This window comes from Alcaligenes sp. YSL9, from assembly GCF_030515105.1.
GTDB classification, from domain to species: Bacteria; Pseudomonadota; Gammaproteobacteria; order Burkholderiales; family Burkholderiaceae_B; genus Alcaligenes; species Alcaligenes phenolicus.
Map to the genome: position 1 here is coordinate 1,544,253 of NZ_JALXJU010000001.1, position 56,982 is coordinate 1,601,234.

The following is a 56,982-nucleotide window of genomic DNA, read 5'->3' on the forward strand; positions in this document are numbered from 1 at the left end:
CGCATCGCTACGGTAGATCGGCACATCAGCCACACGCTCCAGACCGCTTGCTGCAGGCAGAACGCTGGCAGCCAGATTGATCTGGTTGGACAGACGCGATTCCACACCGGCAGCCATGACAGAGTCACGAACCGATTCGGAGGTTTCATCGTCAAAACCATCCAGCTGGAACAGATTGCCCAGCACTCGCAGAACCTTCCAGGCCGGACGTGTATCGCCCACAGGAGCAGCAGCACCCTTGAAGCTTTGTACACGGCCTTCGGCGTTCACGAAGGTGCCGGAGGTTTCAGTGAAAGGAGACACAGGCAGCATCACATCGGCCCACTGCTCGGCAGCGGAACGATAGGAAGTCAGCGCGACCGAGAAGGTGGCGGACTTCAGTGTTTCTACTGCGCGTTCGCCCAGGTCGCTGTCCAGTGCTGGCTCAACATTCAGAACCAGGTAAGCACGCAGGGTTTGAGCCAGCATTTGCTCGGCAGTCAAACCGCCCTTGCCCGGTACGGCGTTAGCCAAGTAGCCACCCACGGTGTTACCACCGGCAGTCAGAAAGCCCAGCTTGGCACCGCTAGCCTGTGCAATCGCATTGGCGTTGGCAGCAATTACGCTAGCCTGATCCGAGTTGACAGCCATATTGCCCAGCAAGATAGCCACGCGTTCGCCGGAAACCAGGCTGTCAGCAATCTGCTGAGCTTCAGGAGAAACTTGCACGCCTTCCAGACCCGCAGGAACTGCGCTGTCTTTGGCTTTGGCAACGGCAACCAGCACTTGAGCCAGGGAGTTGGCCAACTGGCTGGGAGCCACCGTCATGCGGCCAGCAATCGCATTGAACAATGGATTATCGGCAGCCGAATCAATAAAGGAAACTTGAGCGCCACGTTTGACAGCCTGACGCAGACGCTGGGCCATCAAGGGGTGATCTTTACGCAGGAAGGAGCCCACGACCAGAACGCGATCGAGCTCGTTCAAGGCGGTCAGAGGCATACCCAACCAAGGCACACCGGCCAGAGCACCATCCAGACGGGCATCGGTCTGACGCAGACGGAAGTCCACGTTTTCGGTACCCAGAGCACGACCCAGACGAGCCAGCAAAGCCAGTTCTTCGGTCGTGGAGGTAGCCGAACCAATACAGCCCAGCTGATCTGCACCAAACTTCTCGCGCACGGCGTTCATGCCGGCAACGATGGTTTGCATGGCGTCGTTCCAGGAGGCTTCGCGCCACTGGCCGTCATCACCGCGCACCATGGGGCGAGTCAGACGATCTTCGGTGTACAGGCCTTCGTAGGAGAAACGGTCACGGTCGCTGATCCAGCACTCGTTGACTTCGTCGTTCTCGAAAGGAACAACACGCAGCACCTTGTCCATCTTGGCTTGCAGCACCAGGTTGGCACCCACGCTGTCGTGCGGGCTAACGCTGCGACGACGAGCCAATTCCCAGGTACGGGCATTGAAGCGGAAGGGTTTGGACAGCAAGGCACCCACGGGGCAAACGTCAATCATGTTGCCCGACAATTCAGACTCGACTGCGCGACCCACAAAGGTGGTGATTTCAGCGTGCTCGCCGCGGTTGAGCATACCAACCTCTTGAACGCCGGCGATTTCTTCGCCAGTACGCACACAGCGGGTGCAATGAATGCAACGCTGCATGGCTTCGGTCGAGATCAGTGGGCCCATGGATTTGGCGGCCACAACGCGCTTTTCTTCCTTGTAGCGCGACTCGGAGCCACCGTAACCCACGGCCAGATCCTGCAGCTGACACTCACCGCCCTGATCGCACACGGGGCAATCCAGGGGGTGGTTGATAAGCAGGAATTCCATGACGCTTTTTTGAGCGGCAATGGCTTTTTCCGAACGAGTACGCACAACCATGCCGTTGGTGACGGGAGTGGCGCAAGCAGGCAAAGGCTTGGGCGCTTTTTCCACGTCCACCAAACACATGCGGCAGTTGGCGGCAATACTCAGTTTTTTGTGATAACAGAAGTGCGGCACGTAGACCCCGGCGTCATGGGCAGCCTGAATGACCATGCTGCCTTCCGGGGCGTCAACTTTAATGCCATCGATGGTGAGTTCTACCATTACGTTGTCCTGGCCTACAAATATTGAGGCACCACACAGCCTTTATGCTCGATGTGGTGTGCGAACTCGTCGCGGAAATGCTTAACGAAACTGCGCACCGGCATGGCAGCAGCATCACCCAGGGCGCAAATGGTGCGACCCATGATGTTCTGTGCGATGTCATCGAGCATGTCCAGATCTTCTGGGCGACCTTGACCGTTCTCGATACGATGCACCATGCGCCACAACCAGCCTGTGCCTTCCCGGCACGGCGTGCACTGGCCGCAGCTTTCGTGATAGTAAAAATAGGACAGGCGCAGCAGGGACTTGACCATGCAACGAGTCTCGTCCATCACGATGACAGCGCCCGAACCCAGCATGGAACCAGCCTTGGCAATGGAGTCATAGTCCAGGTTGGTCGCCATGATGATGTCGGCGGGCAAAACGGGCGAGCTGGAACCACCAGGGATCACAGCTTTCAGTTTGCGACCGTCGCGCATGCCGCCTGCCAATTCCAGCAAGGTGGCAAACGGTGTACCCAGAGGCACTTCGTAGTTACCGGGACGCTCTACGTCGCCAGTAATGGAGAAGATCTTGGTACCGCCCGCATTGGGGATACCCACTTCCAGGTATTCCTGACCGCTGTTGCGCAAAATCCAGGGTACAGCCGCGAAGGTTTCGGTGTTGTTGATGGTTGTCGGCTTGCCGTACAGACCAAAACTGGCCGGGAATGGTGGTTTGAAGCGAGGCTGGCCCTTCTTGCCTTCCAGGGACTCCAGCAGCGCAGTTTCTTCACCGCAAATATAGGCACCGTAACCGTGGAACGCATGCAGCTGGAAGCTGAAATCCGAACCCAGGATCTTGTCACCCAGAAAGCCAGCCGCACGGGCCTGTTCCAGCGCTTCTTCAAAACGCTGATAGATTTCGAACACTTCACCGTGGATGTAGTTGTAACCCACGGTAATGCCCATGGCGTAGGCTGCAATGGCCATGCCTTCGATCACGATGTGCGGGTTGAAACGCAGAATATCGCGGTCTTTAAAAGTGCCGGGCTCACCCTCGTCGGAGTTACATACCAAGTACTTTTGACCGGGCAAGCTGCGGGGCATGAAGCTCCACTTCAAACCCGATGGAAAACCTGCACCACCACGACCGCGCAAGGCCGAAGTCTTGACTTCAGCAATCACGTCTTCGGGCTTCATGCCGGTAGTCAGTACTTTACGCAGAGCTTCATAGCCACCACGCTTGACGTACTCTTCCAGGCCCCAGTTATCGCCGTTCAAACCAGCCAGAATCTGTGGCTGAATATGACGATCATGAAAAATCATGCTGCGCGACAGGTCGCCACCAGGGTTAGGTTCCAATCCCTGTGCGAACTTGCGCAGAATGTCCGGTGCAATCATGCCGATTCTCCGTGTGTCTTCAATTCTTCGAGCATGGCATCAATGCGCTCGGCTTCCATGCGCACGCACATGTGCTGATTGTTCAGCAGCATGACGGGCGAATCACCACATGAACCCATGCACTCTCCCATGATCAGGGAGAACTGGCCATCCGCCGTGGTTTCACCGTATTCGATACCCAGTTTCTCTTTCAGGTACTCGCCAGCCTTGACGCCATCACGCAGCGCACAGGGCAAGTTGGTGCAAACGGAAATGGTGACGCGGCCAACGGGCTTGGTGTGGAACATGTTGTAGAAGGTCGCAACCTCCTGCACAGCGATAGGCTCCACGCCAATGTATTGGGCCACATCCTCGATAATTTCTGGCGATACCCAGCCTTTTTCCTGCTGGGCAATGGCCAGGGAGGCCATGATGGCAGAGCGACGTTGATCTGCCGGGAACTTGCTCAGTTCCTTATCTATCTGTTGGTAGGCTTTTTCGGAAAGCAACATAATTCGGTTCCGTTTTTCCAGGCGCGACCTTAGCGGTCGATCTCGCCAAACACAATGTCCTGCGTGCCGATGATCGTTACCGCGTCGGCAATCATGTGACCGCGGCTCATTTCATCGAGGGCCTGCAAGTGGACGAAGCCCGGAGCACGGATCTTCATGCGGTAAGGCTTGTTACCGCCGTCAGATACCAGATAAATGCCAAACTCGCCCTTGGGATGCTCCACACCGGCATACACTTCGCCAGTAGGCACGTGCATACCTTCGGAGAACAGTTTGAAATGGTGGATCAAGTCCTCCATCCCGGTTTTCATGCGTTCGCGCGATGGCGGCGCCACTTTGTGGTTATCCGTGATGACAGGACCGGGGTTGTTGCGCAGCCACTGTACACACTGACGGATGATGCGGTTGCTCTCGCGCATTTCTGCGATACGAACCAGATAGCGGTCGTAAGAGTCACCGTTGCGACCCACAGGAATATCAAATTCGACGCGATCATAGACTTCGTAGGGCTGCATCTTGCGCAGATCCCACTCCACGCCCGAACCACGCAGCATGGGGCCGGTAAAGCCCAGCGCCTTGGCGCGATCGGGATCGACCACGCCCACGCCCACCAGACGCTGCTTCCAGATACGGTTATCGGTCAGCAGGGTTTCGTATTCGTCGACACAAGCGGGGAAACGGTTGGTGAAGTCTTCGATGAAATCCAGCAAGGAACCCGAACGCGCTTCGTTCATGGCTTTCAGTTCTTTGTCGGAGCGGTATTTGTTGGCCTTGTACTGAGGCATGGTGCCGGGCAGATCGCGGTAAACGCCACCAGGACGGTAGTAGGCCGCGTGCAAACGGGCACCGGAGACCGCTTCGTAGCAGTCCATCAGGTCTTCACGTTCACGGAAGGCGTACAGGAACACGGCCATGGCACCCACGTCCAGCGCATGCGAACCGACCGACATCAGGTGGTTCAGGATGCGGGTGATCTCGTCAAACATGACGCGGATGTATTGGGCACGCAACGGCACCTCAACACCGACCAGACGCTCCACGGCCATACAGTAAGCGTGCTCGTTGACCATCATGGACACATAGTCCAGACGATCCATGTATGGCAGGGTTTGCAGGAAAGTGCGGTGCTCGGCCAGCTTTTCGGTGGCGCGATGCAACAAACCAATATGGGGGTCAGCACGCTGAATGACTTCGCCGTCCAGCTCAAGCACCAAACGCAACACACCGTGTGCGGCTGGGTGCTGAGGACCAAAGTTCAGGGTGTAGTTTTGAATTTCTGCCATGATGCTTATCGCCCAATTCCGTAATCGTCCTCGCGCACCACTCGTGGCGTGATTTCACGCGGCTCGATGGTGACGGGCTGGTAAATGACCCGCTTCTGCTCGGTGTCATAGCGCATTTCGACGTAGCCGGAGATGGGGAAGTCTTTGCGGAACGGATGACCGATGAAACCATAGTCGGTCAGGATGCGACGCAGATCAGGGTGGTTCTCGAAAATAATGCCGTATAGGTCAAACGCCTCGCGCTCGAACCAGTTCACCGACGGCCAGACCTCGAACAGGGTTGGCAAAGCGGGGAAATCGTCGTTGGGCACAAAGCAGCGCACACGCAGGCGCCAGTTGTGCTTCAAGGACATCAGGTGCAGTACAACGGCAAAGCGATGGGGGAACTGAGCCGATGCAGCCTGATAGGTGGGCGCTTTCCAGGCGGAATAATCAATCCCGCACAAGTCGATACAGGTCTCAAAGCGCAGATCAGCGTGGTCGCGAAGCAATGTGCAAGTGTCGACCCATGCATCAGCGGGCACTTCCAAAGTGAGTTCATTGCGCGCTTGCGTCAACGCAGCCTGCTCGCCAAGGATAGAGAGCAAGTTGGTTTTTAAAGTTTCTAGCCGTGTCATAGTCTTGTTTAGCCTGTTCTAACCGTTCAGCGTGCGATGGTATTGGTCAAGCGGATCTTGTTCTGCATTTGCAGCAAGCCGTAAACCAAAGCCTCAGCAGTCGGAGGGCAGCCTGGCACGTACACATCTACCGGCACGATGCGATCACAGCCGCGAACGACCGAGTAGGAGTAGTGGTAGTAACCGCCACCGTTGGCACAGGAGCCCATGGAGACGACCCAGCGTGGCTCGGCCATCTGGTCGTACACCTTACGCAAGGCGGGTGCCATCTTGTTGCACAGGGTGCCCGCCACAATCATCAAGTCAGATTGACGTGGGCTGGGACGGAAAATAATGCCGAATTGGTCCAGGTCATAACGAGCTGCACCAGCGTGCATCATTTCCACTGCACAACAGGCCAGACCAAATGTCATGGGCCACATGGACCCTGTTTTTGCCCAGTTCAGAAACTTGTCTGCACTGGTCGTCACAAAACCTTCTTTGAGAATGCCGTCGATAGCCATAGTAGTTGCCTTTTGCCGGATCAGACCCTGGGAAGCCCCGGCCTATCCTGTTGCTGACCAAACCCGCTGTCATCAAGACGCATCCTCGTGCCCCTTATGCCCAGCAGCAGACGCGAAAACCCCTAGCAGGGTTCTCTATGGATGGGTTTACTCCCAGTCCAGAGCGCCTTTTTTCCATTCGTAGATAAAACCGACCGTCAAAACGGCCAGGAACGCCATAACGGTCCAGAAACCGACCAGGCCTACTGTTCCATTGGCCATGGCCCAGGGAAACAGAAAAGCGATTTCCAGATCGAACATGATGAACAGAATCGCGATCAGGTAGTAACGAATATCCACCTTCATGCGCGAATCGCCGAATGCTTCAAAACCGCATTCGTAAGGAGAGAGCTTTTCAGCATCGGGCCGGTTTGGACCGAGCACTCGACCGACTAAAAGTAGAGCCAGGCCAATCCCAGTGGCGACGATGATAAATAGCAAAACGGGAAAGTACTCTTGCAGGTTCATGCAAAGCATCCAATCGCAGTAAATAAACTCTTGGATTGTAGCATTTTGAGAGCACAGTTTTGGGGGATAACCCCAAACCATTACATCTATGCACGGGTGTTGCACCCATGCCGCAAAAACTGTCAGCTACCTGACCAAAAACCCTTCAACTATTGATTATTTACTTTATTAAGGGTTGCGATTTCAAGCACTGATTAATTATCTTACCCGCTTTTGTAAGGAAAATGTCAGCCACAACAGCCAGGAAAACGATTTTTCGCGCTTATTTTGTAAGCAAGACAAACAAGACCAAGCAGTCGGAATAGTAGATGGGCAAGCACAACACACAAGCGATTCGGACGCTAGGCACAGCAGGCCTCAGCATCACCTCATTCAACAGATCTGCACACAGAACCGCAAGAGCGAAGACAAGCACATACCAACAACCCTAGAAGCAACAGCCTCAAAACAGCCCAAGAGCCGCAATCCAAACAGACTGACCTGAACACCCCAGATAGCGAGCAATAAAAAAGCCATCCCGAAGGATGGCTTTTTATACTTCTTCAGCTCAAGCAAGCCCGAAGACTTGCTCATCGCGATGCGTAGACAGGCTACGCAAATCGATTAGAACTGGTGACGCAGACCAACGCCGAACAGCGTGGACTTGGCATCAGGCACGAAGTGAACGTTCTTGGCGTAAGAACCAATTGCGTACACGTTGGTGCGCTTGCTCAGTGGGTGGCTGTAACCCAGGCTGTAAGTGTGCTGCTTCTTCATTTCCCAGGACAGAGGGCTGTTGGACAGAGCGTTTGGAGCCGAACGGGCATCAGCCATTGTCCAAGAACCCATGATGGTGCCAGCGCCAACAGGAGCAGACAAACCAACCAGGTAGGAGTTGATCTTCAGACCGTCCAGACCAATCATGCTGCTTTCGATACCAGCATCTTTCAGCAGACCGGCGCTACCAGCGTAGTCTTGAGTTGCGAACAGACCGTTACGAGTCTGACCGAAAGCCAAGTAAGCCTTCACAACTTCGAAGTCGTAGCTACCACCGATGTTCCAAGACTTGACAGAAACGCTGTCGCCTTGGCTTTCAGGTGTCTTGAACTGGTCGTATGTCAGAGCAACGCCGATAGGGCCGTTAGCGTAACGCAGACCGGTGGTCACACCACGCTTGTTCTCTTGGCTACCGCCGTCAACCTTGTAAGCCTGGTTGCCGTTCACGTTGAACGAGTAACCAACGCCGAACTGGAAGCCGGAGAAGTTAGGGGTTTGGTACATGACCATGTTGTCGTAACGAGCGGTGTTAGCTGCAGTGAAAGCACCACCGATGTTAGCTTGGTCGAAACCACCGCCAAAAGGATCAGCAACAGCGCTCAAGTACTTGGAAGCGATGTTGGTTTGACGACCGAAGTCCAATTGACCCCAGCTGTCGCCAGCCAGACCCAGAGTGGCTTGACGACCGAACAGACGGCCACCTTGAGCCGAGTTACCGGTGCCCAGGTCAAAGCCGCTTTCCAGAACGAACACAGCGCGCAGGCCATCGCCCAGATCTTCGGAACCCTTCAGACCCCAGCGGTTGCCGGACTGAATACCATTGATCAGACCGGTACGCTTTTGCGAGAAATCACCAGCGTCAACGTTCGACAGGTACAAGGCTTCGTTGTACTTCAGCTTTTGGTAACCAATACCAGCGTCCAGAATACCGTACAGGGTGACAGACGTTTCTGCGTGTGCGACGCCAGCGAAGCCGGCCATCAGAGCAGCAGCGAGCAGAGTCTTTTTCATGTAAGAAATCTCCGTAGATTTGAGTAAATCAGAGCAGCCCAACTACAACAGTGCTGCTGCTCTTTCTAACTCCGCGATGGGAAGTTAACGCTATTGCATCAAAATTCCCGTCGCTTGACTACGAAACCCTTCGGAAACGTGAATCTTTGTGCACAGCTTGTTGGCTATACACAACAAAAACCCACTTGAAGCCGCTTTCCATGCCGCCTTGAGCAAGCGCGACAATTAGCAGGCTAAAGCCCGAATCTTCTTAAGAACTTGCTTTAAGTGATCCGAGCAATCGGTTGCCAATGCTGGTTTTCTGCAAACAAGGCAAAAAATGAAATCGGCACCGAAAAAGACAAGATCGCCGACCCCAGCCTATCGAAAGCCAAAGCTGGCCACTCAACCCACTTGATAAATTCTCACATTATGGGAATTTGCGCCCAAGGAGGATTCAGCATGCACTGACCCGGTTCAATCACTTTTCAGACAATCAAGACCAAGTCTTGAAAATCACAACGCAAGCAACTTACACAAGAAGGCAAAACACCCAAAAATTGGCGAAAAAAAAACCTGCCCTTGCCAGGATCAGGTTTTATTTCCAGGCTCCGCAATCGCAGAACTTTTCAACTTTTTTGTTTGGTGCCGACGACGAGACTCGAACTCGTACAGCTTTCGCCACTACCCCCTCAAGATAGCGTGTCTACCAATTCCACCACGTCGGCAAGCAATCAAGACAGCGATATTAGCATGACAAAAGTAAAGCTGTCAGTACAAAACGGCCTAAAACGCCTAAAAAAGCACGTACGCAGGCATATTCCACACAAACACAGCCCAATGAACAAAGCCCGCCATTAGGGCGGGCTTTGATATCGTACTTTCCGATCCTGCTTGTGTTCCTTGTTGCCTTCTATATATAGAGCAATATTGAATTCCCAAGCAGATCGAACTTACTCAGCAGCAGGAACCGCAGGAGCGCTTTGCTCAGGAGTTGCTGAAGGTACAGCAGCTGGCACAGAAGCGTCAGGGGCCGGAACCGAAGCTGCACCCGATGGAGCTGCGCCAGGAACAGACGATTCGTAACCCTGCATCACGCCCGCATCTACTTTCTGCGCAGGATGGTGAGCAACCCAGGCCAAACCGCCGGTAGACACAAAAAAGACGATTGCCGCCCACTTGGTCATACGCGACAAAAAGTTGGCCGCACCCGCCGCACCAAATACACTCCCTGCCGAGCCGCCACCAAAGGCCGAACCCATATCAGCGCCCTTGCCTTGCTGCAGCAGAACCAGACCAATAATCAACAGCGAGGAGATAACCTGCACCGCCATCAGAACGGAAGACATCCAATCTTGCATTTAAAGACTCCAGACCCTTTAAGCGGCCACAATACGTAAAAATTCTTGCGCATCCAAAGATGCACCACCCACCAAGGCACCATCAATATCCGGCATGGCAAACAGCTCGGCGGCATTATCCGCCTTCACGCTGCCACCGTACAAAATACGCAACTGATCCGACCCCATATAGGCGCGAATCTGTTGATGCATTTGCTGCGCTTGCTCCGGCGTTGCAGTCAAGCCCGTACCAATAGCCCAGACCGGCTCATACGCCAGGACCAGTTTGGATACCACTTCCGCCCCAAGAGCTTTGATGGGTTCAAGCTGATCTTGCACCACACAGATTTCCTGCCCCGCCTCACGATCGGCCAACTGCTCGCCAATACAGACAATAGGCGTCAAGCCCGCATCCAGTGCCGCAACAACTTTGGTGGCGACCTGAGCACTGCTTTCCTGATGATACTGGCGGCGTTCGGAATGCCCGACAATCACCCAGCGACAGCCGATATCAGCCAGCATTGCTGCCGAGATTTCCCCCGTGTATGCACCCTGGGCGTGGACACTGACATCTTGAGCACCGACCGCTATGGCCGACTCTTTCAAGATATCTGCCACCTGAGGCAAATACACATAAGGAACGCATACAAGCACATCACAATCTGCCTGCGCACCAGGCTGAACGAGCAGTTCTTGCAGCAGACGGCTGTTGCCATCAAGCGAGCCATTTAATTTCCAATTACCCGCAACCAGTCGTTTACGCGAAGAATGTACGCTCATTGCTCCCTTGATGCCAGTCAAAAAGTTACACCAACGCCCACAATCAAGGCGCAGCTAACCGGCTATTGTAGCGCGTGCTAATCCGTTTCGCGCATATTTGACAGAAAATTCGTTTCAGAACAGCAAGAAAAAGGGTGGCTGCGCCACCCTTGCTGCTTTTATGGAACAAGAATGATCTTGCCCACCTGCTCACCCGCCTCCATCATGGCATGCGCTTCGCTCGCCTTTTCCAAGGGGAAAGTGGCATGAATCAAGGGACGTACCTGCCCTGCTTCCAGCAAAGGCCAGACACGCTCTTTCAGAGCCTGCGCCAGTTGGGCCTTGAACTCGACAGAGCGGGACCGCAAGGTTGAGCCGGTAATAGTCAGGCGACGACGCAGGATCTCCCCACAATTAATCGTGGCCTTCACCCCACCCAGCAAAGCAATAATGACGATACGACCGTCATCAGCCAGACACGTCAAATCCCGGTTGATGTAGTCGCCAGAGACCATATCCAGAATCACATCAACGCCACGGCCGCCTGTTTTGCTTTTGATGACGTCTTCGTAAACCTCGGTTTTATAGTTGATGCCGATCCCGCCCAAGCGATTAATGGCCTCCACGCGCTCATCACTGCCTGCCGTGGCATATACCGTATGCCCCAGAGCCACTGCCAACTGGATAGCTGTTGTCCCAATTCCACTGGCACCGCCATGAACCAGCAGGGTTTCACCCTTGCTCAACTGACCACGGTCGAACACATTGCTCCAGACAGTGAAGAAAGTTTCTGGCAGCCCCGCCGCCTCCAGCAAGCTGAAACCCGCAGGAATAGGCAAGCACTGCTGTACTGGCACCACACAATATTCGGCATAGCCACCACCAGTGACCAACGCACAGACCTGATCCCCAATCTTGAACTCACTGCCCTGCACATCGCCCGATACGATTTCACCGGCCAGTTCCAGGCCGGGAATATCAGACGCACCAGCCGGCGGCGGGTAAGCGCCTGCTCGTTGCAAGACATCCGGACGGTTCACGCCCGCCGCCAGCACCTTGACCAGCACTTCACCAGGACCTGTTTGTGGCATGGGGCGCTCGCCCACTTGCAACACTTCCGGCTTTCCGAACTCGGTAATTTCAACAGCTCGCATACCTACTCCCTGATATCTAGACTATTTTTCCAGCGCGGCTGCAAGCACAAACCATAAGCAGCCGCCTTACCTGATGCAATCTATCACAGGCACTGGCATCAACGCTCTATTCCAGCCATGAAAACAGATTATTTCGATGACGCTGGCAAATTTATACGTTACACTTTAAGGCTTTCCTGCCCTCCGTGCTTTTTTGCGCATGTGACTTGCCAGGAAGAAAAGCCCAACAGACAGGAAGCGTGCCAGAGCGGTTGAATGGACCGGTCTTGAAAACCGGCGATGGGGTAACCCATCCGTGAGTTCGAATCTCACCGCTTCCGCCATCATCTCCCGCTGCATCCATGGCGGAATTGGTAGACGCAAGGGACTTAAAATCCCTCGATCTTTGATCGTGCCGGTTCGATTCCGGCTGGATGCACCATAGACCTGAGGCGGTCTGCGCTGATACATAAGCCTTGAATTTGCCCAAACCTGCGTTGGTTTTGCAGCAAAAACCAGGCGACACAAAGCCCACTAGGCATAGTGGGCTTTTTTGTTTCACCAACCATTGAATGGGGCAGTAACCATCTGCCGCTATATAAGCCGCATACGGCATACACACTGCCTGTTCAAACCCTGTCAATCAGAAAAACACTGCCAGGCTCCTTCTACGGAGCTGCGCCGTAGACCTGCCGACCGGCAAAGTAAGTCGCCAGAACCTGAGTGTCTTTCAAAGCCTCTACATCTACCTCCAGCACATCGCGATCCAGCACGATAAAGTCTGCCTGCTTACCCACCTCCAGAGAGCCAATTTCCCTATCCATTCGAATAGCCCTGGCCGCGTTGATGGTATAGGCCCTAAACATACTGTCTTTACCCATACGCTCGCCTGCATTCAAACCGCCATCCGGCCCAGAGCGTGTCATTGCATGATGCATGGCTTCCCACGGATTCGCCGTAGAAATAGGCCAATCACTGGCACCCACAATCACCGCTCCATGCTGCTGCAGCGACCGAGCTGGATACTGACCCTGAAACTCCGAATCAGGAATATAAGGCTTGACCAGATCAAGCAGATAGTTATCAAGCTCGGCCCAGTGCAACTGCATGACAGCCATCACATCGAGCTGTTTAAAGCGGGGGTAATCAGCCGGGCTTACCAACTGCAGATGCGTAATGGAATGCGGTACACCACTGCTACGCTTTTTGCGCGCCGACTCAATAGCATCCAAAGATACACGCACAGCCCGATCACCCAAGGCGTGGATATGCACCAGCCAGCCACGCTGATCAATAGCATCAACCAGCTGCGTCATTTTGCGCTGCTCCAGCAGCAGCTCGCCCTGCTTGCCAGAGTTTTCATAGCGGCCCAGCAAGGCTGCGCTTTGAGCCGGATACTCCAACACCCCATCAGCAAACACCTTGATACCCGGCAAACTCAGGTTAGGGATGTGCGCAAAGCGCTTTCGGACACCATCAAGCTGCTCCAGATCCGCAGCATCACTCTCCGGACTGGCCACCAGCAAGGCAGCAACATGAGCAGTTAATAAACCCGCTTCTGATAAAACCCGGTAAGCCGGCAATATGCCCTCTCCAACACTGCCAAGAGGTCGAGAAAACAACGCCTCCCCCGGCCCGGCGTTGGCCGCCGGGTCCATCCAGGCCGTAATGCCATAGCGATTATTGGTTTCAATAGCGATTTTTGCAGCTGCCAGTAGCTGCTTTTCAGCTGGTTTGGGCAAGATCACCGTTACCTTATCCAGGCCAGCATCCACCAACACCCCATCAGGCTGACCATTACTGGCCACACCGATGGTGTGTCGAGACTTCGCAGGCAATGACTGCACGTAAGCAGCGTCAATTCCCGCCTTTTCACGCATTGCCTGATTCGCCCAGGCCGTATGATAGTCTGCCCCCATCAGCAACACAGCCTGATGCTGCCAAGCCCCAGCATCCAGCAAATCGCTCAATGACTCGGGCGCAGACCACACCGCAGGATTCACCCCAAACACCACCATAGGCACATCCGGTCCGAACTCTTTTTCCACCAGCCAGGTTTGCAATTGCTGAGCGAGTTCAAGCGGACTGAGCTCTTGATCCTCCAGATTTGGCGCCAAGGCAGCCAGGCCCGCAAAAATAGCGTGGGAGTGCGCATCAATCAGGCCAGGCATAACGCGTCGACCCTCAAGGCTTAGCATGCGAGTTTTCGCTCCCTGATAGTGCAAGATCTGTTCGCTCTTGCCTATGGCCAGAATTCGGCCGTGACTCACGGCCATCGCCTCGGCATCAGGTGAATTGGCATTAGCGGTATAGATCTTCGCGTCCAGAAAGATCGTATCAGCGACTTCATTAGCGCCAACGCTCCCCGTAGACCCAACTAGCATCACAGCACACAAGCACCTGAATAGCCTGTTTATCCCCATCATTGACTGTCTCCTGCCTCAGCTTTTGATCATGCTCGGCCAGTACCCACCCAAGCGACAACTCAAACTTGGATCAGCATGACATCGCATCACTCTCTGTTTATGGATTTTATGATCTCGACATCCAGACAGCGCTTAATAAAGCCCTGCCAACCCAAGACAAGCGCTACCAAAACCCACGACAGATTTCCTCTAAAGCACGAAGACCAAGGCTTTAGCCAGAATGTACAACGTTTAAACAAGGCGCATTCAAACCAGTCCCCTCCAACCCCGGACAATGCCAAACGCAAAAAACCCGCCTTGCAGCGGGTTTTTCTTCAAGCAGACTGCAAGCGCTATCAGGAAGCAGCAGGAGCAGCTGGGCCGCCTTGAGCTTCGATACCACCAATAGCCTTGATCGACAGACGCAGACGACCTTTCTCGTCAGCTTCAATGACCTTGACCTTAACAACCTGACCTACTTTCAGCACGTCATTGATGTTAGCGATACGGTAGTTGGCAATCTCGGAGATATGCAGCAAGCCGTCACGGCCTGGCAGCACTTGCACAATCGCGCCAAAGTCCAGCAAACGCATCACTGGGCCTTCGTATTCCTGACCCACTTCCACTTCAGCGGTCAGCTCTTTAATACGGCGCTCGGCTTCGCGGGCCTTGTCCAGATCGGCGCTGGCGATCGTGATGGTGCCGTCATCCGAAATATCGATCTGTGTACCGGTTTCTTCGGTCAGGGCGCGGATGGTTGCACCACCCTTACCAATCACGTCACGAATCTTCTCGGGGTTGATCTTCACGGTCAGCATGCGAGGCGCGAATTCGGACATCTCGGTACGGGAACCGTCGATGGACTCTTTCATCTTGCCCAGGATGTGCATACGGCCTTCGTGAGCCTGAGCCAATGCAACCTGCATGATTTCCTTGGTGATGCCCTGGATCTTGATGTCCATCTGCAAGGCAGTAATACCTTTCTCGGTACCGGCAACCTTGAAGTCCATATCGCCCAGGTGATCTTCGTCACCCAGAATGTCGGTCAGCACAGCAAACTTGTTGCCTTCCTTGATCAGGCCCATGGCCACACCAGCCACGTGATCCTGCACAGGCACACCAGCGTCCATCATGGACAGGGAGCCACCACACACCGATGCCATGGAGGAGGAACCGTTGGATTCAGTGATCTCGGACACCACGCGGATGGAGTACTGGAAATCTTCAGCGGCTGGCAGCAAGGGAGTCAAAGCACGCTTGGCCAGACGACCGTGACCGATTTCACGACGCTTGGGAGCGCCGAAACGGCCAGCTTCACCTGTGGCGAATGGAGGCATGTTGTAGTGCATCATGAAGCGATCACGGTACTCGCCCATGATCGAATCAATGATCTGCTCGTCTTGCTTGGTACCCAGAGTGGTGACCACCAAGGCCTGAGTTTCGCCACGCGTGAACAAGGCGCTACCGTGAGCACGGGGCAGAACGCCCAGACGGATGCTGATAGGACGAACGGTACGGGTGTCGCGACCGTCAATACGGGACTCGCCGCTCAAGATGCGCGAACGCACGATCTTGCTTTCCAGGTCGAACATCATGTTTTCGACGGCAACCATATCAGGCTGATCCTGACCGGCGGCTTCAGCTTGAGCCTTGACCGTTTCTTTAACCTGAGCGTAGACAGCGCGCACTTGCTCGGTACGAGCTTGTTTTTCGCGAGTCTGGTAGGCCTGTGTCAGACCTTCTTCAGCAGCAGCGGTTACCGCAGCCAACAGGCTTTCGTTAACAGCAGCAGGCTGCCAATCCCACTCGGGCTTGCCAGCTTCTTCAACCAGTTCGTGAATGCAGTTGATGGCTGCTTGCATTTGCTCGTGAGCAAACACCACACCACCCAGCATGACTTCTTCGGACAATTGCTTGGCTTCGGACTCAACCATCAGCACAGCCTGCTCGGTACCAGCCACAACCAGATCCAGAGCCGAAGATTTCAGCTGAGTAGCGGATGGGTTCAGCACGTACTGACCATCAACGTAACCCACACGGGCAGCGCCCACAGGACCGTTGAAAGGAATGCCGGAAATAGCCAGGGCAGCCGAGGCGCCGATCATGGCAGCGATATCAGGATCAATTTCAGGGTTGACCGATACCGTGTGAATGATGACCTGAACTTCGTTGTAGAAGCCTTCAGGAAACAGAGGACGCAGTGGACGGTCGATCAGGCGGGAGATCAGGATCTCGCGCTCGGATTGACGGCCTTCACGCTTGAAGAAACCACCAGGGATCTTGCCAGCGGAGTAGGTTTTTTCGACGTAATCAACGGTCAGAGGGAAAAAGTCCTGACCCGCTTTCGCTTCGCTTTTGCCAACAACAGTGGCCAACACAACAGTGTCTTCAATCGAAACCAGCACGGCACCTGACGCCTGACGTGCGATTTCGCCGGTTTCCAGAACGACGGTATGCTCGCCGTACTGGAAAGACTTGGTGACTTTATTGAACATTAGGAGAATCCTTACAATAAAAAAACCGTGCACACAGCGAAACCAGTTCGCCGAATGCACGGTTGTTTAGCGGGGAGCCAGCCCCGGTATCACTTACGCAGACCGAGTTTTTCGATCAAAGCACGGTAAGCGTCTGGATTACGACCTTTCAGGTAATCCAGCAATTTGCGACGACGGCTAACCATGCGCAACAGACCACGACGGGAGTGGTGATCTTTGTTGTGAGCCTTGAAGTGGCCGGTCAATTCGTTGATGCGAGCGGTCAGCAAAGCCACTTGCACTTCTGGGGAGCCTGTATCGCCTTGTTTACGCTGAAACTCGGAAACGATATCGACTTTTTTGATATCTGCAACTGCCATTTTATTTAGCCTCTAAGACTTGCGTTAGGACCGAGGTGCCCTAACGTGTTGAAAATGAGATTGAGTGCACCGGGCCCATCAGGCCAAGTACAAGCAAACGATTATAACGAAAAACCGGACAAGGCGTTAAGCATTTCGGCCTGCTGGCCTGCCAAAGCCGGGGATTTTAGTTGTTTCCACGCCGAAGTCGTGCCAAAGCACGAGCTCGACGCCAGCGCCAGGCCATCACAAACCAGCCCGACAAGCCATACAGGCAGAACAGGCCAAACAGGAAGACTGGCGGATCCGTAGAGACAAACACGAAGACCAGCACAAAAAGCAGCATGACCCAAAATGGCACGCTACGGCTGATCGCAAAGGACTTACCGCTGTAGAACGGCGCATTGGAGACCATGGCCAGGCCGGCATAAATGGTTAAACCAAAGGCAACCCAGGGAATCACATTCACTTGCAAGGAGAGCTTGTTGTCCACCGCCAGCCAGACAAAGCCAGCGACCAGAGCAGCGGCCGCCGGGCTGGGCAAGCCCTGGAAAAAACGCTTGTCGACCACTTCAATATTGGTATTGAAGCGGGCCAGGCGCAGCGCACCACCAGCTACATAAATAAAGGAAGCCAACCAGCCCCAGCGGCCCAATCCCTGCATGGCCCAGACGTACATGACCAGCGCGGGCGCTGCACCAAAGGAAATCATGTCTGCCATGGAGTCGTATTGCTCACCAAAGGCGGACTGAGTATTGGTCAAACGAGCAACCCGCCCGTCCATACCATCAAACACCAGCGCCAGGAAAATGGCGATGGCTGCCGCCTCAAAGCGGCCATTCATGGCCTGCACAACAGCATAAAACCCCGCGAACAAATTGGCGGTCGTAAATGCGTTGGGCAGAAGATAGATGCTACGCCGACGACGGGTTTCATCATTGAGCAAATTGGGCATAATTTATGCTTTAAGAGTTGTTGCTAAGGACTGAACACTCGAATGTAGCATTGTCCCCAAGGCTACAGAGTGCGAATAATTCCAGCATATATAAGCCAGAGCGAACAGAAATGGCCAAGAGGCCTGCGGCCAGGGAGTTCATGGATAAACAGTAGATTTTATCGAACCCGCTTGCGCACCACCCCAACAGGGGCACGATGGTCAAACCAAGCACTGCATTTTATCGCGCCCTCACCAATACGGCTATAAGACGAGAACAAGGCGCTTCCATCCTTTTCTCAGCCCAAGCAGAGGCGGCGCTGAAAGCCAAATTCTTGCAGCAATAAAAAAACCGGATGACGCCGCAAGACGTCAGCCGGTTCAGGCTCAAGACCAGGGCAGCTTATGAGGTTGCCCCGATATCAAACTTAGTTCTTGGACTTGTCGACCAGCTTGTTAGCGGCGATCCAAGGCATCATGGAGCGCAGCTTGCTACCCACTTGCTCGATCTGCGATTCGGCGTTGATACGACGACGCGAGATCAGGGTAGGAGCGCCTGCGGCGTTTTCCAGGATGAAGTTCTTGGCGTACACGCCGGTCTGGATGTCTTCCAAGCACTGGCGCATGGCTTTGCGGGTTTCGTCGGTAACAATCTTCGGACCGGTCTCGTATTCGCCGTATTCGGCGTTGTTGGAGATCGAGTAGTTCATGTTGGCGATACCGCCTTCGTAGATCAGGTCCACGATCAGCTTCAGTTCGTGCAAGCACTCGAAGTAAGCCATTTCAGGAGCGTAACCAGCCTCAACCAGCGTGTCGAAACCAGCCTTGATCAGCTCAACCGCACCACCGCACAGAACAGCCTGTTCACCGAACAAGTCGGTTTCGGTTTCTTCGCGGAAGTTAGTTTCGATGATACCGGCACGGCCACCGCCGTTAGCCGATGCGTAAGACAGAGCCACGTCGCGAGCAGCGCCGGTCTTGTCCTGGTAAACAGCGATCAGGTGAGGAACGCCGCCGCCTTGGCTGTAGGTGCCACGCACAGTGTGACCAGGAGCCTTGGGAGCAATCATGATGACGTCGATATCGTCACGTGGCACAACTTGGCCGTAGTGAACGTTAAAGCCGTGAGCAAATGCCAGAGCGGCGCCGGGCTTGATGTTCTCGGCAACCTGATTGCGGTAAACCTCGGCAATGTTTTCGTCAGGCAACAAGATCATGACGACGTCAGCGCTCTTGACGGCTTCAGCCACTTCCTGAACTTTCAGGCCAGCGTTCTCGGCTTTGCTCCAGGAGGCGCCGCCTTTGCGCAGACCAACAACCACGTTCACGCCGGACTCGTGCAGGTTCAGGGCGTGGGCGTGGCCTTGCGAGCCGTAACCGATGATGGCAACGGTCTTGCCTTTGATCAGGGAAAGATCACAATCCTTGTCGTAGAAAACTTTCATTTCAGGTGCTCCAAATTTAATAATTTCGCTTAAACAGCAATTCGAGAATGGCCGCTCATGCAGCAGCGGCACAAAAAGGACCTTGACTCATTACTTTCAGAACAGGGCCACCGCGGTCTACACAGCATCAGGCCGTGTTTACCCTTTATAAGGAGCTGCCTTGAAAAGCAGCTCCTTGAATAAAAGCGGTAATTATGTCCTGAAAAAGCCTTGGCTTACAGCTTTAAGACACGTTCGCCACGGCTGACACCAGAGACCCCGGTGCGCACTGTTTCAAGAATGGCCGTACGATCCAGCGCATTGATGAAAGCAGCAATTTTGTCTTGAACACCGGTCAATTCGATGGTGTATGTCTTGTCCGTAACATCAATGATGCGACCGCGGAAAATATCCGCCATGCGCTTCATCTCTTCACGTTCCTTGCCCACCGCCCGCACTTTGATCAGCATGAGTTCACGCTCGATGTGTGGGCCTTCGGACAGATCCACCACCTTGACCACGTCAACCAGACGGTTCAAGTGCTTGGTGATCTGCTCGATGACGTCGTCCGCCCCTCGGGTAACGATAGTCATGCGAGACAGGGTGTCGTCCTCGGTTGGAGCGACCGTCAAGGTCTCGATGTTATAGCCACGGGCCGAAAACAGGCCGACCACACGGGACAGTGCGCCGGGCTCGTTTTCCAGAAGGATAGAAATGACGTGTTTCATGATTCTCTCCTTACAGATCGTCCGGGCCCAAGAGCATTTCTGTCAGGCCGCGGCCTGCTTTCACCATCGGGAACACGTTTTCGGTTTGGTCCGTGATGAAGTTCAGAAATACCAGGCGGTCTTTGTGCGTGGTGAAGGCTTCGCGAATAGCGGGGACCACATCGGCTGGCTTGTCGATCTCCAGACCCACGTGACCATAGCTTTCCACCAGTTTGACAAAGTCAGGCAGTGCATCCACGTAAGACTCGGAATAACGCGAGCCGTAGTCGATTTGCTGCCACTGGCGCACCATGCCCAAATAACGATTGTTCAGGCAAAGAACCTTGGGGCTCAAGCGGTACTGTTTACACGTAGACAGTTCCTGAATGTTCATCTGAATGGAGCCCTCACCCGTGATGACGGCAACATCCTGGCCAGGGTTGGCCATTTGCACACCCATTGCGTAAGGCAAGCCCACGCCCATCGTGCCCAGGCCACCGGAATTGATCCAGCGACGAGGCTTATTGAATTTGTAGTACTGAGCCGCCCACATCTGGTGCTGACCCACATCAGAAGTCACGAAAGCGTTGCCGCCCGTCACTTCCCACAGGGATTCCACCACGTATTGCGGCTTGATCAGCTCGTCCGACTTGGCGTAGGCCAAGGAGTTCTTGCCCCGCCAGACATTGATCTGTTTCCACCAATCATTCAGGGAGGGCTGGTTCTGCGATTCCTGACGGCTTTGCGCATACAGCTCATTGAACTCGGTCAGCACGTCTTTGACACAGCCCACGATAGGCACATCAACTTTCACGCGCTTGGAAATTACCGAAGGATCAATATCAATATGAATGATCTTGCGTGGGTTCTGACCGAAGTGGCGGGTATTACCAATCACTCGATCATCAAACCGTGCACCCACTGCGATCAGAACGTCGCAATGCTGCATGGTCATATTGGCTTCGTAAGTACCGTGCATGCCGGGCATGCCGATGTACTGATCCGCCGTACCTGGATAGGCACCCAGACCCATCAAGGTAGTCGTGCAAGGAGCACCGCTTAACTTGACCAGCTCATTGAGTTCGCTGTCAGCATTACCCAGCACCACACCACCACCAACATAAATCAGCGGGCGCTCGGCGCTATTGAGAATCTGGACGGCTTTCTTGATCTGCCCCTGATGGCCTTTGGTCACAGGTGCGTAGGAACGCATCTTGACCTCGCCACGCTTGGGCGTGTATTTGCACGTTGCAGTCGTAATATCTTTGGGGATATCAATCAGCACAGGACCGGGACGGCCCGTCGTGGCAATAAAAAATGCCTTGCGAATGGTATCGGCCAAATCACGAACATCGCGCACCAGGAAGTTGTGCTTGACGCAAGGACGGGTGATACCGATGGCATCACACTCCTGGAAAGCATCTTCACCAATTGCCTGGGTGCTGACCTGCCCACTGATGATGACCATCGGAATGGAGTCCAGGTAAGCGGTCGCAATACCGGTGACGGCATTGGTGACGCCCGGGCCACTGGTTACCAGTGCCACGCCAACTTTTTGGGACGAACGGGAATAGGCATCCGCAGCATGAACAGCAGCCTGTTCATGACGCACAAGAATGTGCTGGAAGCGGTCCTGCTTGAAGATTGCGTCGTAGATATAGAGAACGGCACCACCCGGATAACCGAAAACGTGTTCCACGCCTTCGTCCGCGAGCGTGCGCACAACAATATCTGCGCCATTTAATTCAGACATGAGTTTTCCTTTCAGTCTTGCTCTGCAATATCGACTGACCACGACGGTCCGAGCTTGAACCGATGTCAGCAACATGATCTGGCGCTTCATGGCCCACAGGACCACACCACCCAGACACATTACCGTCCGGCCTGCACTCTTCGACACCCAGTGCGTGCATACAAAAACGTATGCGTTAGCTTGAAACGGAAGTCCTGGCATCCCACGCTTGTGACGCGGCCAGCAACAAAGTTTTTAGGCGCAAAAAACCGGGCGGATGGCCCGGTTAACAGTGCCTCGCTACAATTTGCTCGGATAAGGAGCAAAAACACCTGGTTACTTTACCTTGACTGCACAAAGCGAGCAACTGTGATTGTTGGTAAAGTGCAAAAAAACAGGCTTAAAGCTTGCATACGTAAAACGATATACTGTCTACCTATGACGAGCTGTCCGGGTATTTTATGGCATCGCCCATCCCACAATTAAAACAATTCCTGTATAGCCACTATTTTTTCGGCGGACTGCGCCAGTCCATCGGTGTGCTGTTGCCGGTCATTATTTTGGGCCGCTTCTTTGGTCACTATGACATTGGCGTCATTGCGTCCATGGGTGCCACCTGCGTTGCCATCATTGACCAACCCGGCGGCCCACGCCGCTATCGCAACAATGAAATGCTGGGCGGTATTGCGCTGGGCACGGTCACCGTTGGCCTGACAGGTCTGGCCTCCAGCTCTCCCCTGCTGCTGGTCCTGTGCGTACCGTTTCTGTGCTTTCTGTACAGCATGTTCTCCGTCTTTGGTCGTCGCGGCGGGCTGATCGGCTTTGCCGCCCTGCTGCTGATGACCTTGACGATGCGCTTTCCCATGCAGCCTCACGAGGTATTGGCGCACACGCTGTATTCCTTTGCCGGTGGTCTGTCCTATTACTTGTTCAGCACCCTGTTCCGACGCTTGTTCTGGTATAGGGAAGAGCGCCAGACACTGGCGGTAGCCCTGTTTGCCACGGCTGAATACATGGAAGCGCGCTCGCAATTCTATGACTCCACCTCGGATCTGGACGCCTGCTATAGACGGCTGATCAATCTTCAATCCAATATGACCGAAAAGCACCAGGCCGCCCGCGACGTGGTACTGCGTGAATTGCCGCGCGGTTATGGACGAGGCGATCACCACCGCAAGGCACTGCTGACTATCTTCTTGAATATGGTCAGCATTCTGGACTCGCTGGTCGCGACCTATACCGACTACACCGTCCTGCGCCGTCAGCTTTCCGACAGCGATTTCATGGTTTTTGCGCGTGATGGCTTGCACAAGCTTTCGTTGGATATTGGCCGCATTGCCATGAATGTTTCACGAAGCGCTCGCACCACCCGTCGCTCCAGCGTCAAAGCGGAAATCCGCGCCATGGAATACGAGCTGGAGAAGTACAAACGCCAGGGCATGTCGCAAACAGACCCGGAAACCTACGCCCTGCTAGTCCAGGTCTTGCGCCGACTGCGTAACCTGAACCGCATTGTGGACAGCATGGCAAGCCTGTCGCATCGTGCCAGCCAGAATCTGCCAGTCGATCAATACCTGAATAAATCGCTAAGCCGCATGCTCTCGCGTGAAGAACTGCGTTTGGGCATGCTCAGCAGCAATATGAAGCTGAAGTCCTCGCACTTCCGCTACGCGGCACGTGTCAGCATTGCGTCCATGGTGGCCCTGGGAGTTGGCGCACTCAGCGCCCATTTCCAAAGCGAACTGGGCCTGGTCAGCGCCCTGACAGCACACAGTTACTGGATCATCCTGACGATTCTGGTCATTATGAAGCCAGGCTTTGCCATCACACGCCAACGCAATGGCTGGCGCCTTTTTGGCACGGTACTGGGCTGCGGAGCGGCCTTCCTGCTCCTGAAGCTAACGGACAACCGCGAGCTGTATCTGATCGCCATGTTGCTGGCCTACCTGCTGGGTAACAGCCTGGTTCAACTGAACTTCCTGCTATCGGCCCTGTTCAACACAATCTTTGTGATTTTGTCCTTCCAATTCCTGTCCACGGGCGGCTCCTTCATTATTGGAGAACGTCTGGTGGATACGCTGATTGGTTGCGGTATTGCCATGGCCGCCAGTTACTTGCTCCCCAACTGGGAATCCAGCGCCATGACAGGTCTGGCCCGAGCAGCCTTGGCCGCCAACAAAGAGTTCTGGCGTGCAGGGCTGGAATTCGCTCGCTTGAGCCGCCTGCATAACCAGATCCTTAAAAGCGGTCAGGAAGGCGAACCCACTATGACAGAGGCCCAGAAAAACCAGGTGGATCTGGACTTGATGGAAGCCGACACCGCCTGGCAAGTGGCAAACAAGAACGTACACATTGCCTTCAGCAACTTTGCCTCGGCCTTTTATCGCATGATGGATGAACCAGTTAGCCGACAAGCCAATGTATCCCTGCTGAATAATCTGCTGATTCAGAACCACGTGCTGGCCTCGCAGATCAGCGCCGCTGCCCCGCTTCTGGCTAATTTGAGTCAGATTCCGCCAGGCATCCAGAACTCCCTGGATGCCATTGGCGCACTGATTAACGACCAGGATGCCGACCCGCCTGCTTCCATCGAAACCGACGGTGAGCTGGCCATGCTGGCCTACCCTATCCGTCAGATGGTCAAGGCCGCCCAACTGATACGTCAGGATATGAGAGGCCTGGAATACAGCGCTGGCCCGCAACTGCCGCCTGAGCGCAAGCAGGAACTGAAACAGCAAGGGGCCTGATGGCCATGCCATGTCCCGTATACATGTGGAGCTCGCCGTCGGGACCAAATAAACAAGAACTCAAAGCACAAAGCACAAAGCACAAAGCACAAAGCACAAAGCACAAAGCACAAAGCAAAAGAGCATAGGGTGTCCAGCCCTCTTCAATTCGCAGGACCAAAAATAAAAAGGCAAGGCGCAAATACATGGCCTTGCCTTTCTTTTTTACCTGCAAGACCGCAGATCAGCTAAAGAGCTGTTCTTACGGCGCAAGCAACAACGCTAACTACTTATCAAGCCTTGGCATCCTGCTCGGAGCGACGGAACACCAGCTTGTCCTCGCTGGAGAGCTCAGGCTGGAATACATACCCCTCGCGATCAAACGCCTTCAAGCCTTCCACTGTTTGCACACGCTTGTCGATGACAAAGCGGGCCATCAAACCACGGGCTTTCTTGGCGTAGAAACTGATAATCTTCCAGACACCGTTTTTCTCGTCCTGGAAAACGCACTGAACCACACGGGCACGCAAGGCTTTTTGATCGACCGCCTTGAAATACTCTTCGGAGGCCAAGTTCAAGACAACGGGCTTGGCTTCGCCTTCCTGACGCTCGTTCAAATAATTGGCAATCCGGCTGCCCCAGTAAGCGTACAAATTGGCACCTTCGGGATTCTTCAAGCGAGTGCCCATTTCCAGACGGTAAGGACGCATCAAATCCAAAGGACGCAAAGCACCGTACAAACCGCTAAGAATCACAATGTGGTCCTGCGCCCACTTCAGCTCCTTGTCCGACAAATCCGTTGCAGCCATGCCCTCATATACATCACCATTAAAAGCCAGAATGGCCTGACGGGCATTGGAGCGGTCAAACTTGGGCTCCCACTCCTGGTAACGCTGGACATTCAAGCGCGCCAGGTCGTCGCTCAGCTTCATCAAGCCGGCAATATCCTCTTCGGACTGAGTGCGCAAAATATCAATCAAGCCTTGCGCCTGCTCCACAAACAGAGGCTGGGTTTCCAGCTGCGTGCGTACAGGGGAATCGTAATCCAGCTTTTTCGCTGGCGAGAGCAATAACAACATGCGCCTATATCCTTTCTATCCAAACAGATAAAGGGCCATGCCCTTTATCTGCCATCTACAAAACACGCTTTGACAGCAATTAGCGAGCCGTCCAGCCACCATCCAGACTTAGCGTCGTACCCGTCATTTGGTCTGCGGCGGCAGACGACAGGAACACAGCAGCACCGCCCAATTGTTCAGGAGTCACAAACTGCAGGGAAGGTTGTTTCTCAGCCAGCAGCTCGCGTGCGGCAGCTTCAATATCAATCCCTTTTTGCTGGCTGATAGCTTCGATCTGCTTTTCCACCAAGGGAGTCCGTACCCAGCCCGGGCAGATTGCGTTGCACGTAATACCCTTGCCAGCATTTTCCAGTGCGGTCACTTTGGTCAGACCCACGACACCATGCTTGGCAGCCACATAAGCCGATTTATTTACCGATGCCACCAGACCATGTGCCGAAGCGATATTGATAATGCGCCCCCAACCCTGCTTTTGCATGATAGGCAAGGCAGCCGCTGTGCCGTGAAATACAGCCGACAGGTTCAAGGCAATGATGGCGTTCCATTTATCAACCGGAAAATCTTCGATAGGCGCGGTGTACTGAATGCCGGCGTTATTGACCAGAATATCCAGACCGCCCAAGGCCTCTGCCGCCTTGGCAACAAAGTCGCGCGTGGCCTGTTCATCACTCAGGTCTGCATTCAGATAATAGGCTTTGACACCAAATTTGGACTCCAGCGTGCTGCGCTCGCGCTCGATATCTTCAGGCTGACCAAAACCATTGATCACCACATCTGCACCGGCTTTTGCCAACTCGGTGGCCATGGCCAGACCGATACCACTGGTCGATCCTGTTACGACCGCTTTTTTACCTTTCAGCATAGATACCTCGTGAGTATTGACAACAGGGAACTGAAACCCCAAGTGTACTCGCCGGCCTGCACTGCCGGGAAATGCAATGGGCTCGTTTTGTCCGGAATCATCAAGGCTTGCAAAACAAGGCCAAACACCATCGGACCACGTACTAGCGCATTACCCCCTAAAACTTCGGCCTGCGCGGGGAAAAGTCGGCCATACACAATGTTGCGGATGAGTTTTCCGAACATCGGCCGCGACTGACACTTTTACCTTAACGTTCTTATGTGACAAAACAGCAAATAAACCATGCTGAGGGAGCAGGACGATCAAACCAGCAGAAAACAAAAAAGCCCTTGAATAATCAAGGGCTTTCAAAATTCCAGGTGGCGGACAGGGTGGGATTCGAACCCACGGTACGCTTGCACGTACGCCTGATTTCGAGTCAGGTACATTCGACCACTCTGCCACCTGTCCGCGATTGCTTATATGGTTACAAGCAAGCCCATAAATATAGTTCAAAGAACACTCTTTGACAAGCACTAAAGAGACATAGCACTTGCGTCAAAGAGCGGAGTTTCCTGATAAGACCAGCCACTCAAACCAAAGAGCTCTTTCCAATCAAGGGTTTACCCTCTGTTTTGGCCTAATTCACTTGTTCACCCTGAGCCGCAGGCCTATATTGGAAACACACATTGATGCATCGCAGCCCTGCCTCTCCAAGGCAGTCCTTGTAATTCCGGCGCAGCTTGCTGGACTTGATAAAAGGAATTGTCATGCAAACCTTCCAATGGATTATCGACGCCAACGGCGACGGCATATACAGTCTGAATGAGGTTCTCCAGACTCTGCGCTGGGCTTTTCGGATACCAGGCAGCCTGGTAGTTGAAACCTTGGGCTCCATCCCGGTTCTGTCTGATCTACTGCGTATCCAGGCTTCAGAAGCGACAGGCTACGCTTCTTTGCGAGGCGGACTGGTCAATATCCTGTCGTTATTCTTCTGGGCCGCACTCTGTCTCTGGTTTCTGGAAGTCAACTCCAAACCACGTGCAGAGCCTGCGCAGCGCAACGTACGCCATGCGCCACACTTGAACAAGCAACTGGACTCTGTGCACGGTCGGCAGCTACACGCGAACTACAACCGGCGCCCTGTCCGCCATCGTCAGGTTGAACGCCATACCTTCTAGATGCACTCATGCCCTCCTGCCGAAAAAGGAGAAACATGTGTTAAGAAAGGTAAACCCCTGGCACAGCGCTTACGAGCCGTGTTGCGTTTGGAAGTGCTTTGCCAGGATTACCTAACGTTTGGACTACAGGTTTTAGGCAACAATCGCTGCAGCTAGTGTCATTAGAGGTGCAGCTTATGAAAAAATTACTATTAGCCGGTTTAATGGCCTTGAGCACCAGCGCCGCCTCTGCGGGCGGTGTAAATGTCGATATCAATGTCGGTATTCCGGGTATCGGTTACGGGCCGATCTACTACCCACCCGCTCATGTTGTGGAACGCCCGGTTTATGTCGCCCCACCCCCAGTGGTTTACCACCCGCCACGTTACGTCTATCGTCCCGGCTACGTGGAATATGGTCGCTCCAACAAGGAATGGCGCAAGGAGCAGCGACGCGCTCACAAGCGCTGGCGCAAACAGCAGGAGCGCTACTGGGATGATGACTAATCCATCACTACGGAACCATGAATGAAAAAGGGCTGAGGACCACAAAGGTCATCAGCCCTTTTGCTATTCAAGCAGAGGCGTTACTTCGCAGGCACCAGACGTTCCAGTCCGCCCATATAAGGACGCAGAACCTTGGGCACAATCACGCTGCCATCTTCTTGCTGGTGGTTTTCCAACACAGCCACCAAGGCGCGACCTACGGCCAGGCCAGAGCCGTTCAGCGTATGCACAAACTCCGGACGTGCCTTGCTGTCGGCGCGGAAACGCGCCTGCAGACGACGAGCCTGGAAAGCCTCGCAGTTCGACACCGAGGAGATCTCGCGGAATGTGTCCTGGGCAGGCAACCACACTTCCAGATCGTAGGTTTTGGCAGCAGAAAAGCCCATATCGCCAGTGCACAGTTGCACTACACGGTATGGCAGTTCCAGCGCTTGCAGAACGTGCTCGGCGTGGCCAACCATAGACTCCAGCGCTTCGTAGGATTGCTCGGGGTGAACAATCTGCACCATTTCAACTTTGTCGAACTGGTGCTGACGGATCACACCGCGTGTATCACGGCCACCACTACCCGCTTCCGAACGGAAACAAGGCGAGTGAGCCGTCAAGCGCATCGGCAAGGCGTCACCAGCCAGAATCTCGTCACGCACCATACCGGTCAGGCTGATCTCGGAGGTGGAGATCAGGTACAGGTCTTCAGATTTGGACTCTGCGGGATCAGTGGACTCGTTCTCTTGGCCACCTTTGGTGACCCAGAACATATCGTCCTTGAACTTGGGCAATTGGCCGGTGCCGTACAAGGTGGAAGCATTCACGATGTAAGGGGTGTAGCACTCGGTATAACCGTGCTCTTCCACCTGGGTATCCAGCATGAACTGGGCCAGAGCACGGTGCAAGCGAGCCAGAGGACCACGCAGAACCATGAAACGGGCGCCAGCCAGCTTGCGAGCAGCTTCAAAATCCAGACCAAACTGCTCACCCAGATCCACGTGATCACGCGGCTCAAAGGTGATGTGCGCAGGCTTGCCCTGATCATCTTTAGGACCCGGGATCCAGCGACGTACTTCGACGTTGTCTTCTTCGGACTCGCCTACCGGCACGCTTTCGTGCGGCAGGTTAGGAATCGTGGCGAACCAGGAGGACAGCTCGGCCTGCACTTGGGACAAGTCCTGCTCCAGCTGCTTCAGGCGCACCGGAATTTGCTGGGATTGAGCCAATGCTTCGCTGGCGTCTTCGCCCTTGGACTTGAGCTGGCCGATGCGTTTGGCCAATGCATTGCGCTCGGCCTGCAAGGTTTCCGTTTCCACCTGTACCGCTTTGCGGCGGGCTTCCAGCTGCTGGAAACGCTCGGTGTCAAATTGCACGCCACGTTTCGCCAGGCCCTGTACCAGCGGCTCCAAGTCTTTGCGTAATTGGTTCAGATCTAACATTTAATAGCCATATAGGTGATGGTTCAATCCCGATTGATCTGGTGATTTTAACCACAAGCCACCACAAGCGCAGCACAGCGCAAGCAGTACTGAGGTATCGGGAAATACGGGGGTGACAGGTCAGGCAAGCGCCTGTCCTGTCTTAGGTGTCTTTTTTACCGGCCTGCTCATCCAGCTGACGCAGGCGCTCCATTTTTTCAGCAATCTTGATTTCCAGACCACGAGGCACAGGCTGATACCAGTGGGGATCGGGAATGCCGTCCGGCAAGTAGGTCTCACCCGCCGCATAAGCATTAGGCTCGTCATGCGCATAGCGATACGCATGACCGTGGCCCAGCTCTTTCATCAGCTTGGTGGGCGCGTTACGCAAATGCACCGGCACTTCGCGGCTTTTATCCTGCTTCACAAAGGCGCGGGCCTGGTTGTATGCCATATAACCGGCATTGCTCTTGGCTGCGATCGCCAGATAAATCACGGCCTGCCCCAGCGCCAGCTCTCCCTCGGGGCTGCCCAGGCGCTCGAAGGTCAAGGCAGCATCGTTGGCAATTTGCATGGCGCGCGGATCGGCCAGACCGATATCTTCCCAAGCCATACGTATGATACGGCGCGACAAATAACGGGCATCTGCTCCGCCGTCCAGCATCCGGGTCAGCCAATACAAGGCAGCGTCCGGGTTGGAACCACGTACCGACTTATGCAAAGCAGAAATCTGGTCGTAGAAGTTGTCGCCCCCCTTGTCAAAACGCCGGGAGTTCAGGGTCAGCGCATTTTGCAGGAAGTCTGTCGTGACCAACTCGGTGCCGGAAGTCTTGGCGGCCGTATTGGTCTGCTCCAGCAGGTTCAAAAAGCGTCGGGCATCGCCGTCGGCATAACCGATCAAGGTGTCGACGGCTTGATCCTCAAACTCCAGGCCATCCAGGGCATTTTGTTCCTGTACACGGCGTAGCAGAAGTTTGAGTTCATCATCCGTCAGAGACTTGAGCACATAGACTTGCGCCCGCGACAGCAAGGCCGAATTAACCTCGAAGGACGGGTTTTCCGTGGTGGCACCAATAAAGGTCACCAAGCCGCTTTCAGCATAAGGGAGCAGCGCGTCTTGCTGAGACTTGTTGAAGCGGTGTATCTCGTCCACAAACAGTATGGTGTGCTTGCCCATGGCCAGATTCTGCTGGGCCTGCTCCATGGCGGCTCGGATATCTTTCACGCCTGAAAAGACGGCGGACAAGGCGATGAACTCGCATTCGAATGCACTGGCCGTCAAACGTGCCAGCGTGGTTTTACCCACGCCGGGAGGCCCCCAGAAAATCATGGAGTGTGGTTTGCCGGACTGAAAAGCCAAACGTAGTGGCTTGCCCTCGCCCAGCAGGTGAGACTGCCCTACCACCTGATCCAGAGTTTTGGGGCGTAGTGCTTCGGCTAAGGGTGCAGCGGGTTCCTGAGCGAACAAATCACGCATGGCGATCGCCCTTCCTAAAATGGCAAGACCTGGCCAAGCGGACCAGGTCTGTATTGAAAACTTGTTTTGTCAGAGCCAGCTAAGTGCTGACCCTGACGATAGCTGCACAAAAACAGAATGTGCATCAAGGCATGGAGACGACATCCACTCCGGCAGGAGCCTTGAACGTGAAGGTACCCAAGGTAATCCGAGGGTTCGGTTCCAAGCCGGTGAAGTCGATATACGTGGTTTGCCCGAACGAGTCCTGCAACTCCAGACGACGTGGCTCACGATCCTTGAAGCCGATGTCTACGTAGGAAAAGCCGGCATCGCTTTGCAACGGTGTGGCTCGGATCCACTCCAATCCATCCCGTGCATCTTGCTCAACCAGACGGAAGGAGTCTTCCAGATTGCCAGTACCAAACAAGATCGCAGCAGGCGAAGCGCCGATGGACTGGTCCACACCACGCTCGGTGACCTGGGCCAGATCCGGGTCGTATTGATAAAGCAGCTTGCCGTCAGACACGATCAATTGTTCATAAGGGCGTTGCACATGCCATTTGAACTGTCCAGGGCGCTGAAACACGAATTGCCCGGATTGCGGCGCACCTTTGGACTGGCCGTTGCTATCGACCGTACGCTGGGAAAACTCGCCTTTCGCAGCACGCACATCTTGCACAAAAGAGCGCAATTGCTCGCTGGCCGAAGCGGCCATGGTCAAGGCAGGTGTAGTGGCCAGCAACATGCTGACCAGCAGTGTCTTAATCTTCATCTTTGGCACCTCCTGCGGGGACCAGAATTTCACGGTTACCGTTAGGCTGCATAGCCGATACCAGACCGGCTTGTTCCATTTGTTCCAGCAGTCGGGCTGCCCGGTTGTAACCAATACGCAAATGACGCTGCACCGACGAAATCGAAGCGCGACGATTCTTGATAATGACTTGAACAGCCTGGTCGTACAGCGGGTCCGCTTCAGCATCGACCATGCCAGTAGCGGGGTTGACCCCCTCACCCGATTCGCCTTCGACAGCACCTTCCAGCAGGCCTTCGATGTAATCGGGTTCGCCGTGTTCTTTCAAGTGTTCAACCACGCGGTGAACTTCCTCATCGCTGACAAAAGCGCCGTGCACTCGTTTAGGCAAGCCTGTACCGGGCGGCAGATAGAGCATATCGCCCATGCCCAGCAAGGTTTCCGCACCCATCTGATCCAGAATGGTGCGCGAGTCGATTTTGGAAGACACCTGAAAAGCAATACGGGTAGGAATGTTCGCCTTGATCAGACCTGTAATCACGTCCACGCTAGGGCGCTGAGTAGCCAGAATCAGGTGGATACCAGCCGCACGGGCTTTCTGGGCCAAACGAGCAATCAACTCTTCGATCTTCTTGCCCTGCACCATCATCAAGTCTGCCAACTCGTCAATAATGACGACAATCATGGGCAGAACAGACAACGGCTCGGGAGCGTCCGGCGTCAAAGAGAAAGGATTGGGGATAGGCTCTTCACGCTTTTGCGCTTCGCGTATCTTGGCGTTGTAACCGGCCAAATTACGCACGCCCAGCTTGCTCATCAAGCGGTAGCGTTTTTCCATTTCGGCCACACACCAGTTCAAGGCGTTGGAGGCCAGACGCATATCCGTGACCACCGGAGCCAGCAAATGAGGAATGCCTTCATAGACACTCATTTCCAGCATCTTGGGGTCGATCAGGATCAGGCGCACGTCTGCCGGGTCTGCCTTGTACAGCAGCGACAGAATCATGGCGTTAATCCCCACGGACTTACCGGAGCCGGTTGTACCTGCCACCAGCAAATGAGGCATCTTGGCCAGATCCGCCACCACGGGTTTACCGGCAATATCCTTGCCCAAAGCCATGGTCAGCAAGGAAGCACTGCTGTGATAGGTCTGCGAGCCTACGATTTCCTCCAGACGCACCATTTGGCGGCGGGGGTTGGGCAGTTCCAGGCCCATCAGGTTTTTCCCGGGAATAGTTTCCACCACCCGGATGCTGACCAGACTCAAGGCACGGGCCAGGTCTTTGGCCAGATTCACGATCTGGCTACCCTTCACGCCGGTGGCAGGCTCAATCTCGTAGCGCGTAATGACCGGCCCCGCCTGGGCGGTCACCACCGTCACAGCAACACCGAAGTCCGACAATTTCTTTTCAATCAGGCGCGAGGTGAACTCAATGGTTTCCGGCGACACCGTTTCTACATTGTCAGAGGCGGGGTCCAGCAGGGACAGCGGAGGCAAATCGCCCGCTTCGCCAGCCTGACGAGGCGCCTTGAACAAGGTCTGCTGCTTCTCTTTCTCGACGCGCTCGGATTTGGGCACAGCCACAAAAGCAGGTTCGATACGCACAGGCTGTTCGTGGACCAGTTGCTCCTGCTTGGCGACCACGCTTTCCGTGCGCTCGGCACGTTTGACCTCGCCCACGCGACGATCCTGACGGGCTGACCAGAAAGTCATCAAACGGCGAATCGTCCCCTCAATGAAGCCGCCCAGACGTTCTGCCAACGTCAGCCAGGAAAAACCGAAGAACAAACTGGCTCCGCCAGCGAGCAGGCCCATCAGCACCAGAGAGGCTCCACCAAAGCCTATCGAAGTTACTAATAGTTGCGATAATAATTGGCCTAACTGCCCACCAGCCCCCGCAGGGAGCTGCCATTGCTGGCCCAGATCTTTAAAAAACAGCGATTCCAGGCCCATGCTGCCCAGAAACAAAAAGAAAAAGCCTATGCCAATTTCCCAGCGCACCCGAGGCAGAACATCCTCGTTTTTAGTGCTGGGCAAAAGCAAAGCGGTCAGACGGTAAAAGCCCACGGCCACGCGCTGCACCAGCAGCACCACCCAAAGCCAGGCCGTCAGACCAAACAGAAACAAGAGGAAATCGGCGATATGGGCACCAAAGATGCCCCCGCCGTTTTGGGTCAGACCCGAGTGCACGGAATGCGACCAGCCGGGATCGCCCGGATCCCAGGTTGCCAGTACCAGGCCCAGCCAGGCTGCCAGAGCAGCGAAGATAATCCACCGTGCTTCGCGCAGCAGTCCTGTCAGGCGCTGTTGCAGGGCTGAAGGCCCATTACGCACATTTTTGGATGACCGGGACGAACGAGGGGATGTTGCAGGTATTCTTGCCATGGACTCATTATAATTGGAGATCGTCTTTTTCGGATTTTCTGTGATGTCGACTACTAAGCACGCAAAAGTACTCATTCTGGGCTCAGGCCCGGCCGGCTATACCGCAGCGATCTACGCAGCCCGCGCCAACCTCAACCCCGTCTTGGTCACCGGCATGGAGCAAGGTGGCCAACTGATGACCACCACAGATGTAGATAACTGGCCAGCCGATGCCCAAGGCGTCCAGGGACCTGATCTTATGGCACGTTTCCAGGCTCATGCGGAACGATTCGAAACAGAATTAATCTTTGACATGGTGTCCTCGGTTGATCTTTCCACCCGTCCCCTGACCCTGAATGGTGATAGTGGCACAGTCTACACCTGCGATTCGCTGATTATTGCGACAGGCGCCTCTGCCCAATACCTGGGCCTGCCAACCGAGCAGGAATTCATGGGCCGTGGCGTGTCCGGTTGCGCAACATGTGATGGTTTCTTCTACAAGAACCAGGACGTGGTCGTAGTCGGTGGTGGCAATACCGCCGTGGAAGAAGCCCTGTACCTGTCCAATATTTGCAAGACCGTGACCTTGATTCACCGTCGCGATACCTTCCGTTCCGAACCCATCCTGACCGACAAGCTGATGGACCGCGTCCAGAATGGCAATATCCAGCTGAAACTGCACAGCGAACTGCAAGAAGTGCTGGGCGATGCTTCGGGCGTGACAGGTGTGCGCATCATCAATAACCAGACCCAGGCCACTGAAGACCTGGCTGTGACTGGTGCCTTTATCGCCATCGGCCACAAGCCCAACACCGGGATCTTTGAAGGCAAGCTGGAAATGCACGACGGCTACATCACGACTCGCAGCGGTCTGAAAGGCATGGCCACCATGACTTCCGTTCCTGGCGTCTTTGCCGCGGGCGATGTGCAAGACAATATCTATCGTCAGGCCATTACCAGTGCAGCCAGCGGTTGCATGGCCGCCCTGGACGCACAGCGCTGGTTGGATGAAAACAAATAAGCCCAAAGCCGTAGGGCGTAGTCTGGCAGACCTGAAGAAGTTACAAGGTCAGGTCCGCCAGGATCTCAATCCGTCCCCGGCCCCCGCCCGTCCCCAGGCTCGCAAGCGCCCCCGTCCACCGGATCCCGGTGGCAAGCCAGCCAAACTGGCTCCTGCCAGTAATGCTACAGCGGCCCAAGACCCCGTTTCCTTATTGGACCCCAGCGACAGGGCCTGGCTACGCCAGTCCATGCGGGACGTCGCCCCCTTGAAAAAACGCGGTCAAAGCGTAGTCATGAGCCGTCCTGCGGCTAGCCCGGAACAGTTGGAGCAACGTCGTCGCCACGCGGTAGGTGCGCCCACCAGTACGCCAGCCCTGCCCCAGGCCTCTGACCAATATGTCAGCGTGCAAGGTGAAAGCAACGATCTACGACATTTGCGTGCTGGCTGTGGCCCCGATGTCTTGCGCGATCTGGAACGCAACCGTTGGCCGATTGAGTCCAGCCTGGATTTGCATGGCTCGGATCTGGAACAGGCCCGCGAGCGACTGGACAACTTTCTGCGCTCCTGTCTGGAGCACGGCGTGCGCTGTGTACGAATTGTCCATGGCACGGGCTACGGCTCGCGCAATGGCGAACCCGTTTTGCGTCATGCCGTGCGTCGCTGGTTAACCCAGCTGCCCAGCGTTCTGGCTTATATGGAATGCGCGCCCAACGAAGGTGGGCAAGGTGCCGTCAAACTGGTGCTGCAAGCCATGTCCGAACCCGGCGTTTGATTTTTTCCATTAGGTACAGACGTAAAAAAGGCCAGCTTTCGCTGGCCTTTTTTTTGTTGTTGTTATGTTGTACTGCCTATTGCTTTTATAATAGTGACCGTTTTATTTCGGTCTTTATTGCCCAGCGTTGCGGGGCTATGTCTCCTCACCTGCATGAAACGTATTGTGCCCCATTTATAAAGCTGTCACACTTAGGGAATGCACTGATACCCGCATGGTAAGAAAATATCAGTCGCCCATTCGCAGTCTTTATTCTGCTGCCTGGTCCAAAGCCTTCACGGCCCGCTTCAAAAACACCTGCATTTCTTTCTCAGCCTGCTTGTCGCCCTGCTCTTGGGCAATCACCAAGCCCTGCTCCAGAATTTCCCTGGCCTGTTTGAATTGCTCCAGGTTCACCAGCACCCGGCCCAACAGCTTCCAGGCTGCGGTGTAACGCGGATTCATTTCCACGGCTTTGGACAAATGTTCGCGAGCCGCTTCCAAATCGCCCTCGCCCATACAGGCATTGCCCAGGCCAAAGCGCAACAAAGCATTATCCTTGCCTGCCGCCAGTAGCTTCTCCAATCCTTCGCGCATAATCCGTACCCTTGAAAACAAAGCAAGGCTGGGTCGCGCTGCCTTCACACAAAACAAAATAGCAGCAACGACACGCCTGCACAGCTTGATGACTATTGAATCATCTAGCCATAAACCATTGAGCTTGGTTTTGTACCACGGAATATCAAAGGGCGGCCTCAGCCGGCCGGGCTCTGTAGGCCCATTCTCCTGCTGGTACCGCCCTGGCTAGCGCTTTAGGCCAGATCGCCTTGCAACACCCCCTTGCTGACGACTTCACGGCCATCCAGGCTAACCGTGCAATTGCGCATTGGGTAGTCGAAGTGGCAATCGGAGAAACGGCCAGCCGCTGGATTTGCGCCCGTAGAGAAAAGGAAGTTACCGGCAAAGGCGCGCAACTCGGTTCCGTTGGTATCGCGCTTGTCATACATAGCCATGGAGTCCCAGCGTGCCGCCGGCGCCATGCCCCAGCCCACATGACTGACCGCATAGGCATCCTTGTCATTCCAACTGGCGTAATAGGAGCGGATCAAATCGGCATCCACGCCCTTGCCCTCAATAGCCACGACATAATCGTTTTCGATGCGCAAGGTTACGGCTGATTCCAGATAGCGCTTGAAGGTCAGGTTCACATCTCCACTATCCAGCACCAGCGTGCCATTCACACTGCCATTGCTGGGGTAGCAAATGCACAGGCCAGCAGGCCAATACCCAAAGCTGCCCGGCTTGTCGGCTATCCCGGCACTGCCGCGCCCGATCACACCCGCCAGGCTGACCGTCAGGTCCGTACCGGCTTCGGAGCTAATGTGCATGACACTGGCATCGGTAATCAGCTTGCCGCCAATATCGCACTTGCTTTGCAAATCAGGACTGGGTTTGACCCGTTCCAGAATCTCGGGATGCTCGTCGCTAATCATCATGATGCGGGCACCTTTGGCCAGCAGTGCGGCACGCTCGGGCGAATGCAGCAGCCCTTCTACGGTGCAGTCCACAATGAACTGGCTGCCTGCCAAAGCCTGGACAATCGGGTCCATACCTTCCAGCGCCAAAGACGTCCCGGTCGAGCGCAGGGCAATATTGCTTTTCAGACGTGGCGAGACCAGTTTCACATGGCAAACCCGTGCCCCCATTTGCGTCAGGGCCAACTCAGCCAGCTCGGCCAGCACGGAGCGCGATTGCGTCTCGGACAGCACGACTGCCATTTCGCCGGGTTGTACTTTGCATAGTCCAAACACTTCTACAAAATCAGCAATCCACTTACCTTCAATATGCTCACGCAACATCTCACTACTCCTAGAAAATTCAAAAAAGGCGCTGCGCGGCTCTTTCAGCCGGGCAGCGCCTATACACATCAGTCGTGCAAATCCTTGCCCTTGGTCTCGGGCGAGGCAATGGTGGCCCACAAAGCCAGAACACACAGGCCGATCAGGTACCAGTCAAAAACCTGTTTTTGATTGATGGAATGCAGCCAGGCTTGCAAATAGGGAGCGGTCCCGCCCGTCAGGGCACCAGCAACCGAATAGGGCAAGCCCATGGCAACCGCACGAATGCGGGTCGGAAACTGCTCGGGGAAAAAGGCCGGCATGATGGCGGTGGGTGCCGAGATCAACAGCATGCCGCCCGCCATGAACACCACCAGACGCCAGATCTCGCCCTGGCCGCCGGTCAGCACCATGGTCAGCGGGATGATGCTGATGATTGAACCGATGGAGAAGAAATACCAGTTCGCCTTGCGACCAAAACGATCCGAAAATGCGCCCCAGAAAATCAGGCACAGAATCAGGAAAAGATTGGCCCCTACCCCCACCCACATCACTTTGGCGGCAGGCATGCCCAGGGAGGTAATAGCAAAGGTGGGCGCCATGATGGCCCAGACGTAATACAGCACGGTGCCGCCGGCCGACAAGGCAAATACGCGCAAGCAGGCACTGCGATACTTCCAGACCTCCGACCAGAACACGCGTGCGCCCGGGCGTGCCGTTTTGCCTGCCGCTTGCGCTGCGGCCTGACGGGCTTTGAACATGGGAGTTTCATCCAGCTTTCTACGCAGATACAGCGCATATACCCCCAAGGCCCCACCCAAGACAAAAGGCACACGCCATGCCCAGGCCCGAACAACATCCTCACCCAGCAGACTGGTCAGGCAGGCACTGAGCAACACAGCCGCCAATACCCCGATCGTGACAAACACAAACACGGAGGAAGACCACAGCCCACGTTTATGAGCAGGTGCCATTTCGGTGACATAGGTGAAGGAAGAAACCACCTCCCCACCGTGGCCAATCCCTTGCAACAAACGGCCCATCAACAAAAACAAGGCGGCAATCGGCCCCACCATGTCATACGTAGGAGCAATACCAATCACCAAACTGCCCAAGGCTGTCACCAGCATGGACAGGGTCATGGTGAAACGCCGCCCCTTGCGATCGGCCAACCAGCCAAAAAAGATGCCTCCCAGCGGGCGCATGAAAAAACCCACAGCAAATACTGCCAGTGTGCCCAGCAAAGCCGCCAGCGGGTCCTCACTATGGAAAAACTGCTTGGCAAAATAAGCGGCAAAAATCGAATAAGCCGTCCAGTCGTACCACTCCAGGGCGTTACCCGCCCCAACCCCCAAAATAACGCGTCGACGCTGCGCGGCAGTCATGGGCTGCTCGCGCAAAGATGGTGTATGTGCGTCCAAGAGATGTCCCCTTCACTGTGATAGTTATGCTTCTTGTTTATTGTTTTTGATCCGGTGGCTCAGGCCACCAACTGCGTGAAACGAGAACGATGAAAGATCAGTGGCGAGATTTCGCGCTCGATCTGCACATCGTGGATAAGCAATTGCACGGCATCGTGGTCCCCGGCGGGATGCACTTGAAAAACACTGCAGTCAAACCAGACTGATGCCCCTTGTATATGGACGGCCCCCTCCTCGGTCAGCTCGACCTCGATATCGCTGAATCGGCTGTCCTTGTCCGGTCCGGCCAGCTGACGGCAAATAGCCGCATGTTCAGCACTCAAAATTGACACCCCCAGACGCGAGGCGCGAGACAGCAGCGCCCAGGTCGAGGAACTTTTCTGCACAAAAAAGGCGGCCAAAGGCGGATCCAGCGAAACCCCTACGGAAAAACTGGACGCAACAATGACTTGCGGCTTGCCATCGAGTACGGCGGCAATGGCCGCTACCCCGGATGGAAAATGTCCGAAGGCTTCGCGCACCACCCTGGCTCCCAACCCACTTATGTTTTCTTTCATGACGATGACTCTGCTCAGGCGTTAAAGACCCAAAACCCAAAATGAGGCGAGCTCTGCGACAACACACTCGCTTGGCCTCAATTCTGTTTCGATCGTCATTTATTTGCAATAACAAAATAGACAAACAAGGATGGTTTTTGTTGAATTTAGGTATTAACCCTATGAAAATTCGTCGTTTTAAAAGCTATAGGCCTATACAATTCAACCCAATATTATTGCGTATTATCTTTCGTCATTATTTATTTGCAATAATTAATGAGCTTAAAACCTCCCGGAATCCACAAGGACAGCATGTATCTACATATCGTTTTGATGGCACCCCACACCCCTGTCAGCCCGGAACTCGCACCCAAGCTGGACCAGGCCTTTATCCGCATACATCAGGAATGCTCCGGCATAGAACGCTTTGAATGGGTGCCGAACCTGTCACGCAGCTCGGCGCGCTACAGCCATGCCCTGCTTTCTGTATTCCACACTCAAGAAGCACTGGACGCCTACAGACAAAGTGATGCTCACCAGGCCATGCTGGATGCCATCGCCCCGCACATTCAGGACATCGTCGTGCTGGACAGCGTGCTGGAGAAAAGCCTGCCCTAAGAAGCTCAAGCTGGCGCCCTGGCAAACAGGACGCAAGCAGCCCCAGTGCGGCTACGCTAGCGCCGCCGGGGCACGCACGGTAAAATGGCCCGCTACAAACCTACTATCAAAAATGGGTAGCAATCAGCCCCACCACCGGAAAACAGAATGAAAGCAAGCGTCGCGATTGATGAGTTCATCGCTAGCCGAGACCATGGCGAGCACGAGCAACTTGCCCCGCACCACTACATTCTGACGCTCTACGGCCTGTTCGCCCGCCCCACCGGCGTCATCATTCCCGTGGCCAGCGTGGTTCAACTACTGGCCGACCTGGGTGCTGAACCGTCCAGCGTGCGCTCCGCCATTTCCCGGCTTAAGAAAAAAGGCGTGCTAGTTAGCCAACAAGCCGCCTCGGGCAAAGGCTATGCCTTGGCGGCCGAACTGGAGCCGCATATGCAGGCCGGTGACGAGCGGATTTTTTCCACCCCCTCCATGAATATTCGGGACCCCTGGCTGCTGGTCTCCTTCTCCGTTCCGGAAAGCGAACGCCAGAACCGTCACAAGATTCGTACAGGCTTGGCTCGCATGGGGTTTGGCACGGTAAATGCGGGCCTGTATATAGGTCCGGCGCGCTTGCAGGCAGAGGCTGTCGAGTACATACGCGAGCACCAGCTCTGGCCCTATATTGAGCTGTTCACCTGCGAACCCAGCGGCCTGAGCGATATTCAGGAAAAGATCTCCCGCTGGTGGAATTGGGACAAGCTGGCCAATGAGTACCAGTCCTTCTTGAACTCATATCAACACGAAGTTGAGGCGTGGCAAACCGCTTTACGCCAAGGCACGGCCGACCCTTTGGAAGCCTTCCGACTCTATATGCCTATGGTGACACGCTGGCGCAGACTGCCCTTTCTGGACCCAGGCCTGGCACCCGAGCTATTGCCAGACAACTGGGTAGGCAATACCGCCCGCAAATTGTTCGGTGACTTGCATCGACTGCTTAGTCCCTTGAGCTCGCAACACGTGCAGCAGGCCATTCCAAACTGGAAGGCCCGCGGCACGGAGTAAACCTGCTCCTTTACTCAGGCCCCTGCAAAGCGTGCAATGTCGCCCATCAAATCCTGGGCGACGCGCTCAAACCGCTCCGGCGTCACCCCCTGCATCATGGGTGCATCCTGCCAGGCCCGGAAGTTGCCAAACTGGAAAGGCAAATCAAAACAATGCCCGCTGAACACCGCTTCAAGCGGGCTTTGTTCCATGAAGCCACTCCAGACCACCGAGCGCCCCGCTGCTTTCAGACTAGCCGCATACTGCGTGGGAAAACGCTGGAATTGCAACCAGGACGACGCGGCCACCACTTGCTGATACGGCGTCAGACCCGAACCTGCTCCCTGATACACCCCATTTCGCAGCAGGCTGTCTGGCAAATCTCCCACAGGCCATACACCCAAAGCCTGATCGACCTGCTCTTGCGTCGCCTGCCGATGAAAAGGCACGTCAAAAAAGAACACCGAGGACTCTTGGGCAGTACAACGCAGATACACCGCCTGCGCATGGCAGGCTTGTGCCGCCCAGTCAGGATTCAAGAAGTCGGGCGGCATCCCGGCGCTGGCCACAGGCAAGAATGCCGAAGGAGCATGAGCCAAACGTGGCGGCTCTTTGTCCAAGGCCATCATGCCGTGCTGCATCAAGATATCCACGTTCGCCGTCAGCCACTGATCACCCAGGCTTTGTCGCAGGCGCTCTGTGGTTTTTCTTTGTTGCTCGGGTGACCACGGCGTGCGCGTTCCCATGCTAAGCAAAGCCACACGATCAATCCAACCTCGTGTGGACTCCAGCACGCTGAGCAAATGCGCATACCAGCCGCCCGCCGATTGCCCCATCAAGGTAATCTTGTCCGGGTCTCCGCCAAAGGCATGGATACGATCTTTCACCCACTGCAGTGCCAAGAGCAGGTCGGCTGCCGGCAAAGGCAAATCATCAGCTTGTGCATCGCCCAGGTGCCCCAAGGCACCCAGACGGTAATTCACATTGACCACCACCATGCCCTGCGCTGCCAGGCGGGTGCCGTCATACCAATCCAAAGAAGCGCCGCCACTCATCCAGGCTCCACCGTGGACAAAGAACAGCACAGGCAGACCTTGCGCTTGGGCGGGAGCCCACACATTCAGAAAATAAGCATCTTCAGATTGCGGATTGGCACTGCCTGCACCCATCACCGCCGCAAGGCGGCTGGGGCGCTGCGGGAATAAGGGCACCTGATCCAGAGAGGTCGCTGCCACTCGCCCCGTCGCCGCCTGCGCCGCTTCAAAACGACGCGTACCCTGGGCGTAACGCAGGCCATACCAGGCCTGCACCTCTACGCCATCGGCATGACAACGTCGTGAGGGAGCATTGACCAGCAATGTCGCCGTCATGGTTTAGAGCTTGTTGGAAATGTAAGGTGTACCGGTCATGCCGTTACCGTGTAGCTCATAACCCATAGGGGCGGTAATCGAAGCATGGCGAGTACCTGTATTGATATCCCGCCACATGCGGCCCAGCAAACTGTTTTCCGCAAAAGAGGCCGTGCCATGTAACCAGCACAGATTGTTCACCGCATCCACCAGTTCGTGTCCGGCATGGCCGATTCCGGCGCGGTGACGGGCGCGCAATTCCAAAGGCATGGGCACGGTGCCAGAGGCAGCAGCATCAATTTGAGCCGCAGCGCGTTCCAGCAATAAGCGGGCACCATCAATCTGAATACTGGCCGTTCCCAGGTTCTGCACAAACGCCCCCGAATCCGACTGCTTCTTGTAATGGGTATAGGTAATGCCGCGCTTGCCACTGACACCAGTAGTGAAATCCACGGCGGCTTGCGCGGCCCCTAAAGATGGCGCTTGAATGCAGGTGGACATGGTCAGGTGCGGCGTCAAACGACGACCAAATGTAGCCAAGGGATCTTGCTCCTGCACATCGCCCATCAGTTGCTGAAACGTAATCAGGCGCTCTTTGGGCACCCACAGGTTTTCTGCCACCATGGTGTTGGAGCCCGAGCCGCGCATACCGATGGTGTACCAGGTATCCTGAATTTCAAACTCATCACGACGCATCAGCACAAAGCCCACGGTGGGCTCGACCTGCTCGTTTTCCTTGATGAACAAAATCCCCAGTGCCCAGTCCGAGTGATTGCTGTTCGAGGCAAAAGGCCACTTGCCCGTAATGCACCAGCCATCGCCATCCGGCGTTGCCGTGCCTTGGGGTTGGGCAAAAATGGACGCTGCACGGATTGGACCGTCTGCAAACACCTCATCGAGCATGGCATCGCTAAAGCGGTTGGCCAGCATGACCGAACCATTAGAGATCACCACACACCAGGCTGCTGCCGGATCGTAATAGCCCACGGCGCTGGCACATTGCAAGAGCATCTCCGCCCCACCCTCATAACCGCCGTAGCGCTTCAAGGCCGAAATGCGCCAGGCCCCGGTGGACTCCAAAGCCTGAACCGCCTCGTCTGACAACATGCGATTACGGTCAGCCTGCGGGGCCAACTCACGTAGCAGCGGGCCGATCTCGTGGATACGCTCCAGAATCTCCTCTGTCTCCTGACGGGATGGCGCCTGGGTAACGGTGATCCGCTCGCGCTCGGCGACCAATGTAGCTCCTGTGATAGTCATAACAGCTCCTTAGAATTATTTGATATGGCAAATTTATAGCTATCGTCAGTTAATCGCAATATCAATAATCATGAAAAACGCTAAACCCGCTTGTTTTATTGAGTTTATTCGGGTTTTCACCTAGTAAAAATCATGCACCAAGCTTATTTTTAATTGCATAAAAGTAACGATCAAAAATATTTTGAGCACAAGCAAAGCAGAAAAAAGAGAAAAAAATGGCCTGCGCCAGCATGAGACGAAAAAAAACCGCCGACCCGAAGGTCGGCGGTTTCTCATGTAGAAAACCGGCTTTAACAGCCTGTATTCATTACATGTTTTCGATCATGACATCGCCAAAGCCGGAGCAGGACACTTGAGTCGCGCCTTCCATCAGACGGGCAAAGTCATAAGTCACTTTACGCGAGGTGATGGATTTTTCCATGCTGGAGATGATCAGGTCAGCAGCTTCGGTCCAGCCCATGTGACGCAGCATCATTTCGGCAGACAGGATCAGCGAACCTGGGTTCACGTAGTCTTTGCCAGCGTACTTGGGAGCAGTACCGTGGGTAGCTTCGAACATGGCCACGGAGTCGGACAGGTTGGCACCGGGAGCGATACCGATACCACCCACTTGAGCAGCCAGAGCGTCGGAGATGTAGTCGCCGTTCAGGTTCAGTGTGGCAATAACGTCGTACTCGGCAGGACGCAGCAGAATCTGTTGCAGGAAGGCGTCAGCAATCGAATCCTTGACGATGATCTCGCGACCAGTCTTGGGATTCTTGAATTTGCACCATGGGCCGCCGTCGATCAATTCAGCGCCAAATTCCTTTTGAGCCAGTTCGTAAGCCCAATCACGGAAGCCACCTTCGGTGAACTTCATGATGTTGCCCTTGTGAACAATGGTCACGGAAGAGCGATCGTTATCGATGGCGTACTGGATGGCCTTGCGCACCAGGCGCTCGGTACCTTCGCGGGAAACAGGCTTGACACCGATACCGGAGGTATTGGGGAAGCGAATCTTGTTCACGCCCAGGGTGTTTTGCAGGAAGTCGATCAGCTTCTTGGCGCTTTCGGACTCGGCAGCAAATTCAATACCGGCGTAAATGTCTTCGGAGTTCTCGCGGAAAATGACCATTTCGGTCTTTTCTGGCTCACGCACAGGCGAAGGAACACCCTTGAAGTAGCGCACTGGGCGCAGGCAGACGTACAGGTCCAGTTGCTGACGCAGGGCCACGTTCAGGGAACGGATGCCGCCGCCAACGGGAGTGGTCAGAGGGCCTTTGATGGACACGACGTAGTCTTTAACGGCATCCAGAGTTTCTTCTGGCAGCCAGACGTCAGAACCGTACACCTTGGTGGATTTTTCACCGGCGAACACTTCCATCCATTCGATCTTGCGCTTGCCGCCATAAGCCTTGGCAACAGCAGCGTCGACCACTTTGATCATGACTGGCGAAATATCCACGCCCGTACCATCACCCTCGATGTAAGGAATAATGGGTTGATCGGGAACATTCAGGGAAAAATCCGCGTTAACTGTAATTTTCTGCCCCGACGCGGGGATCTTGATATGCTGATAGGACATGGATGCTCCAGTTGTGCTCCAATATTAGGGATAGCTAAACACGGAACGCTTTCGCGTTTCCGAAGTCTTATATAAGAGTTTAACTTAATTCGCGCGTATTCAGGCACCTGTAAACTCAAAGCTTGCCAAAAATGCTTGCATTCTTGGCAACTTATCCATTCTACACGGCCCCGATTGCAGCTTGTGCCGGCCTTGCGCCCCCACCATTTCACGCAAAACGCGCGCCGAAGATTCGCATTTTCTGACTATTTTTATCTCGATTCCACCATGTTCAACCCCTCTCGCGAGCAGGTTCGCCAATTTTTCATTGAAGCTTGGGACAAGCACCAAAGTGGTCATCTGCTGACCGCTCTGGAAACCATGGCGGTGGATCTGGTGCAACAGCACCCTGAATACCACGACGACTTGCGCAACGCCGACGCCGTCAACCAGGACTATTCCGTGGAGCAAGGACGCAGCAACCCCTTCCTGCATCTGTCCATGCACCTGGCTATCAATGAACAACTGTCCATTGACCAGCCTCCGGGCATCAAGGCGGCGTATCAGCGCTTATTGACCCGGCACGATCAGCACGCCGCAGCGCACATCATTATGGAAGCGCTGGGCGAGGTGATCTGGGAAGCACAACGTCTGGGCACACCGCTGAACAACGAGCGCTATATCGAATTGATTTTGCGCCACAGCACGCGCGACTAAAGCCGCAGGCTGCCTTACTTTCTAATGCTCAAGGGGCCGGGCTGACGCGACAGCCATACGGAGATACTGTCGATATCCGCCTGGCTCATGGTATTGGCCATAGCCCCCATAACGGCATTCTTGCGGATATTGGACGTTGCCGGTGCCCCGGCCTGCCCACGCTTGTAAGCCATCAAGGCCTGCCGCAAATAATCGGCATGCTGACCGGCCAGAATGGGATATTCCGGGTTCAAGGGCGTTTTCGCATCGTCGCCATGACAGGATGCGCAATTCAGATTCTTCCAGGCTTCCCCGCCTGCCTTGGCCAGATCCTCAGCGGCTATTGCCTGACCGGCCACCCCGGCCATCAGCCCCATTGCCACCAGCAAGACTGTTTTTCTCATAGGTGCCTCCCCGTCCTCAAGGTTTGTTGCCCGCGTAATACGCGGCAATATCCGCCATGTCCTGTTCGGACAAGCTCAGCGCAATGGCTTGCATGGTGGGGAAGGTTCGAGCGCCGCTGGCATACTCCTTGAGTGCTGCTTCTATATAAGCAGCGCCCTGCCCGGCAATCATGGGGACGTGATAGACCTCGGGAAAGCTGGCCTTGTAACCGGGCAAGCCATGACAGCCTATACACATGGAGATCTTGTCGCGCGCCGCCTCGGGATTGGCCTTGATCGGCTCGGAATCCTGCGCCTGGGCTGCCCAGGGCAGACAGGAGCTTGAGGCCAGAAGAAAGAAAGAGACATACCGCTTCATTTGCAACTTCATCATCGCTATTCGCTTTGTCGTGGAGTTGAAAACGGTCCGGGTCAGGCTCTGCGTCTATTGCAGCAAAAAAGGAATCAACGCGACACCTGGCTCTGTGATGCTGACCGACGAGTACTGAGTCGATTGTATGATAATTGCCAAGGATGACTGATACTAGTATTTATACCCGAGTTTCTATTCTTGACAGATCAACATTTTAAGTACAAGTTTGAGCCGATTTATGACTACTACGACCCGTTTTGAAGGCACCGATCAGTACGTTGCCACTGATGATTTGAAGCTGGCCGTCAACGCCGCTTTGACGCTACAACGTCCTTTGTTGATCAAAGGCGAGCCCGGCACTGGCAAGACACTGCTGGCCCTGGAAGTGGCCCGTGCCCTGGGACGCCCCCTGCTGCAATGGCACATCAAGTCCACCACCAAGGCCCATCAGGGCCTGTATGAATACGATGCGGTGTCGCGTCTGCGTGACTCCCAGTTGGGCGATGAAAAAGTCCGCGACATTGGCAACTACATTGTGCAGGGCACATTGTGGCAAGCGTTTGAGTCCGAGGAACCCACGGTTGTTCTGATCGACGAAATCGACAAGGCCGACATCGAGTTCCCCAACGACTTGCTGCAGGAACTGGACCGCATGGAGTTTCATGTCTATGAGACTCGCCAGACCGTCAAGGCGCGCCATCGTCCCTTGATCATCATTACTTCCAATAATGAAAAAGACCTGCCCGACGCCTTCCTGCGCCGCTGTTTCTTCCATTACATTCGCTTCCCCGAGCGCGAAACCATGGAACAGATTGTGGCGGTGCATTACCCCAATCTGCGCAGCGACATTCTGTCCAGCGCCCTGGATACCTTCTTTGCCCTGCGAGATGTTCCCGGCCTGAAGAAAAAGCCGTCTACCTCGGAATTCCTGGACTGGCTGCGTCTGCTCCTGGCCAACGACATTCCTGCCGATGCCCTGCACGAGCTGGATGAAGGCTTGCCCCCTATGGCCGGTGCCTTGCTGAAAAACGAACAGGACTTGTCCTTGATGCAGCGTCTGGCCGCCATGAGCCAACGCAGCCAGCGCCGGAGCTGATATGCAAACAAGCGCTTTTTCCCAGCCATTGGCCCCCGTGACACTGGAAGGATGGGACGTGCGTCTGGAGCCTTTGCAATTGGCGCACGTGGAGTTACTGGAAGCCGCCGCTGCCGATGGCGAACTTTGGAATGTACGTGTAACCAGCGTGCCCGCCCCCGGCCAGGCCCAGGACTATGTAAAAAAGGCGCTGGACGGCCTGGAGCAAGGCCATATGCTGCCCTTTCTGGTGCGTGACCTGAGAACAGACCGGGCTGTCGGCACTACGCGCTATCACGACATTATTGCGCCAGTGGCCCGCCTGGAAATCGGCTACACCTGGTACGCGCGCAGCGCCCAACGCAGCCACGTCAATACCGCGGCCAAACTGCTCCTGCTGCAACATGCGTTCGAGACCTTGGGAGCCGGAGTCGTGGGCTGGCGTACCGACCACCTGAATTTCAAATCTCAGCAAGCCATCACCCGGCTGGGAGCGCGTTTCGATGGTCGTGTCCGCCACCATGCCATCCGCCGCGATGGCACGATACGCGACACCATGTTCTACAGCTTGATGGCAGGCGAGTGGCCCGATACCCGCGCCCACTTGCTGGACAAACTAAGGCAGCACAGCCATGTTGCTTGATTTCTTCTACCACCTGCGTGAACGTGGCCTGCCAGTGTCCATTCAGGAACACCTGACGCTGCTGGACGCCTTGTGCAAAGGCATCATGCCGCCCACGCTGGACGATTTTTATCATCTATCCAGACTGGTTCTTATCAAAGACGAAACGCTTTACGACCGCTTTGATCTGGCCTTTGGCGAGTTCTATCAGCCGCAGCTGGAAGCGCTGGCCAAAGATAAAACCCTGCCCGAGGACTGGCTGCGCAAAACCCTGACGCGCAACCTGACTCCGGAACAGAAAGCCGCACTGGAAAAGCATGGCTTGGAAAAGCTGCTGGAGATGTTCAAGGAACGTCTGAAAGAGCAGCAAGGGCGTCATGCAGGCGGCAACAAGTGGATTGGAACCGGCGGCTCCTCGCCGTTTGGACATGGTGGCTATCATCCCGAAGGTATCCGCATTGGTGGCCCTTCGGCAGGAAACCGTACTGCTATCAAGGTCTGGGAAAAGCGCGAGTTCGTGGACTACGACAACCAGCAAGAGCTGGGCACACGCAACTTCAAGATGGCGCTACGTCGCCTGCGACGCTTTGCACGCCAAGGTGCCCCTACCGAGCTGGATCTGGACAGCACCATACGCGAGACGGCTCGCAATGCGGGCATGCTGGATTTGCAAATGCAGGCCGAGCGACAAAACCGCGTCAATGTGCTGATGCTGCTGGATATAGGCGGCAGCATGGATGACCACATCGCCCAGGTTGAATCCCTGTTCTCGGCCGCACGTTCCGAATTCAAACACCTGGAGGCCTACTACTTCCATAACTGCGTGTATGAATCGGTATGGCGGAACAATTCACGCCGCCAAAGCGAACGACTGGAAACCTGGGATTTGCTGCGCAAGTACAACGAGGACTGGCGCGTCATTATCGTGGGCGATGCCACCATGAGTCCTTACGAGATCATGGCCCCAGGTGGTTCTGTCGAGCACTACAACAAGGAAACCGGCGCAGCCTGGCTGCAAAGACTGAACGACCACTGGCCACGTATTGCCTGGCTCAACCCCGAGCCGCAGGCCTACTGGCCCTACCGCCAATCCATTGCCATCATCCAAAACCTGATGTCCGACCATATGTACCCCGTCACCAGCGCAGGGCTGGAAGAGGCAATGCGGTACTTGTCGCGGTAGCATCAGACCTCTATCAAGCAGCAAGTTAAAAGACCCGAATTTCGGGTCTTTTTTTATTTACGATTAAAAAACCCGCAGAGTCTTGCGACTGTGCGGGCTTTCAATCAGGCTTTGCTACTGCAGCGATCAACGACCTCGTTGACGCTGCAACATCCCGGCACGCTGTCGCTCCAGATCCTTGATCTGACTCTGCAATTCACGCAACTGCTCTCGGGCTTCACGCTCTTGTTCGGCCAGCGCCTGGGCTTCGCGACGGGACTCCTCGCGCTGAGCAATGGCCAAGGCCTCTTGCTGACGCTGCAACGCCAAGTCGTTCTGCAGCACGGTCAATTGATCGGCGCTTTCATTCAATTGCTTTTCAGCCTTGGCAACTTCAGCCTGCAGCTTGATGCGCTCCAGATCGGCGGCGGCATAGTCCACCGTGTCCTGACGGTACTGGGTGTACATGCGCTCGGCCAGGGATTCGTCGGTGGTCTTGAAGACGCGCCAGAACTCACGCTGCTGGAACAGGGCCACGTAGTAGGTCATGCTTTCGGCAGAGAACAACAGACTGGCACCGAAGCGACCGTTATAGGCGGTACGCAGCTCTTGCACGGCACGGGCCTGAATCAGCTGCTGCAACTGAGCCACAGTGGTGTTTTGATAAGCCGGGGCCGCTGCGGGCGCTGGAGCAGCGGCTGGAGCCGCAACCGGGGCTACCTCTTCAACCTCTTGTTCCTGGGTTTGCGCGACCACGGGCCGCTCTGGCTCCTGCACCAAAGACACCGAGCTGCACGCTGACAAGAAAAGAAGTCCCCCCAAGGACAGCAACACCGCCGTCTTCTGACTAAGGTTCACCATACCCATCCCTTGATAAACAATTTTTTTGTGTTTAGCTTGATACACAGAATCAGCCCGTATTCTAAACGCGGCTTGTCGCATCTTGTGCCTTTATGTTGAATTTGCGCATCTTTTCCCACAAAACTTTACGAGAAATCCCTAATACAGCAGCGGTATCCTGCCGTCGCCAGTTCTGGGTATCCAGAACCGAAATAATACGTGCACGCTCTTCCTGCTCCTGTGCGCTCAGGCTGATGACGGGCTCGGGCCGCTCCAGAATGGGCGCACCTTCAGGCAAAGCCAGAGCCGGGGCCATAACGGGGGCATTGAAACGTTCCAGCACTTGCCGCAACTGCACCGACTCCCAGGCCCCAAACTGCTTGCTCATGACAGCAACGCGCTCCACCAGATTAGCCAGCTCGCGCACATTGCCGTTAAAGCGCATGCTGCCCACCGCATCCAGAACCCATTGAGGGATGTCCTCGACGTCACACTCCAGGGCCTGTTCCAGCAAGGCGCAGAAAATGGCGATTTTTTCCTGGGAGCCACGCTGTTCCAGATTCGGAATCAGCAGCTCAACCACGGCCAAACGGTAATACAAGTCCGCACGGAACTGGCCTTGTTGCACCAGTCCCAAGAGGTTTTTATTGGTAGCGGCCACCATACGAAAATCTACCGGAATCTGTTGCGTCGACCCCAGACGCGTCACGGAACGCTGTTCCAGTACACGCAGCAATTTGACCTGTTGATGCAGGGGCAAATCCCCAATTTCATCCAGGAACAAGGTGCCTTGATCCGCCTGCTCGAAATAACCTTTATGAGCACCAATAGCACCAGTAAAAGCCCCTTTCGCGTGGCCGAAGAAGTGGGCTTCAAACAGTCCCTCAGGCACCGCCCCGCAATTCACCGGAACAAAGGGCCCTTGCGCTCGTGAAGAACGTTCGTGCAGCAATTGAGCGATGCGTTCTTTGCCCACACCTGTTTCACCATGAATCAGAACACTGGCCCCGCTATCGGCGTACATATCCGCTTCAGCAATCAAGGCCCGCATCACAGGCGATACGGCTACTAATGGTTGAGGACCACCCTGCCCTTCGCGCTCGACCTGTGCGGTCAGCCCGGCCAGCTTGGCCACCAGGGTGCGCAGCTCAGCCTGACTGAAAGACAGCGGCAAAGTATAGGAGTAGGCCGAGGGGTAAAAACGCGGGTCGTAGCCTCGGTCCTCCGAGGCCACCCAGATCACCGGAATGGCATGCTCGACCAGCCACTGATGCTGTTCAAAACGTCCCTGGGCCATCACACTGACGGACACCAATGCAACTGCATGGCGCGTGGGGTGACGCTCGGCGTCCAGCACCAGGGAAGGCTCTACGCGCATGACCGCTACCGAACTGGGCTCCATGGCGCGCTCGGCACGCGTCACCAGATCGGAACTACCCTCCCAGACGTATAAAACGGGTTCATTACCCATAAAGCTGACGCTCATTGCTGTATTCGCCTCCCGCCCTATTGCACCAGATAGGCAGTACCGCACTGCACATCATGAAGTTTCACATCCGCCTCGACCAGGCTCAGGCCCAGCAGCTTCAGCAGTTCTTCCAGCAGCGTGCTCAAACCTTGCAATACAGGGTCTAACAAAGCGACAACCAAACTTAGAACGGCACCCACCAGGTTGGAGTCTTTAAAGACCAGCACCTCTACCGCGCCTGTCCGGCACTCGCGCATGGCTTTCTGGCCACCTATACCGCCAATCACACAAGCCAGATCGCTCAAGGGAGCACCCAGCAGGGTTGTCAGCAAATTATCGACAAAGCCCAGAGTTCCGCCCAACACACCAATCAAACCGTTCTGGCTCATGGTGCGGGACAGTTGCTCCATGCGTTCCTTGGACCAGTTCATCTCGTTCACAACGGCAGAAATTGAGCGGCCCGCCCCATCACCGACCAGACTTTCTGCCATCTGACGTTTACCGGAAGCGCCACTCCAGGGCGTGTTCAGCAAGTCGCCCAGAATGCCTGACAGAACCGCATCGGAGAGCAGGCGCACACTGCGGGACAAGTCCAGCTGAGTTGCGTTCACGGTTGCTTCCGAAGGCTCGCCCGGAGGCGCGGTCAGCGTCACATGAACCGGGTTTTTGGTATCAATCAGGGGCAAGGTGACTTTGGCAGTCAAAGGCAAGATACCCAGCACATTGATGACACGATGGCGCTGAATCTGCCCGAAGGATTCGTCCTTGCAGCTATTGCTGGTCGAGAAGAAATCCGAATGCGGGAACTTGCCCAGACACACATTCACCAAGGAGGATTTGACCGCAATCGTGGCCTGATTCTCGGCAATCGGGGCACGGCAGATATTGACGAGCTCCCCAGTGGCTTGGGACAACTCGATAATGACCGGCAAGCTGACTTCGGTTCCCAGCACCTTCAGGATCGGGCCGGCCAATGGAATCTTGGAAGTATCCAGATTCAGATAGACTCGCACACCTGCCGAGTTCGCTTTAGTGCCTATCCCGCCCATGGCGATGCTGGGCGGCTCCACAACCCGCACTCGCAAATCCAGGGCGTTATTGAACATATTGGTCAAACCGGAAGGCAGCGCAGTCAGGTTCAAATCAATCAGATTCTTGCCATTGGCCACCACCAGTCCCGTGTTGACCAGTTGCAGCACGTCCAGGTTCACATTCAAGGCCGACAAGGGATCCACACCATCGATCAAGGCCAGAATACCGCCCTCACCCAGCAGTTTGACGGGCAAATCCAGAGGCCCGACGCCCAGCAACAAGCGGATGTATTCCTGCAAGGCCCCAACGTCCAGACCCAGTGTTTTTTGCTGGTCCAGCAAGGCCAGACTGGCACTTAGCAAATCGGCCAAAGTCAGCTGCTCCAGCCGGGCCAATTCTTCAGGTGTACCCACTCCTGCGATAACCGTGGCGGGCAATCCCAAGGCTTTCAACAAACCGGAAGGCGTAATCTTGGCATTGACCAAACCGGCCGAGTCCAGCACCGTCAACTGGTCCGGGCGCAGGCCCACGCCGCGCAGCAGGTTATAGACCAGACCATTGCGCTTCAAGGACAAAAGGCGACTGCCCACGGAGAAGGTCGCAACCGGCTCACTGTTCTTGGCGGTGGCAACCGCCTCAATCACCGAGGAAGTAAAGAAAGGGAACAGGGAAGGCGGCTGATAGCTCAAATGCACGCGCACGGAATCAGCGGGCAAGGAAGAAACAAAACGCTGGGCCGGATCACTGTGGCTGCTATTCCATTTACCGCAAAAGACTTTGGCACCATCGCCCGTCAAACCCGCAGCAGGCGAATCGGGCTGGCTATTCAGGCTGAACCTGGCCATGCTTTCACCTTGCTGGCAGCCCAGCGCATCCCCGGAACCCAAGGCCTGCGCCCCCGCCAGTGCAGCCAGGTCAGCCGCGTTTTGCAGCCCCCGCTTCACATGGAAGTTATGCCCCAGGTGCGCCGCCCCCAGCAACACCAGCCCCACCAGTAACGCGGCGGCTGCAGGCACAATAATGGAACCTTGCTGCTTATGTGCCTGCTCGCTCTGGGTTCGAGTTCTTCCCCATTTCATCTCGCTCTCCTGACCCACTCCAGCCCTGTGGGCTTTAATCACTGCCGTTTGTTTTGATGCGCTCTTTCATGTACTCAGGAATGGGATGCTTGAAGCTCTCCAAATAGCGCTCCCAGGCCAGATTGGCTGCCGCACCATGCACCGGCAAGACCTTGCCTTCTCGGTCCGGGTCGGCCTGCATGCTGAGCAGGCTGCGGGTATCAGGCCCCACCTCGATGCGCGGCGGAATATGGCGGCGCTCGTTCTGTACATGCACAGGCAGGCCCTCCACTTCAGGCCAAGGGTGTACTTCCTCATCACTCAAGCGGTACTTCTCGTAAGGCTGACGCTCAGCAGGCGCTGTTTCTGCCGCCGGAGCGGCCGGTGTGTGCACACCCTGATTGCTGGCCGCTGCCGGGCTGGTGCTGACCGGGTAGGTGCTGGTGCCTGAAACCATGGTTCCAGTCAGCGGAGCTTGTGTCTGCGCCCAGGCACTACTGGCCATCAACAAGGTGCAGCAGGCCAAAATGCGGGATCGGTTCATTGCGATATCCTTGAAAAAACGGCAATCAATTCATTGACGAAGACACAGGGCCCAGGCTTTCCAGCAAGGGACGGTTCAAGCCCGCTTGCGTAGAAGAAACCACAACCGCAGCAGGACGAGTCACGGCCGGGTTTGGTGCCTGGGCGGATCGGTTCAAGACCACCTGGCCCATCGCCGTCGGAGTAGCCGGACTCAATGCCACCGCCTGGGCTCTGGCCTGCTCATCCTTTGCAGCCGCTGCCATGCGCAGCTCGTGTTGTTTCTGCATTTGCTGACGGGCGTGCAATTGCTCCAGATCCTGTCCAATCTGTTCGGCCATCTGCACAATGGCTTGCTGGGTTGCGGCGTCCATACCTGCTTGCTGCATCACAAAGCCAGCCCGTTGCGTTTCCTGGCTGACCAGCAAATACAAGGCCATATTGCTCAGTATCTTGGGGTTATCCGGGGCCAGTTCGGCCGCCTTGCCCAGGGCCAGACGTGCTTCCTGAGGGCGACCGGAACGCAAGTAGGCATAAGCCAGATCGCTTTGCACAATCGCATTCGTGGGGTCTTGCCCAGCCGCCTGCTTAAGGAAATGAGCAGCCTGATCAAAGTGTTCTTGCGAGCCAGCAATCAAACCCAAACCTTGATAAGCCCGTCCGGCCACCGGCGTATTCAACAGGGCCTTGAAGGTGTGCGCTGCCTGCTCCAGCTGTCCGGTTTGACGCTGTGCTTCAGCCCGCAACACCATGACCTCCGGGTCTGCGCCATATTCCTTTTCCATGGCTTCGGCATAGGCCAGGGACGCAAAGTAGCGGCCCTGTTTTTGCGTCTCTTCCAGCATGCGTACCGCCATCTGCTTGTCTGTCGGTCTGCGCTTTTCCCAATGCTCAATTTCCTTGCTCTGCAAGAAGGCTTCCTGTTCCTGTTGCTGACGCACCAGCTCATAGGCGGAGTCCGTGGTGGAACACGCCACCAGCAAAGTACTCCCCAAACCCAGCGCAGCCCAGCGCATCAAGGGACGAGTCCATATCGACATTTTCATCAAAGTCACCCTCCGGCCACTTGGCTCAAGCCACGGAACAAGGCCAGAAAACCTGACCCCGCAGTAATAATCAACAAGGCAGGCAGCAAAGTCAGCACCATGACGCCCGTCATCTTTACAGTCAGTTTGCCCACCTTGGCTTTCAGCTCCAGGCGACGCTGCTCGCGCAAGCGCACACCGAAGCGGTGCAGGGGTTCCTGCATCGCACCACCGTGCTGGTCCACCTGCACAATCAGGCGACAGATCACGGCCAGATCCTCGTTGGTAAAGCCGCTGGCAATCCGCTCCAACGACTGTTCACGAGTACGACCACGGGCATATTGCTCGACCGCAATGGTCAGCTCTGAGCCCATGACGGGAATCACGTCATGGAACTCGCGCTCGATAGTGTGCAAGGTCTGGTCCATGGACAGGCCCACGCCTTGCAGCAAACGCAGCAAATCCACAAACAGGGGCAACTCCGCAGCGATACGCAGACGACGTTGCGAGACCCGGCGCGCCAGCCACCATTTGGGCAGCATCCAGCCCAGGGCAAAGCCAATGAACACAGACACAAACGGCACATACTCATTCAGCCTGCGAGTCATGGGCAGCAAGCTGAACAGGACAATCAGAACGATGCTCAGGCCGACTCGACTCAGGACGAAATACTGCCGCGCCACATCAATGTGCTTGAAGCCTGCATTCATGATGAGTACGCGATCTTCCTCGCTAAGCAGGCTGGACCCGAAGCGCCCTTTCAGCCAGCGCTCGCCCAGACTGCCTGCCTGCATCTTGATCTGTTCCACCGTCTGGCGAGATTGGCTGGGCGCCTGCGTCATGTTCGGCGCGCCTTTCAGGCGTTCATCCACCGCCTGGCTCAAACGCATGGCTTGCTGACGCTGCTGCCAATGGTTGTGAAACCACAAGGCAAACAGAATCAGGCCAGCCAGAGCGCAAGCCACAGCTCCCCAGACCAGAACGGTTTGTGCTTCCAAGGCCATCATGTCTTGCTCCTAGACATTGCGTGCCATCCAATACAGCCAATAACAGCCCACACACTGCAAGACTGCTGCGAACAGCAGCATGCGAAACCCCACCGGGTCGTTCCACATCGTCAGGAACAGCTCGTTATTGAAAATCAGAATGTAGACACCGATCAGGATCGGCAATAACGCCAGAATCCAGGCGGACAGGCGCACCTCGGCAGACAAGGCCACCAACT

51 protein-coding genes and 4 tRNA genes (2 of these 55 running past the window's edge) are annotated in these 56,982 nt (G+C 55.3%); 13 read left to right on the plus strand and 42 right to left on the minus strand.

Translation table 11 applies throughout. The features are described 5' to 3' along the window. The 12 genes from nuoG to M2Q46_RS07240 all read right to left on the minus strand — a co-directional run. Window positions 1-2,073: the 5' portion of an NADH-quinone oxidoreductase subunit NuoG gene (gene nuoG / locus M2Q46_RS07185; RefSeq protein WP_083053261.1), read on the minus strand. Its footprint begins 258 nt before the window's first position; 2,073 of the gene's 2,331 nt are visible here — the first part of the coding sequence; its start codon is at window positions 2,071-2,073; its stop codon lies off the left edge, out of view. A gap of 14 nt (window positions 2,074-2,087) precedes the next feature. Beyond that, window positions 2,088-3,455, minus strand: a complete 1,368-nt coding sequence (gene nuoF, locus M2Q46_RS07190; RefSeq protein ID WP_009456684.1) for an NADH-quinone oxidoreductase subunit NuoF — start codon at window positions 3,453-3,455, stop codon at window positions 2,088-2,090. Beyond that, window positions 3,452-3,946, minus strand: coding sequence for an NADH-quinone oxidoreductase subunit NuoE (gene nuoE, locus M2Q46_RS07195; protein ID WP_026483139.1), 495 nt, complete (start codon window positions 3,944-3,946; stop codon window positions 3,452-3,454). Before nuoE ends, nuoF begins: the two co-directional genes overlap by 4 nt. Window positions 3,947-3,975: 29 nt before the next feature. Then, a complete protein-coding gene (locus tag M2Q46_RS07200) occupies window positions 3,976-5,229 on the minus strand; it encodes an NADH-quinone oxidoreductase subunit D (protein ID WP_003801056.1) in 1,254 nt (417 codons plus the stop codon). A 5-nt stretch (window positions 5,230-5,234) separates the two neighbouring features. Then, entirely contained in the window at window positions 5,235-5,846 is a 612-nt protein-coding gene (locus M2Q46_RS07205; protein WP_009456690.1) for an NADH-quinone oxidoreductase subunit C, read from the minus strand. A gap of 26 nt (window positions 5,847-5,872) precedes the next feature. Then, window positions 5,873-6,349 carry an NADH-quinone oxidoreductase subunit B family protein gene (locus M2Q46_RS07210; RefSeq protein WP_003801059.1) on the minus strand — a complete coding sequence of 159 codons (477 nt, stop codon included), beginning with the start codon at window positions 6,347-6,349 and terminating at the stop codon, window positions 5,873-5,875. Between the two features lie 147 nt (window positions 6,350-6,496). Next, window positions 6,497-6,856, minus strand: a complete 360-nt coding sequence (locus M2Q46_RS07215; protein WP_003801061.1) for an NADH-quinone oxidoreductase subunit A — start codon at window positions 6,854-6,856, stop codon at window positions 6,497-6,499. A gap of 603 nt (window positions 6,857-7,459) precedes the next feature. Continuing rightward, the gene (locus M2Q46_RS07220) at window positions 7,460-8,623 is read right to left on the minus strand and encodes a porin (RefSeq protein ID WP_083053260.1); all 1,164 of its coding nucleotides are present in this window, start codon (window positions 8,621-8,623) and stop codon (window positions 7,460-7,462) included. Window positions 8,624-9,245: 622 nt separating this feature from the next. After that, window positions 9,246-9,330: transfer RNA gene (locus M2Q46_RS07225), tRNA-Leu, on the minus strand. A 225-nt stretch (window positions 9,331-9,555) separates the two neighbouring features. Then, on the minus strand, window positions 9,556-9,963 hold the full coding sequence (gene secG / locus M2Q46_RS07230) for a preprotein translocase subunit SecG (protein ID WP_009456694.1): 408 nt from the start codon (window positions 9,961-9,963) through the stop codon (window positions 9,556-9,558). Between the two features lie 18 nt (window positions 9,964-9,981). Beyond that, a complete protein-coding gene (tpiA, locus tag M2Q46_RS07235; protein WP_302356950.1) occupies window positions 9,982-10,722 on the minus strand; it encodes a triose-phosphate isomerase in 741 nt (246 codons plus the stop codon). A gap of 158 nt (window positions 10,723-10,880) precedes the next feature. Then, window positions 10,881-11,855, minus strand: a complete 975-nt coding sequence (locus tag M2Q46_RS07240; RefSeq protein WP_035272457.1) for an NAD(P)H-quinone oxidoreductase — start codon at window positions 11,853-11,855, stop codon at window positions 10,881-10,883. 233 nt (window positions 11,856-12,088) lie between these two features. On the opposite strand from M2Q46_RS07240, the gene M2Q46_RS07245 reads away from it, so the two are divergent. Next, window positions 12,089-12,178, plus strand: a tRNA-Ser gene (locus M2Q46_RS07245). A 12-nt stretch (window positions 12,179-12,190) separates the two neighbouring features. After that, window positions 12,191-12,276, plus strand: a tRNA-Leu gene (locus M2Q46_RS07250). Between the two features lie 226 nt (window positions 12,277-12,502). On the opposite strand, the gene M2Q46_RS07255 is transcribed toward M2Q46_RS07250, so the two are convergent. From M2Q46_RS07255 to ilvB, 7 genes are all read right to left on the minus strand, one after another. Continuing rightward, entirely contained in the window at window positions 12,503-14,218 is a 1,716-nt protein-coding gene (locus M2Q46_RS07255; protein WP_302356951.1) for an amidohydrolase, read from the minus strand. 377 nt (window positions 14,219-14,595) lie between these two features. Then, on the minus strand, window positions 14,596-16,734 hold the full coding sequence (gene pnp / locus M2Q46_RS07260; protein ID WP_035272454.1) for a polyribonucleotide nucleotidyltransferase: 2,139 nt from the start codon (window positions 16,732-16,734) through the stop codon (window positions 14,596-14,598). An 89-nt stretch (window positions 16,735-16,823) separates the two neighbouring features. Then, window positions 16,824-17,093, minus strand: a complete 270-nt coding sequence (gene rpsO, locus M2Q46_RS07265; protein ID WP_003801068.1) for a 30S ribosomal protein S15 — start codon at window positions 17,091-17,093, stop codon at window positions 16,824-16,826. 166 nt (window positions 17,094-17,259) lie between these two features. Continuing rightward, window positions 17,260-18,027 carry a CDP-diacylglycerol--serine O-phosphatidyltransferase gene (gene pssA, locus M2Q46_RS07270; protein WP_035272453.1) on the minus strand — a complete coding sequence of 256 codons (768 nt, stop codon included), beginning with the start codon at window positions 18,025-18,027 and terminating at the stop codon, window positions 17,260-17,262. 407 nt (window positions 18,028-18,434) lie between these two features. Continuing rightward, window positions 18,435-19,451 (minus strand): ketol-acid reductoisomerase, encoded by a 1,017-nt coding sequence (gene ilvC, locus M2Q46_RS07275; RefSeq protein ID WP_009456705.1) that lies wholly within the window; start codon window positions 19,449-19,451, stop codon window positions 18,435-18,437. Window positions 19,452-19,666: 215 nt separating this feature from the next. Then, the gene (gene ilvN, locus M2Q46_RS07280; RefSeq protein ID WP_003801075.1) at window positions 19,667-20,158 is read right to left on the minus strand and encodes an acetolactate synthase small subunit; all 492 of its coding nucleotides are present in this window, start codon (window positions 20,156-20,158) and stop codon (window positions 19,667-19,669) included. 10 nt (window positions 20,159-20,168) lie between these two features. After that, complete coding sequence (gene ilvB, locus M2Q46_RS07285; RefSeq protein ID WP_035272452.1) at window positions 20,169-21,890, minus strand: biosynthetic-type acetolactate synthase large subunit; 1,722 nt, start codon at window positions 21,888-21,890, stop codon at window positions 20,169-20,171. A gap of 440 nt (window positions 21,891-22,330) precedes the next feature. On the opposite strand from ilvB, the gene M2Q46_RS07290 reads away from it, so the two are divergent. After that, window positions 22,331-24,616: an FUSC family membrane protein gene (locus M2Q46_RS07290; protein WP_115633931.1), complete on the plus strand. Its 2,286-nt coding sequence runs from the start codon at window positions 22,331-22,333 to the stop codon at window positions 24,614-24,616. Between the two features lie 272 nt (window positions 24,617-24,888). Here the strand turns inward: M2Q46_RS07290 and yaaA are convergent, their stop codons facing one another. The 3 genes from yaaA to M2Q46_RS07305 form a co-directional block, all read right to left on the minus strand. Then, window positions 24,889-25,674 (minus strand): peroxide stress protein YaaA, encoded by a 786-nt coding sequence (gene yaaA, locus M2Q46_RS07295; RefSeq protein WP_009456706.1) that lies wholly within the window; start codon window positions 25,672-25,674, stop codon window positions 24,889-24,891. Window positions 25,675-25,753: 79 nt separating this feature from the next. Then, window positions 25,754-26,536, minus strand: coding sequence for a 3-hydroxybutyrate dehydrogenase (locus M2Q46_RS07300; protein ID WP_302356954.1), 783 nt, complete (start codon window positions 26,534-26,536; stop codon window positions 25,754-25,756). 360 nt (window positions 26,537-26,896) lie between these two features. Continuing rightward, window positions 26,897-26,986 (minus strand) — tRNA-Ser (locus M2Q46_RS07305). A gap of 299 nt (window positions 26,987-27,285) precedes the next feature. On the opposite strand from M2Q46_RS07305, the gene M2Q46_RS07310 reads away from it, so the two are divergent. Next, the gene (locus M2Q46_RS07310; protein WP_026483205.1) at window positions 27,286-27,696 is read left to right on the plus strand and encodes a hypothetical protein; all 411 of its coding nucleotides are present in this window, start codon (window positions 27,286-27,288) and stop codon (window positions 27,694-27,696) included. Between the two features lie 176 nt (window positions 27,697-27,872). Continuing rightward, on the plus strand, window positions 27,873-28,181 hold the full coding sequence (locus M2Q46_RS07315; protein WP_026483206.1) for a hypothetical protein: 309 nt from the start codon (window positions 27,873-27,875) through the stop codon (window positions 28,179-28,181). A gap of 80 nt (window positions 28,182-28,261) precedes the next feature. Here the strand turns inward: M2Q46_RS07315 and serS are convergent, their stop codons facing one another. The 4 genes from serS to M2Q46_RS07335 form a co-directional block, all read right to left on the minus strand. Further along, window positions 28,262-29,608 (minus strand): serine--tRNA ligase, encoded by a 1,347-nt coding sequence (gene serS, locus M2Q46_RS07320; protein ID WP_302356955.1) that lies wholly within the window; start codon window positions 29,606-29,608, stop codon window positions 28,262-28,264. A 142-nt stretch (window positions 29,609-29,750) separates the two neighbouring features. Further along, window positions 29,751-31,064: a replication-associated recombination protein A gene (locus tag M2Q46_RS07325; protein WP_009456739.1), complete on the minus strand. Its 1,314-nt coding sequence runs from the start codon at window positions 31,062-31,064 to the stop codon at window positions 29,751-29,753. 124 nt (window positions 31,065-31,188) lie between these two features. After that, window positions 31,189-31,815 carry an outer membrane lipoprotein chaperone LolA gene (gene lolA, locus M2Q46_RS07330; protein WP_009456740.1) on the minus strand — a complete coding sequence of 209 codons (627 nt, stop codon included), beginning with the start codon at window positions 31,813-31,815 and terminating at the stop codon, window positions 31,189-31,191. After that, the gene (locus tag M2Q46_RS07335) at window positions 31,805-34,180 is read right to left on the minus strand and encodes a DNA translocase FtsK (protein WP_031232634.1); all 2,376 of its coding nucleotides are present in this window, start codon (window positions 34,178-34,180) and stop codon (window positions 31,805-31,807) included. The genes lolA and M2Q46_RS07335 overlap by 11 nt, the downstream gene beginning before the upstream one ends. 43 nt (window positions 34,181-34,223) lie before the next feature. Between M2Q46_RS07335 and trxB the strand changes: the two genes are divergently transcribed. Together trxB and M2Q46_RS07345 are read left to right on the plus strand one after the other, a co-directional pair. Further along, a complete protein-coding gene (gene trxB / locus M2Q46_RS07340) occupies window positions 34,224-35,180 on the plus strand; it encodes a thioredoxin-disulfide reductase (RefSeq protein ID WP_009456742.1) in 957 nt (318 codons plus the stop codon). After that, complete coding sequence (locus M2Q46_RS07345; RefSeq protein ID WP_302356956.1) at window positions 35,167-35,934, plus strand: Smr/MutS family protein; 768 nt, start codon at window positions 35,167-35,169, stop codon at window positions 35,932-35,934. The genes trxB and M2Q46_RS07345 overlap by 14 nt, the downstream gene beginning before the upstream one ends. Before the next feature lie 249 nt (window positions 35,935-36,183). Here the strand turns inward: M2Q46_RS07345 and M2Q46_RS07350 are convergent, their stop codons facing one another. The 4 genes from M2Q46_RS07350 to M2Q46_RS07365 all read right to left on the minus strand — a co-directional run bounded on the left by M2Q46_RS07350 (window position 36,184) and on the right by M2Q46_RS07365 (window position 39,729). Continuing rightward, window positions 36,184-36,510 (minus strand): tetratricopeptide repeat protein, encoded by a 327-nt coding sequence (locus tag M2Q46_RS07350; protein WP_009456744.1) that lies wholly within the window; start codon window positions 36,508-36,510, stop codon window positions 36,184-36,186. Between the two features lie 215 nt (window positions 36,511-36,725). After that, entirely contained in the window at window positions 36,726-37,772 is a 1,047-nt protein-coding gene (locus M2Q46_RS07355; protein ID WP_009456751.1) for a hypothetical protein, read from the minus strand. A gap of 68 nt (window positions 37,773-37,840) precedes the next feature. Next, window positions 37,841-39,172, minus strand: a complete 1,332-nt coding sequence (locus tag M2Q46_RS07360) for an MFS transporter (RefSeq protein ID WP_235484276.1) — start codon at window positions 39,170-39,172, stop codon at window positions 37,841-37,843. Between the two features lie 59 nt (window positions 39,173-39,231). Beyond that, complete coding sequence (locus M2Q46_RS07365; protein ID WP_009456753.1) at window positions 39,232-39,729, minus strand: flavin reductase family protein; 498 nt, start codon at window positions 39,727-39,729, stop codon at window positions 39,232-39,234. 255 nt (window positions 39,730-39,984) lie between these two features. Here M2Q46_RS07365 and M2Q46_RS07370 point away from each other — a divergent pair, with 255 nt between their 5' ends. Beyond that, window positions 39,985-40,326 carry a Dabb family protein gene (locus M2Q46_RS07370; RefSeq protein WP_302356957.1) on the plus strand — a complete coding sequence of 114 codons (342 nt, stop codon included), beginning with the start codon at window positions 39,985-39,987 and terminating at the stop codon, window positions 40,324-40,326. 147 nt (window positions 40,327-40,473) lie between these two features. Then, window positions 40,474-41,370, plus strand: a complete 897-nt coding sequence (locus M2Q46_RS07375; RefSeq protein WP_302356959.1) for a PaaX family transcriptional regulator C-terminal domain-containing protein — start codon at window positions 40,474-40,476, stop codon at window positions 41,368-41,370. 14 nt (window positions 41,371-41,384) lie between these two features. Here M2Q46_RS07375 and M2Q46_RS07380 read toward each other — a convergent pair whose 3' ends face one another. The 3 genes from M2Q46_RS07380 to icd all read right to left on the minus strand — a co-directional run bounded on the left by M2Q46_RS07380 (window position 41,385) and on the right by icd (window position 45,522). Next, on the minus strand, window positions 41,385-42,719 hold the full coding sequence (locus M2Q46_RS07380; RefSeq protein ID WP_302356960.1) for a carboxylesterase family protein: 1,335 nt from the start codon (window positions 42,717-42,719) through the stop codon (window positions 41,385-41,387). Window positions 42,720-42,722: 3 nt separating this feature from the next. Next, on the minus strand, window positions 42,723-43,958 hold the full coding sequence (locus M2Q46_RS07385; protein WP_302356961.1) for an acyl-CoA dehydrogenase: 1,236 nt from the start codon (window positions 43,956-43,958) through the stop codon (window positions 42,723-42,725). Between the two features lie 307 nt (window positions 43,959-44,265). Next, window positions 44,266-45,522, minus strand: coding sequence for an NADP-dependent isocitrate dehydrogenase (gene icd / locus M2Q46_RS07390; protein WP_026483219.1), 1,257 nt, complete (start codon window positions 45,520-45,522; stop codon window positions 44,266-44,268). A 267-nt stretch (window positions 45,523-45,789) separates the two neighbouring features. On the opposite strand from icd, the gene M2Q46_RS07395 reads away from it, so the two are divergent. After that, on the plus strand, window positions 45,790-46,218 hold the full coding sequence (locus M2Q46_RS07395; RefSeq protein WP_009456762.1) for a DUF1841 family protein: 429 nt from the start codon (window positions 45,790-45,792) through the stop codon (window positions 46,216-46,218). A 14-nt stretch (window positions 46,219-46,232) separates the two neighbouring features. Here the strand turns inward: M2Q46_RS07395 and M2Q46_RS07400 are convergent, their stop codons facing one another. Together M2Q46_RS07400 and M2Q46_RS07405 are read right to left on the minus strand one after the other, a co-directional pair. Then, on the minus strand, window positions 46,233-46,601 hold the full coding sequence (locus M2Q46_RS07400; protein WP_137431148.1) for a c-type cytochrome: 369 nt from the start codon (window positions 46,599-46,601) through the stop codon (window positions 46,233-46,235). Window positions 46,602-46,617: 16 nt separating this feature from the next. After that, window positions 46,618-46,959 carry a c-type cytochrome gene (locus tag M2Q46_RS07405; protein WP_031232637.1) on the minus strand — a complete coding sequence of 114 codons (342 nt, stop codon included), beginning with the start codon at window positions 46,957-46,959 and terminating at the stop codon, window positions 46,618-46,620. A gap of 232 nt (window positions 46,960-47,191) precedes the next feature. Here M2Q46_RS07405 and M2Q46_RS07410 point away from each other — a divergent pair, with 232 nt between their 5' ends. Genes M2Q46_RS07410 through M2Q46_RS07420 form a run of 3 tightly spaced genes read left to right on the plus strand, consistent with a single transcriptional unit; the run spans window position 47,192 to window position 49,833 of the window. Then, the gene (locus M2Q46_RS07410) at window positions 47,192-48,049 is read left to right on the plus strand and encodes a MoxR family ATPase (RefSeq protein WP_009456767.1); all 858 of its coding nucleotides are present in this window, start codon (window positions 47,192-47,194) and stop codon (window positions 48,047-48,049) included. Between the two features lies 1 nt (window position 48,050). Then, window positions 48,051-48,671, plus strand: coding sequence for a GNAT family N-acetyltransferase (locus M2Q46_RS07415; protein WP_083053245.1), 621 nt, complete (start codon window positions 48,051-48,053; stop codon window positions 48,669-48,671). Beyond that, the gene (locus tag M2Q46_RS07420; RefSeq protein WP_302356963.1) at window positions 48,661-49,833 is read left to right on the plus strand and encodes a VWA domain-containing protein; all 1,173 of its coding nucleotides are present in this window, start codon (window positions 48,661-48,663) and stop codon (window positions 49,831-49,833) included. The genes M2Q46_RS07415 and M2Q46_RS07420 overlap by 11 nt, the downstream gene beginning before the upstream one ends. A gap of 126 nt (window positions 49,834-49,959) precedes the next feature. Here the strand turns inward: M2Q46_RS07420 and M2Q46_RS07425 are convergent, their stop codons facing one another. The 7 genes from M2Q46_RS07425 to M2Q46_RS07455 form a co-directional block, all read right to left on the minus strand. Further along, window positions 49,960-50,673: a DUF2968 domain-containing protein gene (locus M2Q46_RS07425; RefSeq protein ID WP_235332504.1), complete on the minus strand. Its 714-nt coding sequence runs from the start codon at window positions 50,671-50,673 to the stop codon at window positions 49,960-49,962. 61 nt (window positions 50,674-50,734) lie between these two features. Next, complete coding sequence (locus M2Q46_RS07430) at window positions 50,735-52,138, minus strand: sigma 54-interacting transcriptional regulator (RefSeq protein WP_009456771.1); 1,404 nt, start codon at window positions 52,136-52,138, stop codon at window positions 50,735-50,737. A gap of 20 nt (window positions 52,139-52,158) precedes the next feature. Continuing rightward, complete coding sequence (locus tag M2Q46_RS07435; RefSeq protein ID WP_302356964.1) at window positions 52,159-54,231, minus strand: pilus assembly protein TadG-related protein; 2,073 nt, start codon at window positions 54,229-54,231, stop codon at window positions 52,159-52,161. A 34-nt stretch (window positions 54,232-54,265) separates the two neighbouring features. Then, a complete protein-coding gene (locus tag M2Q46_RS07440) occupies window positions 54,266-54,754 on the minus strand; it encodes a DUF3613 domain-containing protein (protein ID WP_052159417.1) in 489 nt (162 codons plus the stop codon). 25 nt (window positions 54,755-54,779) lie between these two features. Next, entirely contained in the window at window positions 54,780-55,778 is a 999-nt protein-coding gene (locus M2Q46_RS07445; RefSeq protein ID WP_302356966.1) for a tetratricopeptide repeat protein, read from the minus strand. Window positions 55,779-55,783: 5 nt separating this feature from the next. Then, entirely contained in the window at window positions 55,784-56,764 is a 981-nt protein-coding gene (locus tag M2Q46_RS07450) for a type II secretion system F family protein (protein ID WP_226348973.1), read from the minus strand. Window positions 56,765-56,773: 9 nt separating this feature from the next. Beyond that, window positions 56,774-56,982 carry the final stretch of a type II secretion system F family protein gene (locus M2Q46_RS07455; RefSeq protein WP_060186403.1) on the minus strand. 715 nt of this gene lie beyond the right edge of the window, so 209 of the gene's 924 nt are visible here — the last part of the coding sequence; the start codon falls outside the window, past its right edge; its stop codon occupies window positions 56,774-56,776.

What these genes read in the sequence shown, in the direction of transcription:
- secG (WP_009456694.1), bottom strand. Translation starts at nt 9,963, where the DNA reads ATGCAAGATTGGATGTCTTCCGTTCTGATGGCGGTGCAGGTTATCTCC.
- M2Q46_RS07325 (WP_009456739.1), bottom strand. Translation starts at nt 31,064, where the DNA reads ATGCGTGATTTGTTCGCTCAGGAACCCGCTGCACCCTTAGCCGAAGCA.
- M2Q46_RS07215 (WP_003801061.1), bottom strand. Translation starts at nt 6,856, where the DNA reads ATGAACCTGCAAGAGTACTTTCCCGTTTTGCTATTTATCATCGTCGCC.
- M2Q46_RS07210 (WP_003801059.1), bottom strand. Translation starts at nt 6,349, where the DNA reads ATGGCTATCGACGGCATTCTCAAAGAAGGTTTTGTGACGACCAGTGCA.
- M2Q46_RS07450 (WP_226348973.1), bottom strand. Translation starts at nt 56,764, where the DNA reads ATGATGGCCTTGGAAGCACAAACCGTTCTGGTCTGGGGAGCTGTGGCT.
- M2Q46_RS07310 (WP_026483205.1), top strand. Translation starts at nt 27,286, where the DNA reads ATGCAAACCTTCCAATGGATTATCGACGCCAACGGCGACGGCATATAC.
- M2Q46_RS07200 (WP_003801056.1), bottom strand. Translation starts at nt 5,229, where the DNA reads ATGGCAGAAATTCAAAACTACACCCTGAACTTTGGTCCTCAGCACCCA.
- M2Q46_RS07255 (WP_302356951.1), bottom strand. Translation starts at nt 14,218, where the DNA reads ATGCTAGTTGGGTCTACGGGGAGCGTTGGCGCTAATGAAGTCGCTGAT.
- ilvB (WP_035272452.1), bottom strand. Translation starts at nt 21,890, where the DNA reads ATGTCTGAATTAAATGGCGCAGATATTGTTGTGCGCACGCTCGCGGAC.
- M2Q46_RS07400 (WP_137431148.1), bottom strand. Translation starts at nt 46,601, where the DNA reads ATGAGAAAAACAGTCTTGCTGGTGGCAATGGGGCTGATGGCCGGGGTG.
- M2Q46_RS07435 (WP_302356964.1), bottom strand. Translation starts at nt 54,231, where the DNA reads ATGAAATGGGGAAGAACTCGAACCCAGAGCGAGCAGGCACATAAGCAG.
- M2Q46_RS07345 (WP_302356956.1), top strand. Translation starts at nt 35,167, where the DNA reads ATGAAAACAAATAAGCCCAAAGCCGTAGGGCGTAGTCTGGCAGACCTG.
- M2Q46_RS07410 (WP_009456767.1), top strand. Translation starts at nt 47,192, where the DNA reads ATGACTACTACGACCCGTTTTGAAGGCACCGATCAGTACGTTGCCACT.
- M2Q46_RS07335 (WP_031232634.1), bottom strand. Translation starts at nt 34,180, where the DNA reads ATGGCAAGAATACCTGCAACATCCCCTCGTTCGTCCCGGTCATCCAAA.
- nuoF (WP_009456684.1), bottom strand. Translation starts at nt 3,455, where the DNA reads ATGATTGCACCGGACATTCTGCGCAAGTTCGCACAGGGATTGGAACCT.
- M2Q46_RS07290 (WP_115633931.1), top strand. Translation starts at nt 22,331, where the DNA reads ATGGCATCGCCCATCCCACAATTAAAACAATTCCTGTATAGCCACTAT.
- nuoE (WP_026483139.1), bottom strand. Translation starts at nt 3,946, where the DNA reads ATGTTGCTTTCCGAAAAAGCCTACCAACAGATAGATAAGGAACTGAGC.
- M2Q46_RS07445 (WP_302356966.1), bottom strand. Translation starts at nt 55,778, where the DNA reads ATGAAAATGTCGATATGGACTCGTCCCTTGATGCGCTGGGCTGCGCTG.
- M2Q46_RS07370 (WP_302356957.1), top strand. Translation starts at nt 39,985, where the DNA reads ATGAGCTTAAAACCTCCCGGAATCCACAAGGACAGCATGTATCTACAT.
- M2Q46_RS07420 (WP_302356963.1), top strand. Translation starts at nt 48,661, where the DNA reads ATGTTGCTTGATTTCTTCTACCACCTGCGTGAACGTGGCCTGCCAGTG.
- M2Q46_RS07395 (WP_009456762.1), top strand. Translation starts at nt 45,790, where the DNA reads ATGTTCAACCCCTCTCGCGAGCAGGTTCGCCAATTTTTCATTGAAGCT.
- icd (WP_026483219.1), bottom strand. Translation starts at nt 45,522, where the DNA reads ATGTCCTATCAGCATATCAAGATCCCCGCGTCGGGGCAGAAAATTACA.
- M2Q46_RS07205 (WP_009456690.1), bottom strand. Translation starts at nt 5,846, where the DNA reads ATGACACGGCTAGAAACTTTAAAAACCAACTTGCTCTCTATCCTTGGC.
- M2Q46_RS07350 (WP_009456744.1), bottom strand. Translation starts at nt 36,510, where the DNA reads ATGCGCGAAGGATTGGAGAAGCTACTGGCGGCAGGCAAGGATAATGCT.
- M2Q46_RS07440 (WP_052159417.1), bottom strand. Translation starts at nt 54,754, where the DNA reads ATGAACCGATCCCGCATTTTGGCCTGCTGCACCTTGTTGATGGCCAGT.
- M2Q46_RS07315 (WP_026483206.1), top strand. Translation starts at nt 27,873, where the DNA reads ATGAAAAAATTACTATTAGCCGGTTTAATGGCCTTGAGCACCAGCGCC.
- M2Q46_RS07430 (WP_009456771.1), bottom strand. Translation starts at nt 52,138, where the DNA reads ATGAGCGTCAGCTTTATGGGTAATGAACCCGTTTTATACGTCTGGGAG.
- lolA (WP_009456740.1), bottom strand. Translation starts at nt 31,815, where the DNA reads ATGAAGATTAAGACACTGCTGGTCAGCATGTTGCTGGCCACTACACCT.
- yaaA (WP_009456706.1), bottom strand. Translation starts at nt 25,674, where the DNA reads ATGTTGTTATTGCTCTCGCCAGCGAAAAAGCTGGATTACGATTCCCCT.
- ilvC (WP_009456705.1), bottom strand. Translation starts at nt 19,451, where the DNA reads ATGAAAGTTTTCTACGACAAGGATTGTGATCTTTCCCTGATCAAAGGC.
- M2Q46_RS07385 (WP_302356961.1), bottom strand. Translation starts at nt 43,958, where the DNA reads ATGACTATCACAGGAGCTACATTGGTCGCCGAGCGCGAGCGGATCACC.
- M2Q46_RS07380 (WP_302356960.1), bottom strand. Translation starts at nt 42,719, where the DNA reads ATGACGGCGACATTGCTGGTCAATGCTCCCTCACGACGTTGTCATGCC.
- M2Q46_RS07220 (WP_083053260.1), bottom strand. Translation starts at nt 8,623, where the DNA reads ATGAAAAAGACTCTGCTCGCTGCTGCTCTGATGGCCGGCTTCGCTGGC.
- trxB (WP_009456742.1), top strand. Translation starts at nt 34,224, where the DNA reads ATGTCGACTACTAAGCACGCAAAAGTACTCATTCTGGGCTCAGGCCCG.
- pnp (WP_035272454.1), bottom strand. Translation starts at nt 16,734, where the DNA reads ATGTTCAATAAAGTCACCAAGTCTTTCCAGTACGGCGAGCATACCGTC.
- M2Q46_RS07300 (WP_302356954.1), bottom strand. Translation starts at nt 26,536, where the DNA reads ATGCTGAAAGGTAAAAAAGCGGTCGTAACAGGATCGACCAGTGGTATC.
- M2Q46_RS07415 (WP_083053245.1), top strand. Translation starts at nt 48,051, where the DNA reads ATGCAAACAAGCGCTTTTTCCCAGCCATTGGCCCCCGTGACACTGGAA.
- ilvN (WP_003801075.1), bottom strand. Translation starts at nt 20,158, where the DNA reads ATGAAACACGTCATTTCTATCCTTCTGGAAAACGAGCCCGGCGCACTG.
- tpiA (WP_302356950.1), bottom strand. Translation starts at nt 10,722, where the DNA reads ATGAGCGTACATTCTTCGCGTAAACGACTGGTTGCGGGTAATTGGAAA.
- M2Q46_RS07240 (WP_035272457.1), bottom strand. Translation starts at nt 11,855, where the DNA reads ATGCGAGCTGTTGAAATTACCGAGTTCGGAAAGCCGGAAGTGTTGCAA.
- M2Q46_RS07375 (WP_302356959.1), top strand. Translation starts at nt 40,474, where the DNA reads ATGAAAGCAAGCGTCGCGATTGATGAGTTCATCGCTAGCCGAGACCAT.
- rpsO (WP_003801068.1), bottom strand. Translation starts at nt 17,093, where the DNA reads ATGGCAGTTGCAGATATCAAAAAAGTCGATATCGTTTCCGAGTTTCAG.
- M2Q46_RS07355 (WP_009456751.1), bottom strand. Translation starts at nt 37,772, where the DNA reads ATGTTGCGTGAGCATATTGAAGGTAAGTGGATTGCTGATTTTGTAGAA.
- serS (WP_302356955.1), bottom strand. Translation starts at nt 29,608, where the DNA reads ATGTTAGATCTGAACCAATTACGCAAAGACTTGGAGCCGCTGGTACAG.
- M2Q46_RS07425 (WP_235332504.1), bottom strand. Translation starts at nt 50,673, where the DNA reads ATGGTGAACCTTAGTCAGAAGACGGCGGTGTTGCTGTCCTTGGGGGGA.
- pssA (WP_035272453.1), bottom strand. Translation starts at nt 18,027, where the DNA reads ATGCCCAATTTGCTCAATGATGAAACCCGTCGTCGGCGTAGCATCTAT.
- M2Q46_RS07365 (WP_009456753.1), bottom strand. Translation starts at nt 39,729, where the DNA reads ATGAAAGAAAACATAAGTGGGTTGGGAGCCAGGGTGGTGCGCGAAGCC.
- M2Q46_RS07405 (WP_031232637.1), bottom strand. Translation starts at nt 46,959, where the DNA reads ATGAAGCGGTATGTCTCTTTCTTTCTTCTGGCCTCAAGCTCCTGTCTG.